This window comes from Staphylococcus simulans, from assembly GCF_047037175.1.
GTDB classification, from domain to species: domain Bacteria; phylum Bacillota; class Bacilli; order Staphylococcales; family Staphylococcaceae; genus Staphylococcus; species Staphylococcus simulans_C.
Genome location: NZ_CP178241.1, coordinates 1,380,765 through 1,438,435, shown reverse-complemented (window position 1 = coordinate 1,438,435; position 57,671 = coordinate 1,380,765). Strand labels below are relative to the sequence as shown.

Annotated in this window: 53 protein-coding genes (1 of these 53 only partly in view); 35 read left to right on the top strand and 18 right to left on the bottom strand. The window is 37.3% G+C overall.

Annotation, left to right across the window (positions count from 1 at the left end; genetic code table 11):
• The 3 genes in view from nirB to cobA are tightly spaced (at most 2 nt apart) and all read left to right on the top strand, a layout consistent with a single transcriptional unit that may run on beyond the window.
• Window positions 1-2,089, top strand: partial view of a nitrite reductase large subunit NirB gene (gene nirB, locus ACFCT9_RS07320; RefSeq protein ID WP_412518194.1) — the 3' portion only. The gene continues 317 nt to the left of window position 1, outside the view; only the last 2,089 of its 2,406 coding nucleotides appear in the window; its start codon lies off the left edge, out of view; the stop codon is at window positions 2,087-2,089.
• Window positions 2,090-2,091: 2 nt separating this feature from the next.
• Complete coding sequence (nirD, locus tag ACFCT9_RS07315; protein ID WP_002479734.1) at window positions 2,092-2,406, top strand: nitrite reductase small subunit NirD; 315 nt, start codon at window positions 2,092-2,094, stop codon at window positions 2,404-2,406.
• Entirely contained in the window at window positions 2,397-3,350 is a 954-nt protein-coding gene (cobA, locus tag ACFCT9_RS07310) for a uroporphyrinogen-III C-methyltransferase (protein WP_412518191.1), read from the top strand. Before nirD ends, cobA begins: the two co-directional genes overlap by 10 nt.
• A 68-nt stretch (window positions 3,351-3,418) precedes the next feature.
• Here cobA and ACFCT9_RS07305 read toward each other — a convergent pair whose 3' ends face one another.
• Complete coding sequence (locus tag ACFCT9_RS07305; protein ID WP_412518189.1) at window positions 3,419-3,772, bottom strand: winged helix-turn-helix transcriptional regulator; 354 nt, start codon at window positions 3,770-3,772, stop codon at window positions 3,419-3,421.
• A gap of 144 nt (window positions 3,773-3,916) precedes the next feature.
• Here ACFCT9_RS07305 and ACFCT9_RS07300 point away from each other — a divergent pair, with 144 nt between their 5' ends.
• From ACFCT9_RS07300 to ACFCT9_RS07255, 10 genes are all read left to right on the top strand, one after another.
• Window positions 3,917-5,098: an MFS transporter gene (locus ACFCT9_RS07300; protein ID WP_412518187.1), complete on the top strand. Its 1,182-nt coding sequence runs from the start codon at window positions 3,917-3,919 to the stop codon at window positions 5,096-5,098.
• Between the two features lie 18 nt (window positions 5,099-5,116).
• The gene (locus ACFCT9_RS07295) at window positions 5,117-5,956 is read left to right on the top strand and encodes an aldo/keto reductase (protein WP_412518185.1); all 840 of its coding nucleotides are present in this window, start codon (window positions 5,117-5,119) and stop codon (window positions 5,954-5,956) included.
• 216 nt (window positions 5,957-6,172) lie between these two features.
• Window positions 6,173-9,847 carry a nitrate reductase subunit alpha gene (locus tag ACFCT9_RS07290; RefSeq protein ID WP_412518183.1) on the top strand — a complete coding sequence of 1,225 codons (3,675 nt, stop codon included), beginning with the start codon at window positions 6,173-6,175 and terminating at the stop codon, window positions 9,845-9,847.
• Window positions 9,837-11,405, top strand: coding sequence for a nitrate reductase subunit beta (narH, locus tag ACFCT9_RS07285; protein ID WP_412518181.1), 1,569 nt, complete (start codon window positions 9,837-9,839; stop codon window positions 11,403-11,405). Before ACFCT9_RS07290 ends, narH begins: the two co-directional genes overlap by 11 nt.
• On the top strand, window positions 11,398-11,973 hold the full coding sequence (locus ACFCT9_RS07280; RefSeq protein ID WP_412518180.1) for a nitrate reductase molybdenum cofactor assembly chaperone: 576 nt from the start codon (window positions 11,398-11,400) through the stop codon (window positions 11,971-11,973). The genes narH and ACFCT9_RS07280 overlap by 8 nt, the downstream gene beginning before the upstream one ends.
• Window positions 11,966-12,652, top strand: coding sequence for a respiratory nitrate reductase subunit gamma (gene narI, locus ACFCT9_RS07275; RefSeq protein ID WP_412518178.1), 687 nt, complete (start codon window positions 11,966-11,968; stop codon window positions 12,650-12,652). The genes ACFCT9_RS07280 and narI overlap by 8 nt, the downstream gene beginning before the upstream one ends.
• Window positions 12,653-12,663: 11 nt before the next feature.
• Window positions 12,664-13,119, top strand: a complete 456-nt coding sequence (nreA, locus tag ACFCT9_RS07270; RefSeq protein ID WP_412518176.1) for a nitrate respiration regulation accessory nitrate sensor NreA — start codon at window positions 12,664-12,666, stop codon at window positions 13,117-13,119.
• A complete protein-coding gene (gene nreB / locus ACFCT9_RS07265; protein ID WP_412518174.1) occupies window positions 13,106-14,155 on the top strand; it encodes a nitrate respiration regulation sensor histidine kinase NreB in 1,050 nt (349 codons plus the stop codon). Before nreA ends, nreB begins: the two co-directional genes overlap by 14 nt.
• A gap of 11 nt (window positions 14,156-14,166) precedes the next feature.
• Window positions 14,167-14,820 carry a nitrate respiration regulation response regulator NreC gene (gene nreC, locus ACFCT9_RS07260; RefSeq protein WP_412518172.1) on the top strand — a complete coding sequence of 218 codons (654 nt, stop codon included), beginning with the start codon at window positions 14,167-14,169 and terminating at the stop codon, window positions 14,818-14,820.
• A 328-nt stretch (window positions 14,821-15,148) separates the two neighbouring features.
• Entirely contained in the window at window positions 15,149-16,315 is a 1,167-nt protein-coding gene (locus ACFCT9_RS07255) for a nitrate/nitrite transporter (protein WP_412518170.1), read from the top strand.
• Between the two features lie 128 nt (window positions 16,316-16,443).
• On the opposite strand, the gene ACFCT9_RS07250 is transcribed toward ACFCT9_RS07255, so the two are convergent.
• Window positions 16,444-17,643, bottom strand: a complete 1,200-nt coding sequence (locus ACFCT9_RS07250) for an FtsW/RodA/SpoVE family cell cycle protein (protein WP_412518168.1) — start codon at window positions 17,641-17,643, stop codon at window positions 16,444-16,446.
• Window positions 17,644-17,866: 223 nt separating this feature from the next.
• A complete protein-coding gene (locus tag ACFCT9_RS07245; RefSeq protein ID WP_412518166.1) occupies window positions 17,867-19,036 on the bottom strand; it encodes a hydroxymethylglutaryl-CoA synthase in 1,170 nt (389 codons plus the stop codon).
• A gap of 111 nt (window positions 19,037-19,147) precedes the next feature.
• Between ACFCT9_RS07245 and ACFCT9_RS07240 the strand changes: the two genes are divergently transcribed.
• Together ACFCT9_RS07240 and ACFCT9_RS07235 are read left to right on the top strand one after the other, a co-directional pair.
• Window positions 19,148-20,299, top strand: a complete 1,152-nt coding sequence (locus tag ACFCT9_RS07240; RefSeq protein WP_412518164.1) for a thiolase family protein — start codon at window positions 19,148-19,150, stop codon at window positions 20,297-20,299.
• Window positions 20,300-20,304: 5 nt separating this feature from the next.
• Window positions 20,305-21,582: a hydroxymethylglutaryl-CoA reductase, degradative gene (locus ACFCT9_RS07235; RefSeq protein WP_412518162.1), complete on the top strand. Its 1,278-nt coding sequence runs from the start codon at window positions 20,305-20,307 to the stop codon at window positions 21,580-21,582.
• Between the two features lie 114 nt (window positions 21,583-21,696).
• Here the strand turns inward: ACFCT9_RS07235 and ACFCT9_RS07230 are convergent, their stop codons facing one another.
• Both ACFCT9_RS07230 and ACFCT9_RS07225 read right to left on the bottom strand, forming a co-directional pair.
• A complete protein-coding gene (locus ACFCT9_RS07230) occupies window positions 21,697-22,101 on the bottom strand; it encodes an Hsp20/alpha crystallin family protein (protein ID WP_412518160.1) in 405 nt (134 codons plus the stop codon).
• A 150-nt stretch (window positions 22,102-22,251) separates the two neighbouring features.
• Window positions 22,252-22,689 (bottom strand): MarR family winged helix-turn-helix transcriptional regulator, encoded by a 438-nt coding sequence (locus ACFCT9_RS07225; protein ID WP_412518158.1) that lies wholly within the window; start codon window positions 22,687-22,689, stop codon window positions 22,252-22,254.
• Window positions 22,690-22,858: 169 nt separating this feature from the next.
• Between ACFCT9_RS07225 and ACFCT9_RS07220 the strand changes: the two genes are divergently transcribed.
• From ACFCT9_RS07220 to ACFCT9_RS07205, 4 genes are all read left to right on the top strand, one after another.
• Window positions 22,859-23,485 (top strand): nitroreductase family protein, encoded by a 627-nt coding sequence (locus ACFCT9_RS07220; RefSeq protein ID WP_412518156.1) that lies wholly within the window; start codon window positions 22,859-22,861, stop codon window positions 23,483-23,485.
• Window positions 23,486-23,613: 128 nt separating this feature from the next.
• On the top strand, window positions 23,614-23,970 hold the full coding sequence (locus ACFCT9_RS07215) for a DUF3139 domain-containing protein (protein ID WP_412518154.1): 357 nt from the start codon (window positions 23,614-23,616) through the stop codon (window positions 23,968-23,970).
• A 199-nt stretch (window positions 23,971-24,169) separates the two neighbouring features.
• Window positions 24,170-25,072 carry an EamA family transporter gene (locus tag ACFCT9_RS07210; protein ID WP_412518152.1) on the top strand — a complete coding sequence of 301 codons (903 nt, stop codon included), beginning with the start codon at window positions 24,170-24,172 and terminating at the stop codon, window positions 25,070-25,072.
• Between the two features lie 172 nt (window positions 25,073-25,244).
• Window positions 25,245-26,522, top strand: a complete 1,278-nt coding sequence (locus ACFCT9_RS07205) for a cation:dicarboxylate symporter family transporter (protein WP_412518150.1) — start codon at window positions 25,245-25,247, stop codon at window positions 26,520-26,522.
• Between the two features lie 118 nt (window positions 26,523-26,640).
• Here ACFCT9_RS07205 and ACFCT9_RS07200 read toward each other — a convergent pair whose 3' ends face one another.
• Window positions 26,641-26,979, bottom strand: a complete 339-nt coding sequence (locus ACFCT9_RS07200; RefSeq protein ID WP_412518148.1) for a DUF4889 domain-containing protein — start codon at window positions 26,977-26,979, stop codon at window positions 26,641-26,643.
• A 121-nt stretch (window positions 26,980-27,100) separates the two neighbouring features.
• Here ACFCT9_RS07200 and ACFCT9_RS07195 point away from each other — a divergent pair, with 121 nt between their 5' ends.
• Window positions 27,101-27,664, top strand: coding sequence for a TIGR00730 family Rossman fold protein (locus ACFCT9_RS07195; RefSeq protein WP_412518146.1), 564 nt, complete (start codon window positions 27,101-27,103; stop codon window positions 27,662-27,664).
• A gap of 69 nt (window positions 27,665-27,733) precedes the next feature.
• Here ACFCT9_RS07195 and ACFCT9_RS07190 read toward each other — a convergent pair whose 3' ends face one another.
• Complete coding sequence (locus ACFCT9_RS07190) at window positions 27,734-28,669, bottom strand: magnesium transporter CorA family protein (protein WP_412518144.1); 936 nt, start codon at window positions 28,667-28,669, stop codon at window positions 27,734-27,736.
• Between the two features lie 163 nt (window positions 28,670-28,832).
• Here ACFCT9_RS07190 and ACFCT9_RS07185 point away from each other — a divergent pair, with 163 nt between their 5' ends.
• Together ACFCT9_RS07185 and ACFCT9_RS07180 are read left to right on the top strand one after the other, a co-directional pair.
• Window positions 28,833-29,279 carry a MarR family winged helix-turn-helix transcriptional regulator gene (locus tag ACFCT9_RS07185; RefSeq protein ID WP_412518142.1) on the top strand — a complete coding sequence of 149 codons (447 nt, stop codon included), beginning with the start codon at window positions 28,833-28,835 and terminating at the stop codon, window positions 29,277-29,279.
• 92 nt (window positions 29,280-29,371) lie between these two features.
• Window positions 29,372-29,812: a DUF2871 domain-containing protein gene (locus ACFCT9_RS07180; protein ID WP_412518140.1), complete on the top strand. Its 441-nt coding sequence runs from the start codon at window positions 29,372-29,374 to the stop codon at window positions 29,810-29,812.
• A 180-nt stretch (window positions 29,813-29,992) separates the two neighbouring features.
• Here ACFCT9_RS07180 and ACFCT9_RS07175 read toward each other — a convergent pair whose 3' ends face one another.
• Window positions 29,993-31,351: a sugar porter family MFS transporter gene (locus ACFCT9_RS07175; RefSeq protein WP_412518139.1), complete on the bottom strand. Its 1,359-nt coding sequence runs from the start codon at window positions 31,349-31,351 to the stop codon at window positions 29,993-29,995.
• Between the two features lie 167 nt (window positions 31,352-31,518).
• Window positions 31,519-32,517, bottom strand: a complete 999-nt coding sequence (locus ACFCT9_RS07170) for an acryloyl-CoA reductase (protein WP_412518137.1) — start codon at window positions 32,515-32,517, stop codon at window positions 31,519-31,521.
• Window positions 32,518-32,739: 222 nt separating this feature from the next.
• Between ACFCT9_RS07170 and ACFCT9_RS07165 the strand changes: the two genes are divergently transcribed.
• Window positions 32,740-33,507, top strand: a complete 768-nt coding sequence (locus ACFCT9_RS07165) for a hypothetical protein (RefSeq protein WP_412518135.1) — start codon at window positions 32,740-32,742, stop codon at window positions 33,505-33,507.
• Between the two features lie 96 nt (window positions 33,508-33,603).
• On the opposite strand, the gene ACFCT9_RS07160 is transcribed toward ACFCT9_RS07165, so the two are convergent.
• Complete coding sequence (locus ACFCT9_RS07160) at window positions 33,604-35,322, bottom strand: CDP-glycerol glycerophosphotransferase family protein (protein ID WP_412518133.1); 1,719 nt, start codon at window positions 35,320-35,322, stop codon at window positions 33,604-33,606.
• A 328-nt stretch (window positions 35,323-35,650) separates the two neighbouring features.
• On the opposite strand from ACFCT9_RS07160, the gene ACFCT9_RS07155 reads away from it, so the two are divergent.
• Window positions 35,651-37,252: an L-lactate permease gene (locus ACFCT9_RS07155; protein ID WP_412518132.1), complete on the top strand. Its 1,602-nt coding sequence runs from the start codon at window positions 35,651-35,653 to the stop codon at window positions 37,250-37,252.
• A gap of 111 nt (window positions 37,253-37,363) precedes the next feature.
• On the opposite strand, the gene ACFCT9_RS07150 is transcribed toward ACFCT9_RS07155, so the two are convergent.
• Window positions 37,364-38,536 (bottom strand): glycosyltransferase family 4 protein, encoded by a 1,173-nt coding sequence (locus ACFCT9_RS07150; RefSeq protein ID WP_412518130.1) that lies wholly within the window; start codon window positions 38,534-38,536, stop codon window positions 37,364-37,366.
• Window positions 38,537-38,870: 334 nt separating this feature from the next.
• Between ACFCT9_RS07150 and mqo the strand changes: the two genes are divergently transcribed.
• Window positions 38,871-40,361, top strand: a complete 1,491-nt coding sequence (gene mqo, locus ACFCT9_RS07145) for a malate dehydrogenase (quinone) (protein WP_412518128.1) — start codon at window positions 38,871-38,873, stop codon at window positions 40,359-40,361.
• A gap of 64 nt (window positions 40,362-40,425) precedes the next feature.
• Here mqo and ACFCT9_RS07140 read toward each other — a convergent pair whose 3' ends face one another.
• A complete protein-coding gene (locus ACFCT9_RS07140) occupies window positions 40,426-41,832 on the bottom strand; it encodes an ATP-binding protein (protein ID WP_412518126.1) in 1,407 nt (468 codons plus the stop codon).
• Window positions 41,825-42,499 carry a response regulator transcription factor gene (locus ACFCT9_RS07135; protein ID WP_412518124.1) on the bottom strand — a complete coding sequence of 225 codons (675 nt, stop codon included), beginning with the start codon at window positions 42,497-42,499 and terminating at the stop codon, window positions 41,825-41,827. Before ACFCT9_RS07135 ends, ACFCT9_RS07140 begins: the two co-directional genes overlap by 8 nt.
• A gap of 156 nt (window positions 42,500-42,655) precedes the next feature.
• On the opposite strand from ACFCT9_RS07135, the gene ACFCT9_RS07130 reads away from it, so the two are divergent.
• Window positions 42,656-43,714, top strand: coding sequence for an ABC transporter permease (locus ACFCT9_RS07130; protein WP_412518122.1), 1,059 nt, complete (start codon window positions 42,656-42,658; stop codon window positions 43,712-43,714).
• A complete protein-coding gene (locus ACFCT9_RS07125; protein ID WP_412518120.1) occupies window positions 43,714-44,403 on the top strand; it encodes an ABC transporter ATP-binding protein in 690 nt (229 codons plus the stop codon). The genes ACFCT9_RS07130 and ACFCT9_RS07125 overlap by 1 nt, the downstream gene beginning before the upstream one ends.
• 164 nt (window positions 44,404-44,567) lie before the next feature.
• Here the strand turns inward: ACFCT9_RS07125 and ACFCT9_RS07120 are convergent, their stop codons facing one another.
• Entirely contained in the window at window positions 44,568-45,428 is an 861-nt protein-coding gene (locus tag ACFCT9_RS07120; protein WP_412518118.1) for a YdcF family protein, read from the bottom strand.
• Window positions 45,429-45,723: 295 nt separating this feature from the next.
• Between ACFCT9_RS07120 and ACFCT9_RS07115 the strand changes: the two genes are divergently transcribed.
• The 3 genes from ACFCT9_RS07115 to ACFCT9_RS07105 all read left to right on the top strand — a co-directional run bounded on the left by ACFCT9_RS07115 (window position 45,724) and on the right by ACFCT9_RS07105 (window position 49,226).
• On the top strand, window positions 45,724-46,182 hold the full coding sequence (locus tag ACFCT9_RS07115) for a MarR family winged helix-turn-helix transcriptional regulator (RefSeq protein ID WP_412518116.1): 459 nt from the start codon (window positions 45,724-45,726) through the stop codon (window positions 46,180-46,182).
• Between the two features lie 311 nt (window positions 46,183-46,493).
• On the top strand, window positions 46,494-47,837 hold the full coding sequence (locus tag ACFCT9_RS07110; protein ID WP_412518114.1) for a TcaA second domain-containing protein: 1,344 nt from the start codon (window positions 46,494-46,496) through the stop codon (window positions 47,835-47,837).
• 165 nt (window positions 47,838-48,002) lie between these two features.
• Window positions 48,003-49,226 (top strand): multidrug effflux MFS transporter, encoded by a 1,224-nt coding sequence (locus ACFCT9_RS07105; RefSeq protein ID WP_412518112.1) that lies wholly within the window; start codon window positions 48,003-48,005, stop codon window positions 49,224-49,226.
• 74 nt (window positions 49,227-49,300) lie between these two features.
• Here ACFCT9_RS07105 and ACFCT9_RS07100 read toward each other — a convergent pair whose 3' ends face one another.
• On the bottom strand, window positions 49,301-49,855 hold the full coding sequence (locus tag ACFCT9_RS07100; RefSeq protein WP_412518110.1) for a TetR/AcrR family transcriptional regulator: 555 nt from the start codon (window positions 49,853-49,855) through the stop codon (window positions 49,301-49,303).
• A 128-nt stretch (window positions 49,856-49,983) separates the two neighbouring features.
• Between ACFCT9_RS07100 and ACFCT9_RS07095 the strand changes: the two genes are divergently transcribed.
• Together ACFCT9_RS07095 and ACFCT9_RS07090 are read left to right on the top strand one after the other, a co-directional pair.
• Entirely contained in the window at window positions 49,984-50,628 is a 645-nt protein-coding gene (locus ACFCT9_RS07095) for an HlyD family secretion protein (protein WP_412518108.1), read from the top strand.
• A gap of 12 nt (window positions 50,629-50,640) precedes the next feature.
• A complete protein-coding gene (locus ACFCT9_RS07090; protein ID WP_412518106.1) occupies window positions 50,641-52,473 on the top strand; it encodes a DHA2 family efflux MFS transporter permease subunit in 1,833 nt (610 codons plus the stop codon).
• A 130-nt stretch (window positions 52,474-52,603) separates the two neighbouring features.
• Here the strand turns inward: ACFCT9_RS07090 and ACFCT9_RS07085 are convergent, their stop codons facing one another.
• Genes ACFCT9_RS07085 through ACFCT9_RS07075 form a run of 3 tightly spaced genes read right to left on the bottom strand, consistent with a single transcriptional unit; the run spans window position 52,604 to window position 54,206 of the window.
• The gene (locus ACFCT9_RS07085; protein WP_412518104.1) at window positions 52,604-53,242 is read right to left on the bottom strand and encodes a hypothetical protein; all 639 of its coding nucleotides are present in this window, start codon (window positions 53,240-53,242) and stop codon (window positions 52,604-52,606) included.
• Between the two features lie 59 nt (window positions 53,243-53,301).
• The gene (locus ACFCT9_RS07080) at window positions 53,302-53,727 is read right to left on the bottom strand and encodes a hypothetical protein (protein WP_412518102.1); all 426 of its coding nucleotides are present in this window, start codon (window positions 53,725-53,727) and stop codon (window positions 53,302-53,304) included.
• Window positions 53,724-54,206, bottom strand: a complete 483-nt coding sequence (locus ACFCT9_RS07075) for a thioesterase family protein (protein ID WP_412518100.1) — start codon at window positions 54,204-54,206, stop codon at window positions 53,724-53,726. The genes ACFCT9_RS07080 and ACFCT9_RS07075 overlap by 4 nt, the downstream gene beginning before the upstream one ends.
• Before the next feature lie 148 nt (window positions 54,207-54,354).
• Between ACFCT9_RS07075 and corA the strand changes: the two genes are divergently transcribed.
• The 3 genes from corA (at window position 54,355) to ACFCT9_RS07060 (ending at window position 57,311) form a co-directional block, all read left to right on the top strand.
• Window positions 54,355-55,302 (top strand): magnesium/cobalt transporter CorA, encoded by a 948-nt coding sequence (gene corA / locus ACFCT9_RS07070; protein ID WP_412518098.1) that lies wholly within the window; start codon window positions 54,355-54,357, stop codon window positions 55,300-55,302.
• A gap of 94 nt (window positions 55,303-55,396) precedes the next feature.
• Window positions 55,397-56,434 carry a type 2 isopentenyl-diphosphate Delta-isomerase gene (gene fni, locus ACFCT9_RS07065; RefSeq protein WP_412518096.1) on the top strand — a complete coding sequence of 346 codons (1,038 nt, stop codon included), beginning with the start codon at window positions 55,397-55,399 and terminating at the stop codon, window positions 56,432-56,434.
• A 391-nt stretch (window positions 56,435-56,825) separates the two neighbouring features.
• A complete protein-coding gene (locus tag ACFCT9_RS07060) occupies window positions 56,826-57,311 on the top strand; it encodes a hypothetical protein (protein ID WP_412518094.1) in 486 nt (161 codons plus the stop codon).
• The last annotated feature ends 360 nt before the right edge of the window (window positions 57,312-57,671 follow it).

Genomic DNA, 57,671 nt, shown 5'->3' with positions numbered 1-57,671 from the left:
CTTTGCGACAGGTTCAAATGCTTTCGTCTTACCGATTCCAGGTCATGAATTACCAAGTGTAATCGGCTGGCGTACGATTGAAGACACAGAGCGTATGATTGAAATCGCACAAACGAAAAAAGAAGCAATCGTTATCGGCGGCGGTTTACTTGGTTTAGAATGTGCCAGAGGTTTACTCGATCAAGGCATGAATGTAACAGTTGTCCACTTAGCAGAATGGTTGATGGAGATGCAGTTAGACCGTCAAGCGGGTGAAATGTTACGTGAAGACTTAGAAAAACAAGGTATGCGTTTTGAATTAGGCGCGAATACAAAAGAAATTCTAGGTGACAATGATGTAGAAGGTATCCGTTTAGCGGACGGCAGAGAAATTCCGGCTGATTTAGTTGTTATGGCTGTCGGTATTCGTCCATTCGTACAAGAAGCAAAAGACTCTGGTTTAGATGTTGAACGCGGTATTGTTGTAGATGATTTCATGCGTACAAGCGATGAAAACATTTATGCAGTAGGTGAGTGTGCACAACATAACGGTAAAGTTTATGGTTTAGTTGCACCTTTATATGAACAAGGTAAAGTATTAGCGGACTATTTAACAGGCCGAGACACAGATGGCTATAAAGGCTCTACAACTTTCACTTCATTAAAAGTATCTGGCTGTGATTTATATAGTGCTGGTCAAATTCAAGAAGATGAAGAAGTAGAAGGCGTTGAAATCTATAACAGTCAAGACCATGTCTACAAAAAGATCTTCTTAAAAGGTGAACGCGTTGTAGGTGCCGTATTATATGGTGATACAGATGATGGTACACGTTTCTTCAATATGATGAAAAAACGTGAGTCTATCGAAGATTACACATTAGTTTCTCTATTAAGCAAAGCTGGCGAAGAGGAAGGCTTATCCGTTGCGGACATGGATAATGAAGAGACAATCTGTGGTTGTAATGGTGTTACAAAAGGGACAATCGTTAATGCGATTGTTGAAGATGGGTTAACATCTGTTGCAGAAGTAACAAAAGCAACGAAAGCAGGTAACTCTTGTGGTAAGTGTAAACCGCAAATCGGTGAACTTCTAGAACATACATTAGGCGGCGCATTTGTTGCTTCTAGACCTGCAGGTATTTGTGACTGTACGGATTTAACACGTGATCAAATCGTGACTCAAATCCGTGCGAAAGGTTTAAAAACATCTAAAGAAGTACGTAATGTACTTGGATGGAAAACAGAAGGCGGTTGTCCGAAGTGCCGTCCAGCGATCAACTATTATTTAAATATGATTTATCCAAATGACCATGAAGATGAAAAAGCATCTCGTTTCGCAAACGAACGTTACCATGCGAACATCCAAAATGATGGAACATTCTCTGTCATTCCGCAAATGCGCGGCGGTGTAACGAACCCGGATCAACTCATTCGTTTAGGTGAAGTTGCGAAGAAATACGATGTACCGTTAGTTAAAGTAACAGGTTCACAACGTATCGGTTTATACGGCATTAAGAAAGAAGACTTGCCGAATGTATGGAAAGACTTAGGCATGCGTTCAGCATCTGCTTATGCGAAGAAAACACGTTCTGTGAAGAGCTGTGTGGGTAAAGAATTCTGCCGTTTCGGTACACAATATACAACACGTTTAGGTATCCGCTTAGAGAAAACATTCGAATATATCGATACACCGCACAAATTCAAAATGGGTGTATCAGGTTGTCCGCGTAGCTGTGTAGAATCAGGCGTGAAAGACTTCGGTGTGATCGGTGTAGAAAATGGCTTCCAAATCTATGTCGGCGGAAACGGCGGTACGGAAGTCGTGAAAGGTCAATTCTTAACAACGGTAGAAACAGAAGATGATGTCATTAAATTATGCGGTGCTTACATGCAGTATTACCGCGAAACAGGCATCTATACTGAACGTACAGCACCTTGGTTAGAACGCATGGGCTTCGATGTAGTTAAGAACTATGTCTTAGACCCTAAAAACCAAGACGCTTTATACGAACGTATCATGGAGGCAAAACGTGCAGTTGAACAAGAGCCATGGTCTGAAATTGTAAATGATCGTGAAGATCAAAAAATCTTTGAAGTGGAGAAGGTGTAAGTATGCATACGTTAGAAAAAATTAAAGTAGCGGCGTTAGATGACTTAACACCCTTAATCGGTAAAAAAGTCATTGTGAAAGATAAACAAATTGGATTGTTCCTTACAGAAGATGGCACAATCCATGCGATTAATAATGTGTGTCCGCATAAACAAGGACCATTATCTGAAGGGACAGTCGCAGGTCATACTGTATTCTGTCCGCTTCACGACTCACAAATCGACTTGAAAACAGGTTTAGTCCAAGATCCTGATGAAGGTTGTGTAGAAGTCTATACAGTAGAAGTTGAAGATGGAGATGTATATTTATGGTTGTAAGCACGACCGGTCACGTGTACTTGGTCGGTGCTGGACCAGGCAATCCTAATTTATTAACACGTAAAGCAGAACATTTAATCCGTACTGCGGACATTGTCCTTTACGACCGATTAGTGAATCCGTTTATCTTACAGTTGGCACCACCAGGTATTGAAATTGTCGATGTAGGTAAAAAACCTTATAGCCGACACATTCAACAAGGTGAAATCAATGACATCATTATTGATGCTGCTTATAAACATCAAAGGGTCGTACGTCTTAAAGGAGGCGACCCTGCGATTTTTGGGCGTGTGCAAGAAGAAGTAGAGGTCTTAAAATCTCACAATATTCCATGTGAAATTGTCCCTGGCATTACGACTGCCAGTGCGGCTTCAGCTACTTTAGGTATCGGTTTAACAAGTCGCAACGTGTCTAAAAGCGTGACCTTCACAACAGGAAGCTTTAAAGATTCAAAAGAAGAAGAGATTGATATCGCATCGTTAATTGATGGCGGTACGTTAGCCATCTACATGGGAATCAAACGGCTTCACAAAATTATTGAACAAATTTATCGACAAGTCGGCAAAGACTATCCGATTTGTGCGATATTCAATGTTTCTTATGCGAATCAAGTGATTATTCGCGGTCATCTGTCTTCTATCGAGGAAGAGGTGCGCGAGGCTGCACCAGAAGATGCGCCAGGTATCTTATTAGTCGGTGATGCGATGGCACTTACAGATGGTGCAACGTATATTGAATCAGATCATTTACCTGAGTATTTCGGTAAACAGTGTATCGTTACCGGTGATAGAGAAGCGGCGATTGAAAAAGCATTTGAGATCTACGATGCGGGTGGTTGGGCGATGATTGATCCAAACAGCGCAGACACCTATCATCAAAGTCAATTAGACTTAATCTATCGTTTTATGCAGATGGATGATATTACTGAAATTGTGAAAGCTTAAATTAACATAAAAAGGCAGTGTACTTAGCGTTAAAAGTACACTGCCTTCTTCTGTGTTCAGGGTATATTTTATTCAGTTATTGTTTCCGTTGTTTGTGCTTCTCTTTCTTGCATTTTATGGATATGACCTTCTCCCCAACTACATAATGAAGTTAAGATGTTATTTAAACTGGTGCCATAATCTGATAATTCATATTCAACTTTTGGCGGAACTTGTTGATAAACAATACGATTAATAATTTGGTCGCGTTCTAATTCTCTTAATTGTTGTGTCAGCATTTTCTGTGTGATTTGAGGGATTGCGTGTTTAAGTTCAGAAGTGCGCATCGTTCCTTCATCTTTAAGATGACATAAGATAACGGGTTTCCATTTGCCCCCGATGACATCAATGGTTGCTTCAACGCCGATATTATAGTCTTTCATATTCTGCACATCCTTTTAAGTATAGGCACTAAAAAGTACCTATCATACTTTTTGGTATCTATCGCACATTAAAGTGCGTACTTCCTATTGTGAAACTTTGAAATTATAATAACACATATCATAAAAAAAGGAAGGGATTTGAGTATGAAAAAGAACCGTTTGGCGATACTTGCGTTAGCTGTTTCTGCATTTGCAATTGGGATGACTGAATTTATCAGCGTTGGATTATTACCCCTGATTCAGCGTGAATACAATATTACGATTGCTTTGGCCGGTTTAACGGTTTCAATGTATGCGTTAGGCGTTACAATTGGTGCGCCTGTTTTAACACCTTTGACGAACAAAATGAAAAGAAAGCATTTATTGCTTGGGATTATGTTGGTATTTATTTTGGCAAATGGCGCGGCAGCATTTTCTGTCACTTTCAGCATGTTGTTAGCGATGCGCATCTTATCTGCTTTGATGCATGGTGTGTTTATGAGTGTAGCGACTGCGATAGCGAGTGACTTAGTTACACCAGATAAACGGGCAAGTGCCATTGCGATGATGTTTACGGGTTTGACTGTTGCGACCATAACAGGGGTGCCATTTGGAACTTGGATTGGGCAACAATTCGGTTGGCAAATGTCCTTTATCGCCATTATGGTGATTGGGTTCATCAGTTTAATCGCAAATATGATTTTTGTTCCGAATGATTTAACAGAATATGATCAAGCCCCGATGTCTGAGCAACTTAAAGTATTTAAAAATCCATCCCTATTACTTGTCTATCTCATTACAGCTTTGGGATATGGCGGAACATTTGTTGTGTATACCTATCTCACAACGTTATTAACAAAAAGTATGGGCTATGGAGAATCGTCTGTCGTGATAATCTTAATCTTATACGGTGTGATGGTCGCAATAGGTAATACGTTAGGCGGAAAGTTGACGAATCGTGAACCTGTGCGCATGTTAATTGGTATTTTCGTTATGCAAGCATTGATTTTATTGCTTGTCGGTGTGACTGAACATTTTCATATTTTAGGATTAATTTCAGTGTTGCTGATGGGATTATTCGCATTTATGAATGTGCCTGGTTTACAATTAATCGTGGTATTGCTTGCTGAAAAAGATAATCCGGCGACAGTGAACTTTGCTTCTAGTATTAATATTTCAGCGTTTAATATTGGAATTACGTTAGGATCAGTTATTGGCGGGTATGTATTAGAGCAATATTCTATTAGTGCGACACCATATTTCGCATTCGTGATGGTGATCCTTGCGAGTGTACTGATGTACGGCTTACACAAGCAACCTAAAATTAAAACAGCTTTTAATTCATAAAAAGAGAGGAAAATGAATATGGAATATAAAACATTAAATGGAAAAAATAACGCTATGCCTGTATTAGGTTTAGGCGTATTTAGAGTAGAAAATGATGATACAGCGAAAGAAGCTGTGAAACACGCAATTATCAGCGGTTATAGAAGTATTGATACAGCGGCTATTTATGGTAACGAAGAAATGGTAGGCCTTGGTATTAAAGAAGGTCTTGAAGCAACAGGTATTTCTCGTGATGAGTTATTTATCACTTCTAAATTATGGATGGATAGTTATGGACGTGAACACGTTGAAAAAGGCTATCAAGCATCATTAGATAAACTTGGTTTGGATTATTTAGATTTATATTTAATCCATTGGCCAGGTTTAGATGAATCATTAATGATTGAAACTTGGAAAGGGATGGAAGATTTATATCGTGCTGATAAAGTGAAACATATTGGCGTTTCTAACTTTAATATTGAACACTTAGAAGCTTTGAAAGCACAAACGTCAATTAAACCGGAAATTAACCAAGTTGAATTCCAACCTTATTTGACACAAGCATCACTTAGAGATTACTTGAAAAAAGAAGGGATCCAAATGGAGTCTTGGTCTCCATTAATGAACGGTGATATCTTAAAAAATGACATCGTGAATGCTATCGCAAAGGAACACGGTAAGTCACCTGCACAAATCGTGATTCGCTGGAATATTGAAAATGATGTTGTAGTTATTCCTAAATCTATTACGCCTTCACGTATTGAAGAGAATATCGATGTATTTGATTTTGCATTAACGCCAGAAGAAATCGAACAAATTTCATCATTGAATGAAGATAAAAGAATGGGACCTGATCCTTTAGAATTTACAGGAGAATAACATAGATAAAGTTATGAAGCGGTACTTCTCATTGAGGGGTACTGCTTTTTTTAATGCGTCAAAAACATAGGGAATCCCCTCTAGGTTATAGGTGAATCCCTAATACCTCTTATATATCAGAAATCGTACAATAAAAGTAAGTTGAAAAAATAGTAAACAAGATTATGAAGTTAACAGCCTAGTGCGTAAAGTAATTGAGATGAGAGGATGTTAGAGATGGCAAAATTTGGATTAAACTTCTTTAAGCCGACAGAAAGATTTAATGGGAATTGGTCTGTACTCCAAGATAAAAGCAGAGAATGGGAAAAAATGTATCGTGAACGTTGGAGTCACGATAAAGTAGTCAGAACAACACACGGGGTGAACTGTACAGGTTCATGTTCTTGGAAAGTATTCGTTAAAAACGGTGTCATTACATGGGAAAACCAACAAATCGACTATCCGAGCTGTGGTCCAGACATGCCTGAATTCGAACCGCGTGGATGTCCGCGTGGGGCGTCATTCTCTTGGTATGAATACAGCCCGTTACGTGTACGCTACCCATACATCAGAGGTAAATTATGGGAACTATGGACAACTGCTTTAGAAGAAAATGAAGGCAACATGGTAAAAGCATGGGGCTCTATTGTAGAAAATGAAGAAAAAGCTAAAATCTATAAAAATGCACGTGGTAAAGGCGGACACATTCGTGTGGCATGGAAAGATGTATTGCAGCTGATTGCGGCACAACTTCTTTATACGATTAAGAAAGACGGTCCAGACCGTATTGCAGGTTTCACACCGATTCCAGCAATGTCTATGTTGAGTTATGCATCAGGAGCACGTTTCATTAACTTGCTTGGTGGAGAAATGTTAAGTTTCTATGATTGGTATGCCGATCTTCCACCTGCATCACCGCAAATTTGGGGTGAACAAACAGACGTACCTGAATCAAGTGACTGGTATAACTCAAGCTACATTATTATGTGGGGTTCAAACGTACCATTAACACGTACTCCAGATGCCCACTTTATGACAGAAGTTCGATACAAAGGGACAAAAGTTGTTTCAGTCGCACCGGACTATGCTGAAAACGTAAAATTCGCGGATAACTGGTTAGCACCAAACCCTGGTTCTGACGCAGCGATTGCACAAGGTATGACGCATGTCATCTTACAAAAATATTATGTCGATGAACCTTCTGAAATGTTCGTCAACTACGCGAAACAATATACAGATATGCCGTTCTTAATTATGTTTGATAAACATGAAGATGGTTTTAAAGCAGGGCGTTTCTTACGTGCAAGCGACTTAGGTATGGAATCGGAAAACAATGAATGGAAGCCAGTCGTATTAGATAATGAATCTAAACAAATTATCGTACCGAACGGTACAATGGGCCAACGTTGGGAAGAAGGCAAACAATGGAACTTGAAACTAGAAAATGAAGACGGTTCTAAAATCGACCCAGCTTTAACAGTAGCTGACGATGATTATGAAATTGAAATCATGAAATTCCCTTACTTCGATAATGCAGGCAACGGTATTTTCGAACGTCCGATTGCGGCACGTAAAGTGACTTTAGCAAACGGTGAAACAACATACGTTGCGACAGTTTATGACTTAATGACAAGCCAATACGGTGTACGTCGTTTCGGTCATGAATTAGAAGCCAAAGGTTATGACGATGCTGAAACAGAATACACACCAGCATGGCAAGAAAAAATAACAGGTGTTAAACAAAAAGTTGTAACACAAGTAGCTGAAGAATTTGCGCAAAACGCCATCGATACAGGCGGCCGTTCAATGATTATCATGGGTGCAGGTATCAACCATTGGTTCAACTCAGACACGATCTATCGTTCAGTCTTGAACTTAGTGATGCTTTGCGGATGTCAAGGTGTTAACGGCGGCGGTTGGGCCCACTATGTTGGTCAAGAAAAATGTCGCCCGATTGAAGGATGGAGTACACTTGCTTTCGCGAAAGACTGGCAAGGTCCGCCACGTTTACAAAACGGTACAAGCTGGTTCTATTTCACAACAGACCAATGGAAATATGAAGAGTCTGGTGTCGATAAATTAGCATCTCCGTTAGCTGAAAATATCAAACATCAACATCCAGCTGACTATAATGTTACAGCTGCACGTTTAGGATGGCTGCCATCTTATCCGCAGTTTGACACAAACAGCTTGAAGTTCGGTGAAGAAGCAAGAGATGCGGGAGAATTCACTAACGAAGCCATTTTAAAACGAGCAGTTGATTCTGTGAAAAACCGCGAAACAAAATTTGCGGTTGAAGATCCGGATTTACGTAAAAACCATCCGAAATCATTATTTATCTGGCGTTCTAACTTATTATCAAGTTCAGCAAAAGGTCAAGAGTACTTCATGAAACATATGTTAGGTACAAGTTCTGGCTTGCTTGCTGAAGCGAATGAAACAGATAAACCTGAAGAAATGATTTGGCGTGATGAAGTACAAGGTAAATTAGATTTGATTGTCGCATTAGATTTCCGTATGACATCAACACCATTAAAAGCAGATATCGTTTTACCAGCCGCAACTTGGTATGAAAAACATGACTTATCATCAACAGATATGCATCCATTTGTTCACCCATTCAATCCAGCGATTGATCCATTATGGGAATCACGTTCAGACTGGGATATCTTCAAATCATTAAGTAAGTCATTCTCTGACTTAGCGAAAGTGCATATGCCAGGTACATTCAAAGATGTTGTGACATCACCATTAGCACATGACTCTAAACAAGAAATTGCGACACCATACGGCAAAGTCAAAGACTGGACGAAAGGTGAAGTTGAAGCCATTCCTGGTAAAACAATGCCTGGCTTTGCGGTCGTTGATCGTAACTACACGCAAATCTATGACAAATTTGTTTCTGTAGGTCCATTACTTGAAAGTTCGAAATTAGGTGCACATGGTGTCAGCTTCCCAGTGAAGAAACAATATGAAGAAACAAAAGATATTGTAGGAACTTGGAATGACGATACAGTGAAAGACGGTTTACCACGAATTGATACAGCAAGACGCGCTGCAGATGTTGTATTAAATATATCTTCAGCAACAAACGGTGAATTATCTCAAGCATCTTATAAAGATTTAGAAGAAAAAACAGGTATGCCTTTAACTGATATTTCAAGTGACCGCAGTGCTGAAAAGATTACATTCTTAAATATCACATCACAACCACGTGAAGTGATTCCGACAGCGGTATTCTCTGGATCAAATAAAGGGAAGAAACGTTATTCACCATTTACAACGAATATTGAACGCTTAGTACCGTTTAGAACATTAACTGGACGTCAAAGTTACTATATTGATCATGAAATCTTCCAGCAATTTGGTGAAAGCTTGCCAGTATACAAACCGACATTACCACCGATGGTCTTTGGTTCTAAGGATAAGAAAGTCATCGGCGGCCAAGACAACTTAGTCTTAAGATATTTAACGCCGCATGGTAAATGGAATATCCACTCGACATATCAAGATAACCAACATATGTTGACATTATTCCGAGGCGGTCCAGTGGTTTGGCTTTCTAAAGAAGATGCAGAAGCACATGATATTAACGATAATGATTGGTTAGAAGTTTATAACCGAAACGGTGTTGTTACAGCAAGAGCTGTCACATCACACAGAATGCCGAAAGGAACTATGTTTATGTACCACGCACAAGATAAACATATCCAAACACCGGGTTCTGAAATTACAGGTATGCGCGGCGGTTCACATAACGCACCGACACGTATCCACTTGAAACCGACACAATTAGTTGGCGGCTATGCGCAAATCAGTTACAGCTTCAACTATTACGGTCCAATTGGTAACCAAAGAGATGTTTATGTAGCAGTGAGAAAGATGAAGGAGGTAGATTGGCTTGAAGATTAAAGCACAAGTAGCCATGGTATTGAACTTAGACAAATGTATCGGGTGTCACACTTGTAGTGTCACTTGTAAGAACACTTGGACAAACCGTCCGGGTGCAGAATATATTTGGTTTAATAACGTAGAAACAAAACCAGGTGTCGGATATCCGAAACGCTGGGAAGACCAAGAGAAATATAAAGGTGGTTGGACATTAAACAAAAAAGGCAAATTAGACTTAAAATCGGGCAGCCGCTGGTCTAAGATTGCTTTCGGTAAAATCTTCTACAACCCTGATATGCCAGTCATTAAAGACTACTACGAACCTTGGACTTACAACTACGAACATCTGACAACTGCGAAAGCAGGCAAACACTCACCAGTTGCGACAGCACACTCAGTGATTTCTGGAGATAAAATGGATTTACACTGGGGTCCAAACTGGGAAGATGATTTAGCCGGCGGACATGTGACTGGACCAGAAGATCCGAACATCCAACGCATTGAAGAAAAAATTCAATTCGACTTTGACCAAACGTTCATGATGTATTTACCACGTTTATGTGAACACTGCTTAAATCCAAGCTGTGTGGCATCTTGTCCATCAGGTGCAATGTACAAACGTGATGAAGACGGTATCGTTCTTGTTGACCAAGAGGCTTGTCGCGGATGGCGTTACTGTATGACAGGTTGCCCATACAAAAAAGTTTACTTCAACTGGAAAACAAACAAAGCTGAAAAATGTACATTCTGTTTCCCACGTGTTGAAGCAGGTTTACCAACAGTATGTTCAGAAACTTGTACAGGTCGTATGCGTTATTTAGGTGTATTATTGTATGATGCTGACCGTGTTCATGAAGTGGCATCAACTGAAAATGAACAAGACTTATACGAAAAACAATGTGATTTATTCTTAAATCCTTATGATGAAGAAGTGATTGAACAAGCATTGAAAGACGGCGTATCAATGGAATGGATCGAAGCAGCACAAAACTCACCTGTTTATAAACTAGCAATCGAATACAAATTAGCATTCCCATTACACCCTGAATACCGTACTTTACCAATGGTTTGGTATTGCCCGCCATTAAGCCCAATCATGAACTACTTCGAAGGTAAAGATTCAATCAAGAACCCAGACGCAATCTTCCCAGCGATTGAAGAAATGCGTTTACCGATTGAATACCTTGCGAGCTTATTAACAGCTGGCGATACGAAAGCCGTGAAAGAAGCATTGCAACGTATGGCAATGATGAGAAGTTATATGCGTTCACAAGTGACAGGCAAAGACTTTGATTTAGACCGTTTAGACCGACTTGGTTTAACTGAGCGTCAAACGAAAGATATGTATCGCTTATTAGCCATTGCGAAATATGAAGATCGTTTCGTGATTCCAACGTCTCACAAGGAACAATATATGGACACTTATGCAGCACAAGGCAGCCAAGGTTATGAATTCAGTGATAATGCAATCGGCGGAAGCGGTTGTGAAGGCTGTGGTTCACCAGTAGCGATGAAACCGGGACAAACTGGACAAGAAGCATATAATGAAAGCTTCTATGGAGGGATTTTCCGTGATTAACCTGAATAACTTCTATAAATATCAAGAGTCAATCGGGTATTTTGCGCAACAATTGAACTTTCCTGAAAAGTTAACGTTCCATCCTAAGACATTTGATGACGTTTTCGATAGTCACCATCCAGCATATGCTGAGATGGTGGAATATCGCGAACGCATTCTAAGTTATCCGTTGACTGAAATTAAACAGCTGTATACAGATACATTTGATTTTAATAAAGAAGCACCGCTCTATATGACTTACAATAAATTTGATACGCAAAAAGAACGTGGTCAAATGTTAGCTAAATTAAAAGTCCTTTATGAAATGTTCGGACTGGATATGGTCGATAATGAGCTTTCAGACTTTTTACCGCTTATGCTTGAATTCTTATATGCAGCACAATGGCAAAATGATGATCGTGCAGAAGGCAATATTGAATTCATTATTATGGTCATTGAAGATGGCACATTTGCGATGCTGAATCAATTAAAAGAAATGGATAGTCCGTATGCACCTTTGATTAAAGGCTTAAGAGAAACACTCAAATTATGTTTACAACCTAGTGAAGAGGTGACACCGCATGCTTAATCAATTTTTGTGGGTCATATACCCATATTTATGTATTGCTATCTTTATCCTCGGTCATATTGCCCGCTTTAGATATGACCAATTTTCATGGACAGCAAAATCTAGTGAATTTATTGAAAAGAAACGTTTGAAGTGGGGCAGTTTGTTATTCCACTTAGGCATCATTCCAGTAGCTGCTGGGCATTTTGTCGGTTTAGTGATTCCACCCTCATGGATCAGTTCAATGGGCATCAGCCATGAAATGTACCATTTCGGCGCTGTATATATCGGCAGTATTTTTGGTATAATAACATTGATTGGAATGTTTTTATTAACGTCACGCCGTGTATCAGTGAAGAATATCAGACATCTTAGTTCTGCATCAGATATGGTTGTGAACTTTTTCTTGTTGATTCTTGTCTTTATGGGGTGCTATGCAACATTAGTAACAAATGCGGTAATGCCAGATTTTGATTATAGATCAACAATTTCTGTATGGTTCAGACAATTATTCACATTTGGACCAGATGCAAATTTAATGACAGAAGTTCCATGGTCATTTAAACTTCATGTATTGCTCGGTTTTGGTATCTTTGCGTTATGGCCATTCACACGATTGGTTCATGTGTGGAGTGTACCATTAACTTACGCAAACAGAAGTTATATCATTTACCGTAAAAACAAAGTCAAATATAGATAGGAGGAGACAATTTGAATAGTGTAGTTGCGACGGGTTTCTTTAATTATCAAGCTGCTTTGGAAGAAATCAGAGAAGAAGAACAGTTTGATTTTGCGGCGATTGCTTTGCCTGAAGATGATACGCATAGTGCAGTCATCAAATGGAGACATGTATCAGGCAATCTTAATAATCGCTATCAGCTGATTGTCTTGCGTCCTGGCAAAGGATTGGCTGGTCTGGTTATCCGAACTGGCTCTAGAATGGTGATTGATGATGTTGATACTGTGCTGAGTCCGAATGACAAGCTCAGTTATCCGATTGTATTGAGCGAATCATTGACCGCAATGGTTGCCATTCCTTTATGGCATGACAATCGTGTGTATGGTGCACTGTTATTAGGACAACGTAATGGTCGTCCTTTGCCTGAAGGCAGTGAAGAGATTCGCATTAATCACAGGTTAGGGAGTTTTAGAGATGAAATCAATTGATAACCGTGAAAAATTACAGGAATTATTGACGCAGTATTATTTGAACACGAATGAAAAAATGGTGTTTTTAAATAAAGCAGGTCAAGTGATTGCGTTGAATGAAGCGGCGGAAGAGGTCTTTTCTGAAGAAAATGATTATAGTCAAATGACGAATGCCATCTGCAAGCGATGCGAAGGTTATTCAAATGAGTTTGATCTGATGTCATGTGAAAATTGCTTCTTAGAAGCATTAGAAATCGGAAATGGCAGCTTCCAAGTCTTTATGCGTACGCGAGATAATAAAATTGAACCTTATACTGCTTCATACGAAATCATCGATAAAGCCAATGAAATTTATGCATTTACACTACACAATGTTTCTCCTCAGATTGAACGACAAGATAAGCGTTACCAACGTTTGATGATGCAAAAAACAATTTCAGCACAAGAAAACGAAAGAAAACGGATCTCCAGAGAATTACATGATGGTATCGTCCAAGAATTAATTAATGTAGACGTTGAATTGCGTTTATTGAAATATCAACAAGATAAAGATGAAATGATTGATAATTCTAAGCGTATTGAAGGTATTATGTCACGATTAATCGACGATGTGCGTAACTTATCTGTAGAGCTGCGTCCATCTTCATTAGATGACTTAGGACTAGACGCGGCGTTCCGTTCTTACTTTAAACAGTTTGAGAAGAATTACGGTGTGCATATTGCGTATCATACAGACTTTTCAGCACAACGTTTTGACAGCGAAATCGAAACAGTTGTGTATCGTGTGGTACAAGAAGCATTATTTAATGCATTGAAATACGCACAAGTAGACACAGTTTACGTTTCCTTACACTTAGGAGAATCATCTATTATCGCTGAAGTGAGCGATCACGGTATGGGTTTCAATATCGGCGATAAAGCGAAAGGGACTGGACTTGGTTTATTCGGCATGAATGAACGTGCTGAATTAGTCGATGGTTCGGTTAATATTGATTCACAAGTGGGACGTGGTACAATTGTGACGTTAGAAGTTCCAATAACTGATAAACGATAGGAGACTTGATGTTGAGAATTGTTATTGCAGATGATCACGCAGTGGTAAGAACAGGTTTCTCTATGATCTTGAATTTCCAAGAAGATATGGAAGTCGTGGATACTGCTGCTGAGGGTGTTGAAGCATACCAAAAAGTGATGCAGCATCGCCCTGACGTGTTAATTATGGATTTAAGCATGCCGCCAGGGGAGTCAGGTTTAATTGCGACAAGTAAAATTATGGAGAGTTTTCCTGAAACGAAAATACTCATTTTAACAATGTATGATGATGATGAATATCTTTTCCATGTGTTAAGAAATGGCGCGAAAGGTTATATTTTAAAGAACGCACCAGATGAACAATTGATTTCAGCGGTGCGTACGGTCTATCGCGGAGACACTTATATTGACCCTAAAATGACAACATCGTTGGTGAATGAATTTGTGAATCATTCAGAAAAAGATGGTAAAAATACGAATGATCCATTTCGTATTTTATCTAAACGGGAATTAGAAGTATTGCCTTTAATCGCAAAAGGCTATGGGAATAAGGATATTGCGGAAAAATTGTTTATTTCAGTAAAAACTGTAGAAGCACATAAAACGCATATTATGCAGAAGTTAGAGTTGAAATCCAAACCAGAATTAGTGGAGTATGCTTTAAAGAAAAAATTGCTTGATTTTTAAAATAGGAATGCCATTGAACTCATCAAAACAGATGGGTTCTTTTTTTATACAAAGCCGAACAATGTGAAGAGATGTGACTAATATGTGAAAAAAGCATGATAAAAAGCGTCTCAAATACGTGTAATCTCAACAAAATAAAGGGATTAGGGAAAAGCCGAATGATTTAAGGGAATGCCCTTATGTTCAATAATTCACCTAAATAATACACTATTAAGTGTAAGCAGTATCTTTAACTGATGAATAAAATAACTTCGACTCAAAAATACATCAGGGGGATACTGCTGCTCTTATTAATATGATATGAAAATGTAATGTTAGGGTGAAAAAAATGAACAAATCTAGAGGCGGTTTACAGTTAACCATCCAAACACTAAGTTTGGTTGCCGGCTTCATGGTCTGGAGTATCATTGCACCATTGATGCCGCTGATTTCAGAAGACATTAAAATTACGAGCAGACAAATTTCGATTGTACTCGCAATCCCAGTTATTTTAGGTTCCATTCTTCGAATCCCATTTGGTTACTTAACGAATATTATTGGTGCAAAATGGGTCTTCTTCTCAAGTTTTATTATTCTATTAGTACCTATCTTTTTATTAAGTTCAGCAACATCAGTCAATATGTTAATGATTGCAGGTTTCTTCTTAGGGGTAGCAGGTGCAACCTTCTCAGTAGGGGTAACATCATTACCTAAATACTTCCCTAAAGAAAAAGTCGGTTTAGCGAATGGGATTTACGGTATGGGTAACTTAGGGACAGCCGTATCTTCATTCTTAGCGCCACCTTTAGCAGGTGTGATTGGTTGGCAATCAACAGTAAGACTTTACTTAATTTTAATGGCAGCTTTCGCCATCTTAATGTTCTTCTTAGGTGATGCCAAAGAACCTAAAGTCAAAGTGCCGTTTGTAGCACAAGCGAAAGATTTATTAAAAGACTTACGTTTATACTATTTAAGCTTATGGTATTTCATCACGTTCGGTTCTTTCGTCGCATTCGGTATCTTCTTACCCAAATACTTAGTAGATCATTTCAATCTTACTTCAGTAGACGCAGGTATCAGAGCAGGGGTCTTTATTGCGATTGCGACATTGCTTAGACCATTAGGCGGTATTATCGGAGACAAAATTGATGCGGTTATGGCATTGAAAGTCGACTTTATTATTATGATTATCGGTGCGGTCTTATTAGGTATTTCAGATGGTATTTTATTATTCACAATCGGCTGTTTAACAATCAGCGCATGTGCGGGTATTGGTAATGGTTTAGTATTCAAATTAGTACCGCAATACTTCCACAAAGAAGCAGGTGTCGCAAATGGTATCGTTTCAATGATGGGTGGTCTTGGCGGATTCTTCCCACCATTAGTAATCACATACGTGACAAGCTTAACAGGTACAAGCCACTTAGCTTTCATCTTCCTAGCTTTTTTCGGAGTGATTGCGTTTATCACAATGTGGCACTTAGGCAAGAGAAACCGTTCGCTTGCGACAAAATAAGAGCGGTATGGATGAATGAACATGTAAATATTGAAGACGTATGGGCCATGAACAACAGATGTTGATGGCCCTTAGTCATGGACAAAAAGAGGACGAGAGAAAATAAATTTCTTTCGTCCTCATTTCAATTATTTGATTGTATGAAGGTGATTGTTGGATTCGCGTTCACGATTAATTTTACGTGTCGTCATAATTAATGCGGCAAATGCGATACTGACACTCAACATGGAGGAGCCGCCATAACTAAGCAGCGGCAAAGTCACACCTGTTAATGGAATGGTCCCTGAAACACCGCCGATATTGACAAAGGCTTGGATGAAAATATAGCTGCCGATGCCAACACAAATCAGTTTATAGAAATGATTGGATGTACGGTTGGCATAAATTAAACTTTTAACGACAATGATGCCATAGAGCCCTAAGACTATCAATACACCGATTAAGCCTAACTCCTCAGACAGCACAGTAAAAATAAAGTCTGTATGCGGTTCTGGCAAGTAACCGAGTTTTGAAACACCGTTGCCTAAGCCTTTACCAAATAGGCCGCCATTCCCAATAGAAATTAAAGCACTTGTAAGTTGATACCCATCGTTGCTTTCGTATTTGAATGGATTTAAGAATACCGCAATACGTTTGATTCTGTAGATGTTCTTCGTATCAAACAATAATGTGTAAATCAAATACATGACAACAGGCAACACTGCGATACCGAAGATTTGAACTTTAATCTTGTTCTTAATATCAGAGTAAAGTAAAATACAGCCAATAATTGCGACAGTTAACATTGTGCCGCCTAAGTCACCTTGCAACAGTACAAGGACAAGGCCGAGACCTAATAAGAGTAACGGTGGAATTAAATGGTTAATTTGATAATCACGTTTTCTGCTTAAGCGTCGATCGATAATGTATGAGAAATAAAAGATAGAAGCGAGTTTTAAAAACTCTGAAGATTGGAGACTGAAAAATCCTAAGTTCAGCCAGTTTTTGGAACCGTTGATTTCTTTACCTACTAATAAAGTTAAAGCAAGTAGGGCAAATGTGACGAACAACATCACGATTTGAACATTTGGCAATTTAAAGAAATCGATTCTGACAAACAGAGAGAAAAAGATAATTAAAAGTCCAATCACAAAATAAATGGCTTGGCGTTTCATGAAGTGGTCGCTGGAGACAGGATAGCCACCAGTTAAAGAACCTCTTGAAGCGGGGACCATACTGGCACTAAACACCATGACAATCCCAATTAATCCAAGCAAGAAAAAGGTTACGATCAAACTCAGATCCACACCTTTGGTTGCGTTACGCAATGTTCTGAGAAATTTCTTCAATTTTAGTCACCTCTAAGATTGTCTGTTTTCCTTAAACACGATGTGAAATATAATGCATTAAATATCTATTATATAGATTTCGTTTACAATTATCCACCTTTTATAGATAAAACCAGAATTGAAATGTTGGTAGGGGATAAAACATGAGCGTGCATAAAAAAAGAAGCCTTGAAATAAGTTCAAGACTTCTTGATAAAACATAGCTTCACACAAGCTTTATCTTTTATTTTACGGTATCATAATAACGAATGTTGTCTGAAATTTCTTTAAGATAGAAGTTGCCTTTTGGTTCTGCTTCTAATTCAGTTTCAGCATCAAATTCAAGGTTGTCGAAGCGTTTGAAGAATGATTCATAAGCTTCAACAGATAAGGCTTTGCGGTTTTTCAATTTAGCTTGGTGTGCTTCGACATCAAGTGCATCTTTAAAACCGTCTGCAAGTGTTGCGGTGAAGAATTCACCTACTGAACCAGAGCCATAGCTGAATAGACCGATGCGGTCTCCGCTATTTAAGTCATGGTTTTCAAGTAATGAAATCAAGCTGAGATAAAGTGAACCTGTATAGATATTTCCGACATAACGGTTATACTCCGTCGCAGATTTGTAGCTGTCATTTAATCTTGCTTGTGTATCTTCTGAGGCACTATCTGTTAGAATAGAATCAAGTGCTTTTTGACCCATTTTTGTGAATGGTACATGGAAGCATAACGCAGCAAAGTCAGACAATGATTTATGATAACGTTTCGCGTATTCGTTCCAACTTTCTTGGAAAGAATGGATATAAGCATCTTTAGATAATTTACCGTCAACAAGCGGGTAAATTTCACCAGATGGTCTCCAGAAATCGTAAACGTCTTCTGTAAATGCAACTGAATCATCATGTAATTCAACAATACGCGGGTTATGACTGATTACCATTGCGACTGCACCAGCACCTTGTGTCGGTTCACCGCCGCTGTTTAATCCATAACGTGCAGTATCACTTGCGATAACTAATACCTTTTCATTAGGACGTGGTACTAAATAATCTTTTGCCATTTGAATCGCTGGAGTTGCTGCATAGCATGCTTCTTTCATTTCGAAACAACGCGCAAAAGGTTGAATTCCTAGTAGATGATGAATTTGTACAGCAGACGCTTTCGCTGAATCAATCGCTGATTCAGTAGCGACAATCACCATTGTAATATCTTTCTTGTCTTGTTCTGTCAAGATAGGTTGAGCAGCGTTAGCACCCATCGTTACAATGTCTTGACTGACTGGGCTTACAGCCATTTCAGTCTGACCGATTCCAATTAAATACTTATTTGGATCTACATTGCGTGCTTCGGCTAAATCAGCCATGTCTACGTAAAAGTTCGGAATATAAAAATTAAGTTGGTCGATACCAATTGTCATAAATAACCAACATCCTTTCTTGATATGTTAAATCACTTTAAATCATATCAAAAGAGGGTACAAAAATACAATTTTAAATTAGTAGCTAGTGATAAAAAAGGAGATTAAATTATGAGCAAAATCGCAATTGTTAGTGCAAAACGTACGCCAGTAGGTAAATTCAGAGGAAAATTAAGAGATTATTCTGCAGTACAACTGGGCACCATCGCTTTAGAAGCTGCAATTGAGGCTATCGATCTGCCGAAAGATAAAATCGAAAATGTTATTTTCGGCAACGTATTGCAAGCAGGCAACGGCCAAAACCCGGCACGTCAAATCTTGATTAACGCTGGATTGCCGACAACAACTCCTGGAATGACTATCAACGAAGTATGCGGATCTGGTTTAAAAGCTGTAATCTTAGGTAAACAATTAATTCAATTAGGGGAAGCAAAAGTGGTCGCAGTCGGCGGTGTAGAAAGTATGACGAATGCACCGAAACTTGTCTTGCCTGGACAAGAAAAACCTGTGCCAAGCTTTATGCATGATGGTTTGACTGATGCGTTTGAACATGCACCGATGGGTATTACGGCTGAACGTATTGCGGACAAATATGAAGTGACACGTGAACAACAAGATGCGTTCGCGGTAAATTCACACCAAAAAGCGCATGCAGCTACACAAGCGGGTAAATACCAAGCAGAAATGATTCCGTTAACAGATGCAGATGGAGAAGAAATGACTACAGATGAAGGTATCCGTGGTAATAGTAATGTGGAAAAACTTGCGACCTTAGATACCATCTTTAAAGAAGACGGTACTGTAACAGCGGGGAATGCCTCTAGCATTAATGATGGCGCTTCTGCTTTAATCTTAATGGATGCAGACTATGCACGTGAAAACGGCTATGACATTATGGGCATCTTAGGTGATTATGCAGAAGTCGGTTGTGATCCAGAAATTATGGGGATCGCACCTTACTATGCGGTTTCTAAATTATTAGAGAAAACAAACCAAACGATTGATGATATTGATTTAGTAGAAATGACTGAAGCCTTCTCAGTTCAAAGTATTGCGGTCAAAGATAATTTGAATATTCCTGATGAGAAATTAAATATCTATGGCGGCGCAGTCGCAATCGGTCATCCAATCGGTGCGTCAGGGGCACGTTTAGTCACATCATTAGTTCATGAATTACATCAAGAAAATAAAGGTAACGGTATCGCAACCGCATGTATCGGCGGCGGCTTAGGTATCGCATTAGAAGTTGAAAAAGGAGAGTAATCGTAATGAAAGCATTGGGGAAAGATTTCAGACACTTATCTCGTCAAGATAAATTACAGCGTTTAGAAGACAATGGCTGGATTTCACAAGAGAGCCATCAAGAATTGTTAGATATACCGCTGTTATCTGAAGAAGTCGCAGACAGTCTGATTGAAAATGTGATTACACAAGGCGCATTGCCAGTCGGATTATTACCTGACATTGTGGTAGACGGTAAACATTATGCAGTGCCGATGATGGTAGAAGAACCGTCAGTAGTAGCTGCCGCAAGCTATGGTTCTAAACTCGTCAATCAAACTGGCGGCTTCAAAGTAGAATCTAGTGAACGTTTAATGATTGGACAAATTGTCTTTATGGACGTTCAAAACCCTGCACAATTAGCTGACAACTTGATTGAGAAAGAAGCTCAGATTCATCAAGTCGCAGATGCTAGTTATCCGTCGATTTTAAAACGTGGCGGCGGTTATCGTAAAATAGATGTCGATACGTTTGAAAAAGAACAATTGGTTTCATTAAAGGTATACGTGGATACGAAAGATGCGATGGGCGCAAATATGATGAATACCATCTTAGAGGGCATTTCAGGCTTCCTGAAAGGCGAATGGCCAGAAATCAATGTCCTTATGAGTATTTTATCTAATCACGCTACAGCGTCACTTGTACGCGTCTCAGGAGAGATTGATGTTTCAGCGTTGGCACGTGGAGAGATGAGCGGGGAAACAGTTGCGAAACGTTTAGAAGCGGCCTCTGTCTTAGCGTATGTCGATCCTTATCGCGCAGTGACACATAATAAAGGTGTCATGAATGGCATTCATGCAGTCGTTTTAGCTACAGGTAATGATACGCGCAGTGCAGAAGCAAGTGCGCATGCTTATGCATGTAAAGAAGGACAATATCGCAGTATGACTAAGTGGGAGTATTTAGAGGATCAAGGTCGTTTAAGAGGAACGATTGAAATTCCAATGACACTAGCAACAGTTGGCGGCGGTACGAAAGTGGTTCCGATTGCACGTTTAGCACAAGAAATCTTACATGTAGATTCTGCACAAGAATTAGGTGAAGTTGCCGCAGCAGTCGGTCTCGCGCAAAACTTCTCAGCTTGCCGTGCTTTAGTTTCTGAGGGCATTCAAGAAGGACATATGAGTCTTCAATATAAATCGCTTGCGATTGTTGCAGGTGCACAAGGTGCTGAGATTGAACAAGTCGCAGGTGCTTTAAAACAAGCAGAGACTGCGAATATGGCTGAAGCTGAAAAGTTATTAGCCGACTTACGCAGTAAGTAGCATTACATGCATCAATTTAATAGGCAGTAATAAGAGAGAAGCGGGTTCTTATAAAGAATGCGCTTCTTTCTGTTTCATAAAAAAACAGCACCCTTTAGGATGCTGTAAAGATAATTAGTCGATTGTGATATTTGAACCTGCTAAATCTTGCTCATCTTTCTTAGGCAATACAACAGTTAATACTCCATCTTTGTATGATGCTGTAATGTTGTCGCTGTCGATATTGCTGAAAGAGAATTCACGGCTCACACTGTCAGTGCTGCGTTCTCTTTGGATGACGCGACCTTCTTCGTTTTCCGTACGGCTTTCAATAGAACGTTTTGCGCTGATTTTTAGTGTCCCTTCATTATATGAAAGGTTGATGTTCTTTTTATCAAAGCCTGGTAAATCAGCTTCTACAATATATTGATTACCTTTTTCTTTAATATCTGTTTTCACCGTGTTTACTGTTGGGATTTGATCTATAAATTGGCGTCCGAATTCTTTGAAAATGTCAGTGGGTTTACTTTCGAAAGGCATAAAAAATCGCTCCTTTTCATTGTTTAATTAAAGCTCGCTTTCAACATTCATACCCGACTTTTTGCGGATTAATCTTACTGCGTATTCAACGAGTTCTGACATTAATTATACCATGTCCAGGAGCTGAGAGATAATGAGAAGGTTTTAGTATTAAGCTTCTGAAAAGTTATTAACGATGAATTTAGAAAGGATAGATTTAATTGTTTTTGCATCTTCCATTGTAATATCTAAGTCATTAAAAACTTCCATTGCGATATGTGGGATTTCGTGACGTGTTTTGATACCCTCTTCAGTTAAAGAAACGAGGAGATTTCTTTCGTCTGAAGGTTGTCTGAAACGTTTGACGAGGCCCTGTTTTTCTAACTTTTTAATCATAGGTGTTAAAGTGCCGGAATCTAAATAGACACGCTGACCTAATGATTTGATGTTGATTGCTTCATTGTCTTCTAAAGCAAGTAATACAATATATCCAGTATATGTCAGTCCATATTTTTTAAGATATGGTGTGTAGCGTTTAATAATCTCTTTAGACGACACATAGAATAAAAAACATAATTGTTTATCTAAAAAGTTGTCAGGTTCATGCAATTAAATCACTCCTTATTAAAAACAACGATATTATGAACGCAATCACTTGTCAAGAACTATTTTCGCGCCTATAATTTACTGTGTTTAAAGTTAGAAGCATGCAATGTAATGAATGCAGACTTTTTTGGTCAGAAAAAGAAATATAAGTGCTAAAGGAGCAGAATAATAAATGGAAAAACAATTGTTTGATGATGTGCTGCGCGCACGTAAATCAGTTAAGGTTTATGACCCGAATGTGAAGATTTCACATGAAGAAATGGATGAAATGTTAGAGAAGGCAGCACTAGCACCTTCTTCAATTAATATGCAGCCATGGAGAGCTGTCGTGGTAGATAGTGCAGAAGGTAAAGAGAAGATTCGACCTGCAATGCAATTCAACACCAGACAAAATGATACATCTGCCGCAATGGTTATTATTTTTGGTGATTTACGCAACTATGAATATGGTGAACAAATTTATCAAGGTAATGTAGATAAAGGTTATATGCCGCAAGAAACAAAAGAAGACTTGCTTTCTAAGTTTCTACCTTTCTATAAAGGATTAACTTTGCCGCAAATGACTTCTATTGTGAATATCGACTGCAGTTTGTTTGCGATGCAATTTATGTTAGTCGCAAAAGCGCATGGTTATGATACGAATCCGATTGGCGGATTTGATAAAGAAAATATTGCGTCAATCTTAGGCTTAGATCCAGAACGCTACTTACCCGTGATGGTTGTTGCTGTAGGTAAAGCTGATCAAGCTGCACACCATACGTATCGTTTAGATGCAGATGCATTCAGACGTTATTTCTAAATGTAATTATCGACAAATTTGTTACAATGACTTGAAATGTGTGACAAGTAGAAGCGGTTTCATTCATAATTGTATAGATAAGTACATTTTATATCAGGATGCAGTTTAAAGGCTAAAGGAGAAAAGCTATGAGTAAAAGAGTTTTTCATTTGATTTTAATTATTATCGGTTCTTTAATTATCGCAACGGTCTTCTTCTTTGGTTTGAAAACCTACCAAGGTAAGCAAAACTTAAAGTTGGTTGATCAATATATTGCTGAACATCATTTACAAGATGATATCAAATCAGAAAAGAAAAAATTCAATGCGAAAGACGGCGTCTATTATAAAGAAGTGGTCTTTAAAGACGAACCGGAACTGACATATTTAATTCAACCGTTGTCGACTTCAAAGGGATTATTTGCGCAAGCATTTGATACGCAGACGAGAAAGCATATCAAAAAAGCAAAACATAATTTCTTTGATGACAATTATAAGCTTAAATAACCGACCAAGTATGTTAGAATAAATGTGATTAAGACATTAAACACGATGAATAGTGTTTAGTGTCTTATTTGCGTTACACGGAGAGTTGTGTGAATATGAAAACTCTATCACAACTTATCGAAAATTGATTATTATCATCAAAAATGGATATAACACCTTTAGTATCAGCATAGAGAAAAAACATGATAGGAGGGACGGCATGACACACAGAAATCAAAAACGTTGGCCGGGCTTTGTACTCGTGATTATTGGCTCTATCTTCTGGGGCGTTGGCGGTACAGTATCACAATGGTTATTTGAAAATAAACAATTACCGGTTACGTGGTTCGTGGGTGTTCGTTTATTAGTATCCGGAATACTTTTAGTTTTGATGTCATTCTTTTTAGAAGGTAAGAAGACCATCACCATTTGGGCAGATAAAAAAGATACGCTCAAATTATTTATTTACTCACTCATTGGTATGTTAGGTGTGCAATACTGCTTCATGGCGACCATTCATTATGGTAACGCAGCAGTAGCAACGTTGCTCCAATATTTAGGTCCTGTCATTATTATCTTGTATTTAGTCGCCGCAAAAGTCATCCGTTTCAGATGGAAAGAGGGTGTCGCAGTCACTTTAGCATTGAGCGGTACATTCTTACTGTTAACGAATGGTTCGCTTGCGACATTGTCTGTTCCGATGCCTGCAATTATTTGGGGTGTAATGTCTGCCTTTGCGATGGCGTTCTATACGATTTTCCCAGTACAATTGTTGGCTAAATGGGGAACGGTCAATGTTGTGGGCTGGGCGATGTTAATCGCAGGTCTATTCTTAAACTTTTTACATCCGATTTGGAAAGTTGATATGTCAAATTGGGATGTTCAAGTCATTATCTATTTATTTATCTCAGTCATTATTGGTACGATGTTTGCGTTCTGGCTGTTTATTTCCAGCTTGAAATTCTTATTCCCGCAAGAAGCCAGTGTACTAGGTACAATCGAGCCTTTAACAGCGATTTTATTATCCGTTGTTTGGTTAGGTGTATCATTTGGTGCTTGGCAAGTAATGGGTGTCGCATTAATCGTATTAATGGTTATCTTCTTAGCAGTCGTCAAGGACTAGCGGTATAATTAGGATAGAAAGATAATTGCTTCAAAATAAGTTATTTTACACCTGGTTTTAATATAAATGTAAACATTTGGTGTAAAATCATCTTGAAGTTTTAAATTTTTCTATCCTAATTATTTTTTTTCTGATATAATTAAACAATGTCAGAAAAAGGGGAGATGCATCAATGGCTATATTTAAGAGAAAAATAAGTTTACCAGTGCAGGTTATGATCGCGCTTGTTCTTGGTGTTGTTGTAGGACTATTGCTTTATGGACAAAAAGACATCGCGAATTATATTCAACCGCTTGGTGATATATTTTTAAACTTAATTAAAATGATTGTAATTCCAGTCGTTTTCTGTTCGCTTGCCTTATCTATTTCAGGTGTAGGTGAATCTAAAACAGTTGGACGCTATGGACTTAAAACAATCATTTACTTTGAAGTGATTACAACGATCGCAATAGCATTAGGTGTTTTGTTCGCGAATATCTTTAAACCGGGGACGGGACTAGATCCGAACAAATTACCGAAAGGTGATATTACTAAATATGAATCATCAGCACATGCAGCTGAACATTCTACATATGGCAATCATTTTATTGATACCATTGTTAATATCATTCCGACGAACTTTTTCGAAGCATTAGCTAAAGGCGAATTGCTTCCGATTATCTTCTTCGCTGTCTTCTTTGGATTAGGAATCGCAGCTATCGGAGAAAAAGGAGAGCCTGTTAAAGCGTTCTTAAACGGAGTGTTAGAAGCGACATTCTGGATGATCAATAAAATCTTGAAACTCGCGCCTCTAGGCGTCTTCGCATTTATTTGTGTAACAATTATGACATTTGGTGCTTCAGCATTGATTCCACTGTTGAAACTTGTGGCTGTTGTTATTGGCGCAATGGTCTTCTTCGTAGTAGTGGTATTAGGTATTGTAGCGAAATTATGCGGCATCAGTGTATTTGATATTATAAAAGTATTGAAAAGTGAAATTCTATTGGCATTCTCTACTTCAAGTTCAGAAGCAGTATTGCCAGTTATGATGAAAAAAATGGAAAACTTCGGTTCACCAAGAGACGTGACATCATTTGTAATTCCAATCGGCTACACATTCAACTTGGATGGTTCAGCATTGTATCAATCCATCGCCGCATTGTTTGTTGCGCAAATGTATGGCATTCACTTAAGTTTAGGTGAACAACTCGTATTAATCTTTACATTGATGATTACATCAAAAGGTATGGCAGCGGTGCCAGGAACGTCAATCGTTGTACTTTTAACAACATTAGGTTCTATGGGCTTACCAGCAGCTGGTCTTGCATTAATCATCGGTGTGGACCGTATCTTAGATATGGTTCGTACATGCGTTAACGTAGTAGGTAACGCATTATCAACAGTCGTTATTGCGAAATGGGAAAATGTCTTCGACAAACAAAAATCTGAAGACTATTTAAAATCTATTTAAGCAATACACATGTATAGAGAGGTTATTTAAACCTGACTCTAAATTTAAATTTTCTGACATAACAAGAGTAAGATAAATGAAAAACACCGGCGTAAAAACGTCGGTGTTTTTCATTTGCCTAATGATGCATATCGTGAATCTTCATCATTAAACCGTGTGGTATATCGTCATGTTCGACTACTTTTTTCTTACTAAATTCGTCAGTGCCTTCTTTTTTCACAAGCACTACAAAATCGCCTTTTTTAGGCTTAAATTGATCATCTGATTCAATGTTAATATTCTTTTCAATATGATTGTCCTTTTCACTGACCATCTTTTCAACCGTTTGATTATCTTTCATAATACCGTAGTATGTTTCTTTCTTGCCTGAAGATAAAATCATAATCACTAATACGATACATACGATCGTTAAGAGCGCAATCAATGACAGACCTAATGCTTTACCATTCTTTTTCATATAGGAAACTCCTTTCTTTCTCTCTTAATAGATATACCGAAAAATGATAAGAAAAGCAATGAATTATAGATGAACAAAGTTTGTTATAATGTGGATATTGAGTCAAAAAGGAGCGGTAAGCATGCATATTATAGTTTATTGCGGCGCAAGCACTGGGCAAAATCCAGTCTATTTAAAAGCCGCAGAAGCATTAGGAACATGGATGGCACAACACCAATATGGTTTAGTTTATGGTGGCGGTAATGTCGGTTTGATGGGGCATTTAGCGGATACGATTAAACAACATCACGGCCATGTGATTGGTGTGATGCCTAAATTCTTAGAAGAAAAAGAAATCGCACATCAAGGTTTAGATGAACTGCTTATTGTGGATACAATGGCAGAGCGTAAAGCAGCGATGTTAGATAAAGGTGATGCTTGTTTAGCTTTGCCTGGCGGACCAGGAACATTAGAAGAAATAACTGAAATGGTTTCATGGGCAAGAATTGGTCAAAACCCGAATCCATGTATTTTTTGGAATGTGAATGGCTACTATGACAAAATTGAAGCATTTTATGATCAAATGGTTGAAGAAGGATTCTTAAGTCAGGCCGATAGAGATTTAATGCTCTTTACGGATGATTTTAATATATTAGAAAACTTCATAAGAGACTACCAGCCACCACAAGCACGCCAATATAAATAAAATAGACATCATGTATCAAAATAATGATTACTTTGATACATGATGTCTATCATTTTGTGTGAAGTGATTTCAAATTTTACCTTTACGCCATAACAATAAGAAAACAATGGCAATGATAATCATAGAGATACCTAATGTCGCAATCCATGACGTTGGACTGTGATCATTGAGCGGTAAAGGTACGTTCATACCGAAGAAACTAAATACCAATGTCGGCAATGTCAAGAAGACAGTAAAGAGTGTCAATGTCTTCATGATATTGTTCATATCATTTGAAAGTAAAGACTCATAAGAAGTTGTGATACTTTCTAGGATACGCGTATGCAGCTCTGTCGTTTCGATGGCTTGGTTGGTTTCGACATATAAGTCTTCAATTAAGTCTTCGTCTTCTTCAAATCGTTTAATCGGCGGCAATTTGAATAGTTTTTTGAAAACATCTTCATTTCCTTTAAGTGCAGCTAGGAAATAAACCAAACTTTTTTCAACTTCCATCAGATTATAAAGTTGTTTGTTTGTGACGTGTTTTTTTAATTCACGTTCGATACGTAATCTTGATTTATTTAATAAACGCAAATTACGGTTATAATGGTTTGAAATCGTTAATAAGATATTCAACGCAAATTGACTGCGATAATGCAGATTTTGATTTGATTTCGCAAAATGATCTAAGAAATCAACATCATGATCGCAAATCGTAATAATGCGTCTATGACCAATAATAATCCCCAATGGAATAGTCATGAAAGAAATAATTTTATTGTTCGTGTTATTGACGATTGGAAAGTCGATGATAATTAATGAATAATCAGTTTCGTCATCGTATTCAACACGTGCACTTTCATCTGAATCCAAGGGGTCTTTTAAGAAGTCTTCTGGAATATTAAAACGCTCAATTAAAGACTCTACTTCTTCTCTCGAGGGCTCGGTAATATTAATCCATAAAGCTTCCTCTAAGGAAGTGGTATGAATATCTTGATGAACATTATGTTTATAAGCAGTAATCATTCTGAAGCTTCCTTTCTGTGCATAAATCAAACAGGTAAGGTTTAAATTCTATCGTTTACGTTTAAACTATAGAGAACGCAGTGCTTGATTCATTTGGTATGTGCTTAATTATAGTACCATAATTTGATGATTTGTGTAGTCTAAATAAGGAGAGATGCGACCTATGGCAACGACAATCCAATACTTATTGCGTATGATCACAAATGAAATGAAAGTAAAAGCAGACCAATTACTTCATTCATACGGCATTACATTAGAACAAGCGCAAACATTACGCTACATATATGAGAGCGATACAGGTGTCATTCCGCAAAATGATTTAATTCATATTTTTAATCGTAAAGGGCCGACGGTAAGCAGCGCATTAAGAAGTTTAGAAAAGAAAAATTTAATAGAACGTATCAGTGATAAAAATGATACACGAAAAAAGGATGTCAGCTTAACTGCGGTGGCGAAAAAAGATGTTAGAGAAATTATCGATATTTTAGATGAAGTAGAAGCGACCTTATTTCTAGATATTCCTAAAGCAGACCAAGCAGCGCTAAAAGAAATCTTGTTAAAGATGAAAGATAATTTAAGTGCTTTAAATGAAGAAGATGAGGCATTCTAGTTGTGTATAATTCATGAAAAATGGCGCGATGCTTTCTGAATGTATCACGCTCAGTTATAATATAGAGTGATGCGAAAAGGAGGATTATGGTTATGAAAAGAATTTTGTATACATTTTTAACTTATACAATTATAGGTTTACTCGCAGGTGTGTATTACCGTGAATTAACCAAAGCGTTTGAATTTACAGGAAAAACGCAACTTGCGATTGTGCATACTCACGTATTAATGTTAGGTATGTTTATGTTCTTGATTTTATTAGTGTTTGAAAAACTGTTCTCAATCAGTAAATACTATTTATTTAACTGGTTCTACTATGTTTATAATATCGGCTTGATTGTGACAGTCACACTACAAGGCATTAAAGGGACAATGCAAGTGACTGGCGCAAGTATCTCACCAGGAATCGCAGGTATTGCAGGACTTGGGCATATGACGTTATCAGCCGGTTTTATTATCTTGTTCTTCTTATTGAAAAAAGCAATTTTAACACATCCCATTGAAGGACATACAAACCACAATAAAAAACTGTAAAGCTTAATTTTATGAGAGACACAGCGTTGATGTTGTGTCTCTTTATTTATTAAACAAGTTGCTTAAATCATTAAAGTGTACAGAATTTGAAGCACTTTGAGTTAACGTTTATAAAATACAAGACGAAAAAAGGGGATGTCTTCTCAAGATATGAGAGGACATCCCTTTAAATATTCATGCTTATTTATTTAAGTCTGGTGTAGTTGCGGAAGTACGTTCACGTAATTCTGCTTCGATTTCTTCTAAACTGCGTCCTCTAGTTTCTGGTAAATATTTCACCACGAAGATGAGTGCGAAGACACCAATCACTGCGAAGATTAAGAAGACCCCATGTGTTGGTAAGACATCAGTCAACATTGGGAAGAATTGCGCCACTGCTAAACTTCCGATTGAAAGTGTTAATGCGGCGATACCTGTTGCGGCACCACGTGCACGCATTGGGAATAGTTCTGGCAACATCACCCATAAGACAGGACCCCAAGAGAAGCCGAAGAAAATAATAAAGATTGTAAGGCAGACAATGCTGATCCAAGCAGATGATTGAATACCCATCATCCAAATCAATAAGGCCATAATGACTAATGATGAGACCATACCGATATTACCAATGACTAATAATTTCTTACGGTCGACTTTATCAATAATCATAATTGCGACAATCGTCACAAGGACGTTGACCGTACCGATACCGACAGAGCCTAAGATAGAAGCAGAGTCGCCTAAACCTGCTTTGACGAAAATCGTTGGCGCGTAGTAGATAATCGCGTTAATACCAATAATTTGTTGGAATAAGGCAAAGACACAACCGATAATGATGGTTGGACGTAACCATGGTGATTTTAAGACGTTCCATGTACTTTCTGAAATCGCGTTGATTTCTTTCATTTCAGCGATTTCATGGTCAATCTCATTTTTAGGGAACGTTAAAGCCATCACTTTACGTGCCGCATTTTCACCGCGGTGTTCAAGCAGCCATCTTGGACTTTCCGGCATAAAGAAAACACCGATTAATAAGATGACAGAAGGGACTACCGCAAGACCAAGCATCCATCTCCAACCTTCGATACCTGCGAAAGCGTAACCTGTTAAATAAGAGGCAAGAATACCAATCGTAATCATTAATTGGTTCAATGAACTTAATGAACCGCGTGATTCTGTCGGAGCCATTTCTGATAAGTAGACCGGTACAATGGCTGTAGAACCACCGACAGCTAAACCGATAATTAAACGACCGATAATCAGCATAGTCAAGTTAGGTGCAAGTGCTAAAGCTAAGGCACCAATGATGTAAATAATCGCAATGATAAAGACAACACGGCGTCGGCCTAATTTATCTGATGACGGTCCGCTTAAACCTGAACCGACGATGGCACCAATCAGCATGGCTGAAACGACAAAGCCTTGTGTTGCGCCTGTCAGCGGAATTTCATCTGGAATATACAATAAAGCACCTGAAATGATACCCATATCATAGCCATATAGTAATCCGCCTAGTGCACCTATGAAAAAGATGAGGTTTTTGTTAAACGTTTTACTCATAATGCGTCCTCCTGGTTATTTTGATTGTAAATCAAGTATACGCTTTCATAAAATTAAAGTAAATATCAATAAAATACAACTCGTACAATAAAGTAAAAGGAAATTAAATGTAATTTTCATTATAGTAAAAAAAGACAACTCTGAAATAAGAGTTGTCTGTGCTATGATTAGTCGATATTTTCGTCGATTTTCACAACATAACGACCAGTACTTTGATTGTTCAACATGTGATCCATTGCCTCTGGTACATCTTTAAAGTCAATAACATGTTTAATAGAATGAAGTGATTCTGGTTTTAAATCTGTCGCTAATCGGCGCCAAATCTGTCTGCGTAATTTCATCGGCGTTTCTGCTGAATCTACACCTAAAATACTATTACCGCGTAAGATGAAAGGTAATACAGTCGTTTCAAATGCTAGGCCGGCTGTGTTGCCGATTAACGCAATACTGCCTCTATTTTGAAGGCGTTTTACAATATCCCCGACATTTTTGCCTCCAACAGGGTCAATAACTGCTTGCCATTCTCTTTTATCTAGTGGCTTGTCTGTTGTATCTTCAACACGAGGAACCACTTCTTTTGCGCCGATAGATTTCAGGTAATCTGTATTGGCGTCATTGCCAGTACTTGCGATAACTTTGTAGCCGATAGTGCTTAACATCATTACCGCTAAACTGCCGACACCGCCACTTGCGCCGCGCACAAGTACAGGAGAGCCTTCAACAGTTAAACCATTATCTTCTAATTTTTGAATGGCTAACGCTGCGGTGTATCCTGCAGTGCCGTAAATCATAGCTTCTTCTAATGTTAAGTCTTTAGGAAGCGGTACGATCCATTCTTCTTTTACACGTGCGTATTCACTTAGACCCCCATGATGTGATACGCCTAAATCATAACTCGTCGCAATCACGTGATCTCCTTCTTTATAAGCAGAAGAACCTGATTCAACGACTGTACCTGCTAAATCGATACCAGGAATAATCGGATAATTTTTAACGACACCTGCACCTTTTTTAGCTGCTAAAGCATCTTTAAAGTTGATGCTTGAGTAAGCCACTTTAATTAATATATCCCCCTCAACTATTGTATCTATAGGTAATTCTTTTAGTTGCGTATGCACCTGTTTGTCTTTTCTTTCTGCATAATAGGCTTTAAATGTATTAGGCATTTATAACCAACCAACCTTTCCAATAAGTAAACTAAAACGATAGTAACATGAAGTAGGCTGAACAGCCAAACAGGTTGCTGTGACAAATGATAAATGAGCATCATAAAAATATTTTCTTAAAAGAATTTTTACAATTTTGATGTTTATAGAATATAATGAAAGTGTATAGGATAAGGGATAATACATTTAAAAGATTGAAAGCCACTCAAGGAGGAGAACGAAATGAAGAAGTTATTTGCAGGCGTTTTAACGTTATCTTTAGTATTAGCAGCTTGTGGAAATGATGACAACAAGAAAGAAGACGAAAACAAAGACAAAGATCAAACAACACAAGAAAGCAAGTCTAATCAAGACAAAGAAAAGAAACAAGACAAAGAAAGCAACAAAGATAAAGACAGCAATAAAGACAAAGAAAAACAAAATAATGATCAAGCAAATAGTGATGAACAAAGTAATGACAAAGCGCAACAAGATAAATCACAATCAACAACTGCATCGGACAGTGAAAGCAATCAAAATGCATCTTCAGAACAATCAAATAACAATCAACAAGCTTCTCAAACATCAAGTGCCAATAATGCACAAGGCAACAATGCAAACCAACAAGCAACACAACCAACATCTAATCAATCAAATGCTAACCAAGCATCAAACCAAGGTGCCAATCAAACAGGTTATGTAGCACCATACCAAAGTCAAAATGCGGTACCAGCAGCTCAAACGATTGGTCAAGCACAAGTGAATCAATCTACATTAAAAGTATTGCCGAACTTCCCTCAATCTCTACAAACAGCACAAAATGAAGTTAATCAATTAAATGGACAAACAAATCCATATAATGATTTCGGTGTTGAAGATAATGGTAACGGCAGTTATTCATACATTTTCAGTTTCAAAAATCAATCGCAACCAGGCACATATGCATTGGTGAGAGTGAATCAACAAGGTCAACCTGCAATCTTAGATCCAGCTTATCAAGCAGGCCAATAAGTATTTAGCTACTATTAAATACGAAGGTTTTAATCATTGAATGACAATAAGAAAGGCTCAGCACATTTTCGTGTTGAGCCTTTTTTATTTTATATATTAGATTTTACGTTTCTTTTGACGCTTTGGTAAGTGTTGCACAATCAAACTTGCGATGGTTTCAAATGAGTGATTGTCACGATTAATATATTGGCTGTCAATATGCGGAAGCTCTTGTTTAATAAGTGCTTGTGTTAAAGCTTCAGCGTCTCGATAGGTTACTTGATTGAAATCTTCCCATACTGATTGATATAAGCCGCGTTCCGCTTGATAGTGTTCCAAGTTAGGGGTATAAAGCGCAACGGGTTTATCTATTGTCAATGCATCAAAAACAACTGATGAATAGTCGCTTACTAATACATCACAAGCGAGTAACAAATCTTGTGTTTCAATTTGTGCAGTAGGTTGAATCACCGTTTTAGGCAAATGGGTTTCAGCTGCGTTACTTTCGATATGCCCGCGATAAACGACATTATAATGTTCTAATAAAGTATCAGTGATCGGGAAGTGATCATCTGCTTGTGGATCTGTTTTCCAAGTCGGCAAGTAAAGCAATGTCGGTTTATTAGGGTCGAGCTTCAATTGTTGTTTCATGTAGTGAACATAGGGACGTTCTTTCTGCTTTTCTAATAGGAAGCGTACACGTGGATAACCGCAAGCAACGACTTCTGTAAATTGCATTGGAAAAGCTGATTTAAAGAGATTGGCTGCATGTGAGCTATCGCAAATAAAGTAATTCTGATGGAGCCATTTGTTGTATTTACGTGCACGATAATTATAAATTTCTTTGTTTTGATGTGGCTCTAAGCTATCTAAGAATAATTGTTTTAAAGGTGTTCCATGCCACAACTGAATAATCTTACCTTTTGGTTTGATGTGATCAGGAATATAACTTTCAGCAACGACCACTTCTGCATTTTCAATTAGTTCTTGTGCTTCTTCATGTTCAGGTGAAACAAAGTGTGGTCCTGTCGCATCATTCGTAATAAAGAAGGCAGGATATTTAGAGTAATGTTTGGCAAAGTAATTGAATAGATAACGTGAATTACCTCTAAAGCCGTAATCAAAGCCTAAGAAGACAACCGTACCATTTAATTCTGCAGTTTGTTTCTCATAAATATTACTCATACTCTGATGTTTTTCTATACTGCGATTTAGTACAGAACGTGTCACAAAATGCGGCAGCATGAAACGTGTCTTCCATAATAATGTATCTACAAAGCGTTGAGGCTCAGGCAATGCTAAGTCACGGAATTTGAATGGTGGTTTATGGTGATGCAGGTAAGCTAATTTATTGAGATTGAATTGCGTAACGCTATTCAATGATTGTTGTTTGATACTTTGATAAAATCCCTGAGATGTACGTATCGTATGTTTGAAGTCAAAGACAACATGACCGTTTGTTTCAACGGTTTGATTTAATAATAGGCCAACTGCTAAATCAAAAGCTGTTTCATAATGTGCTTCATCGATGATGTCTAATACTTGTTGGATGTTGAAAATAAGATTTGGAAAATGATTAATGTTGTTCATCCATGAATTAAAGTTAATAGTTTTGTTGCCGAAATAACGACAATCATTTTGATAATACTGATCGATGGTGTAATCCACAACAATCGAATTGTGAGTTTCATGTTGTTTCAATACTTCTATTTGATCAGGATAAATATCTATATTTAAATCAGATGGAATAAAGTGCGTATAACCTTTTGTTAAAGCTTCTTCGAGGTTCATGCGCATTTTTTCATTTGATTGATATTCTGTTGTTAATATTTTCATATTATGACCTCAGTTTAATTATATTAAACTATATTTTAACATTTTGACCGCAAACTGTGAATGACAAGACGTATACATCATTTATTTAACTGTACTATTATAATTTTGCTTTTGACTAATACAGATGAGTGATAGTTATATTCGATGTAAGCGTATACATTGGTATGTAAGGGTTTTAAATCGAAAAACAGTTTGAAAAAAACATCAAAAAGTAATTGAACAGCTTAAAAATACGTGTTATATTATATGTGAAAATAATCACAATAAAAAGATTTACCATGACAACAAATTCATTCATGAAAATAAATTAAAGAAAGAAGCGACAGAAATGCTAGTACCATCATTTGATCCATTTCACAATTTACTTATTTCGAGTCTCGTAGCTGGGGTCCCTATTATTTTATTCTTGCTATGTTTGACAATCTTTAAAATGAAAGGTATTTATGCTGCATTAACAACATTAATCGTCACATTAGTTGTTGCAGTATTCATATTTAAACTTCCTGGTATGATGGCCACTGGGGCGGTTATCGAAGGGTTCTTCCAAGGTTGGTTCCCAATTGGTTATATCGTAATTATGGCAGTTTGGCTTTATAAATTATCAACAAAAACAGGCCAATTCAGTATGATTCAAGACAGTATTACGACGGTTTCTCAGGACCAACGTGTACAGTTATTATTAATCGGATTTTGTTTTAACGCGTTCTTAGAAGGGGTTGCAGGTTTCGGTGTACCGATTGCAATTTGTGCGATTTTATTAATTTATCTTGGTTTTAAACCCTTACAAGCAGCGATGTTATGTTTAGTTGCTAACTCTGCGGCAGGTGCATTCGGGGCAATTGGTTTACCTGTTGCGGTTATTGATACTTTGAATTTACACGGCGGTATTACTGCACATGAAGTTTCAGCGTATTCAACATTAACATTAGTATTTATCAACTTCTTTGTACCATTTTTATTAGTCTTTATTATTGATGGTTTTAAAGGTATTAAAGAAACATTACCGTTTATCTTAGTAGTTTCAATTGTTTATACAGGTATTCAAGGTGTTCTCACTTATTTCCAAGGTCCAGAATTGGCAGACGTTATCCCGCCATTAGCAGCAATGGGTGCGTTAGCCTTCATGAGTCAAAAAGTGAAACCTAAAAATATTTTCCGTATCCAAAAAGATGTTGCGCCTCCAGTCGTAAGAAAATTATCAGTTAAAGAAATCATTTATGCTTGGAGCCCATTCGCAATCTTAACTGTATTAATTGTTTGTTGGAGCATGCCGTTTTTTAAAGGATTATTCTTACCAGGCAAACCATTAAGCTTCTTAGCAACAAAACTTACAGTACCGGGAACATTTAGTGAAGTAACTAAGAAAGCAATTGTTTTAAACATGAACATCTTTGGTTATACTGGTACAGCTATTTTATTAACAATTATCATTACAGTATTGATGTCTAAAACAACAAGTTTTAAAGATGCATTCTTATTATTAGGTGAAACATTTAAAGAATTATGGATTTCAGTTGTAACTATCTGCTTCATCTTAGCCGTTTCAAAATTAACAACATATGGCGGATTAAGTGCGGCAATGGGACAAGGTATCTCAAAAGCAGGCGGCATCTTCCCATTACTATCACCAGTATTAGGTTGGATCGGCGTATTTATGACAGGTTCAGTTGTAAACAACAACTCATTGTTCACACCAATTCAAGCTTCAGTAGCAAGTCAAATCGGTGTCAGCGGTGGCTTATTAGTAGCCGCAAATACAGTCGGTGGGGTAGCAGCGAAAATTATTTCTCCACAATCCATTGCGATTGCCACAGCAGCTGTTAAACAAGTCGGTAAAGAATCAGAACTCTTAAAAATGTCATTACGTTATAGTGTTGGTATTTTAATCTTCATCTGTGTATGGACATTAATTCTATCTTTAATTATGTAAGGGTAGCGAAATTATATTTTAAAAAGCAACGAAAGAAATAATTGAATATAAAGAAGCGGAGCCGAATGATATCGGCTCCGTTTCTTTATACTTTATATTACTTTTGGTTTTTTAATTTGATTGCGTATTTTCAATTGATACCAATGCTTTCGCAAAATCTTGATACACACTGTCTGCAGAATACTTTTCAACAGTAGCAAAAGCATTTTCGATAATTTTACCTTGTTCAGAAGGGGGGGCAGACATAACATTTAAAATGTGTTCTGAAAGGGCGGAAATATTTTGGTATTCAGCTAAGAATCCATTACGATTGTTTTGTATTAAAGTTTCAGGTCCTGTATTCCCTTTATAGCTGATTACAATACTGCCTTGATTCATAGCTTCTAAAATAACTAAGCCAAAGCCTTCATTACGTGATGGCACGACAGTAATCATGCTTTCAGCTAAACGCAGTGGCAGATGCATTGTCGCAGGATAGAGCTGAACAATATCTTTTAATTGATGTTGTGTAATAAACTCTTCTAAGTCATGTTTTTGTTGGCCATCGCCATAAATATGTACAGAAAAGTTCATTTCACGTAAACTGTCTTGAATTAATTCCACACTGCGTAATAATAGGTCGAAGCCTTTTTCGTATTCTAATCTGCCAGCCGCAATAATCTGCGGTTTCTTCGGAATTTCAATACGTGGTTCATTCATCATATTCGGAACGACATACACAGGGGTATTGATAATGGATTTAAATGCTTTACGATCTGCTTCTGTTAAGACGGTAATACGATCTAATTTGTCGTAAGCAGATTTGATTTCTTGTTGATAATTTTTTGTGTAAGCACCCCAGTTCATATGTTCCATACCCACCGTTAAGACCGTTTCTGGTGCATAGTCTGCAAGCAGAATATTATAGCTGGCACGTGTGCCGACTAAGACATCTGTTTCAACGTTTTGAATCGCGTGGACGATTTTCTTTTCCACGTGACTTGAGAATTGAGATAAACCCGGTTCATTTTGCGTAATCAACTGTGGTTTGAGGAATGGCGTCCATTTGCGAATACGATTCGTCAAGATATCTATCAAGTTGTTAGGATGAAGATTATAATCGACCAATGCTTTAACTTTTATATCTTGATGTAATTTGAAATAAGGAGCCTTGCTTCCTTTAAAAACTGAGATAATTTCTACATTATGTCCTTTCACTGCCAACACGTTTGCGAGTTGCGTGACGGCCTTGACTGTACCGCCCATAGCATAAATGTTGTGCATTAAAAAAGTGATAGATTTCACGTGATGTCACCCCTCCCATATAGTTCTGTTTAATTATAGCATAGTTCAATCCAAGCCAAAAAAGGTCCGCGCTTTACAACCTATTTTTAATAGATACTTATCAAAAACTACAATTCATTTTAGAGTTTACGTACCTTCCCCCTTTAGTCTTCAACTGTTTATGTATATAATAAAGGAATAGAACGAAATCATTAGCAACAATATCCAGGCATGACTTAGGTGTGTTATTTTTTGAGTGTTTTGTTAAGCGCTTTCTCATTTGAGGGTTGAGAGAAGAGAACGACATGCTTAAGAAGGTGTCATCTTCATTATGAAAAAGGGGGCTGTATTTGTTATGAGTTCACAACATAGCAAAACAGATGTCATCTTAATTGGTGGCGGAATCATGAGTGCAACTTTGGGTACATTATTAAAGAAAGTTGCACCAGAAAAAGAGATTAAAGTATTTGAGAAGTTGGACGCATCTGCACAAGAAAGTTCAAATGCATGGAATAACGCGGGGACAGGGCATTCCGCGCTATGTGAAATGAACTATACGAAAGAAATGCCTGACGGTTCTTTGGATATTTCTAAAGCCTTAAAAATTAATGAACAGTTCCAAGTTTCTAAAGAATTTTGGTCATACTTAGTGAAACATGGCAATTTAACGCAGCCAGAATCATTCATTCACACTGTACCGCATATGAGTTTCTGTATCGGTGTGCGTAATGTTGATTTCTTAAGACGTCGTGTTAAAGCATTGAAAGAAAATGCATTATTCAATGAAATGACAATGACAGAAGATAAGAACCAAATCGAACAATGGCTGCCATTAATCATGGAAGGCAGAAACAACAATATTCCGATTGCTGTCAGCCGTGATGAAACAGGAACAGATGTTAACTTCGGTGCATTAACACAAAAACTATTCGACTTCTTACAACAAAACCAAGTCGATGTTGAATATGAACATCAAGTAACTGATTTAAAACAAAGAAAAGATGGCACTTGGAAAGTTAAAGTCAAAGACTTAAGAACAGAAGAAACAACAACATATATTTCTGACTTCGTGTTTATCGGTGCTGGAGGCGCAAGCTTACCATTACTTCAAAAAACACATCTGCCAGAATCTAAACATATTGGCGGTTTCCCGGTCAGCGGTTTATTCTTAGTTTGTCAAGATCCTGATATTGTAAGTCAACATAATGCGAAAGTCTATGGTAAAGCCAAAGTAGGCGCACCGCCAATGTCAGTACCTCATTTAGATACGCGTTATATCGATGGCAAACAATCATTATTATTCGGACCATTTGCAGGGTTCTCACCTAAGTTCTTAAAAACAGGTTCAAACATGGATTTATTCAAATCTGTGAAACCGAATAACTTATTGACAATGTTATCTGCAGGTGCAAAAGAAATGAAATTAACGCAATATCTGATTTCACAATTAATGTTGTCAGATGATGAGCGTATTGAAGAATTACGTGAATTTATTCCAAATGCGAAGAAAGAAGATTGGGATGTTGTCGTTGCTGGTCAACGTGTTCAAGTGATTAAAGACACTGATAAAGGCGGTAAAGGGACATTACAATTCGGTACAGAAGTGATTTGTTCTGAAGATGGCTCACTTGCCGCATTACTTGGCGCATCACCAGGTGCTTCAACTGCAGTAGACGTGATGTTAGACATCTTACAACGTTGTTATCAACATGAATTCCCAGAATGGGAAGCAAAAATTAAAGAAATGATTCCATCATTCGGCCAAAAACTTGCTGAAAATCCAGAGTTATATAAAGAAGTTAAAGCAGATATGGAACATTACTTGAAACTAAATCAACAAAAATAAACCAAATCAAAACCGCTTCAGTCAGATTAAGTTCTGATTCTGAAGCGGTTTTGCTTTGCATATATTATTCCAAAGTATTTGAACTTGGGATGTTGTCATCTTGTGATAACGGCATACTTAAAATAAAGGTACTGCCTTCGCCCAGTGTGCTTTCTACACGGATATCTCCACCGTGTAATCGCATGATCATTTGCGCAATGGCAAGGCCTAATCCATTACTGGTCGCAGAAGAATTGCCTTTATAGAAACGCTCGAACAGATGCTGCTGCATGGCGTCTGACATCCCTGGACCATCGTCAGAAATGCGACATATCATCGTCGTATCGTTTTCAGTATAGACATCAATATCTATACTGCCTTCTTGTTGTGTATACTTAATCGCATTGGTCAGTATATTGTTGAAGGCTTGATAAAGCAGACGATAATTACCTTTCACTGAAATAGGTTCAAGGTCAGTCATGATTAATAAGTCTTTTGCGTCAATCGCATACTGTTCATGACGTACCATTAATCGGATCATCTGAGTAATTTCTATGGTATCGTCGTAATCAAGGTGGTCATTATTATCTAATTCCGCAAGTAACAGTAACGCACGTGTCAGATTACTAAGGCGACTAGTTGTCGTATGGATTTCATCAATATAATATTGTCTCGTTTCTTCATCTTTTGCCTGGTTGAGCCGATCTAATAGTTGATGAATATGTGTTAACGGTGTCTTGATTTCATGTGAAACGTTTTGAACAAAGTGCTGACGCATGTCATCGAGTTGTTTGAGGGAAATACGCATTTGATCGAAACGATATTGCAAGGTACCTAATTCGTCATGACGTGTTGTTTTAATCGGTGTATTAAAGTCACCCTCCATTAAACGGTTGGTCGCATTTTTAAGTTGTGTGATGGGCTTGATTAACGTATAGGTTGAACTGATGATTAGTATCATCGCAATAATCAACAACAGCACAATCAATACAGCTAAGAATATACGGAATTCACTGAAAGATTTACCGATGTCTGGACGCATAAAGACAGCGACATTGCCATCTGGTGTGTTGAAACGTGTACCGACAGTATTATTGGTTTCATTATCAAAGAAGCCGGTCACAAAAAGCTGATAGGGATGATTTTTGATACCGTGATAATCATGTCCTTTTAATACACTTTGAATTGTTGCTTGTGTTAATGTGTCACGTCTGAAGTCTGCGCCATAAAAGGTTTTATGACCGGATTGATCGACTGTGACTAATTGGAAGTTCAGTTCGCTTAAATGTTTGAAGTAAGCTTTCATATTTGTGGTATGGGATTCTTTTTGATAGTTTTTAGCTTCTTGTAATGTAGTCATGATTTTATGGTCATTGGAAGGCTTCAAAGCCACATGATAGAGAACATTGGTCAAAATAAAACTCGCTAAAGCGCTGAGTAATAAAATGACAATGTTATAGACTGCAATACGTGTGTAAAGTGATTTAAACATGGACTTCCACCTTATAACCTAACCCTCTGACCGTTTCAATTGTGACATTACTGCCGATTTTCTTTAAGCGATTGCGCAGACGTCTAATATGTACATCAACCGTACGGTCATCGCCTTCATAATCAAAGCCCCATACACGTTCAATACATTCTTCTCTTGAAAATACTTGTTTCTCATGACTTGCGAGCAAGAACAGCAGATTAAATTCTTTATTCGGCAAGGTCATCGTTTTCGTTTCACAAGCTATTTCTAAATAAGATTGATTCAATTTTAAGTTGCCGATTTCTAATTCATTTTCGGCATTAATTTGGTAGCGGCGCAGTACGGCTTTAATTCGGAAGATGAGTTCTTGAACTTCAAAAGGCTTCGTGACATAGTCATCTGTTCCGGTCAAATAAGCTTCTTCTTTATCGCTCAAAGCATCGCGCGCAGTCAACATAATGACTGGCATGGCATAGGATGCTTTAATTTCATTACATAATTCAAAGCCGTCCATGCCATCCATCATGATGTCGATAATCGCAATGTCTGCTTGATGTGTTTCTAAATAGTTCAAGGCATCACGCGCATTAGAATGCGTGGATGTTTTAAAACCTTCACGTTCTAAATAGGACGATACATAATGAAGGATTTGATAATCATCATCGACAATGAGACAGGTTGTCATCCTTATCACTCCTTGTAATCATTTAGATTTAGTATACCTTTTGGTGCGACTGTGACACAAATATATCATATGAACGAAAAGTTTTAGTTTGTTCATATTGAGTTCATAATGTCTGCTTACAATATAAGTATCATAAAAGAAAAAGGAGTCAATAATATGAAGTTAGCATGGAAAGAAATCGTATTCTATAAATTTAAATATATCTTAATAATGCTGATTATCTTGTTACTGGCTAGCATGGTATTATTCATTAGCGGACTCGCACAAGGACTTGGACGCGAAAACATTTCTATGTTAGATAATATGAATGCTGAAAAATATGTCGTACAAGATATGAAAGATCCAGTCATTGAAAAATCAGCCCTTAAACCAAACGAGAAAAAAGACATTGAGAACATCACGAACGCAGAGCCGTTCCAAATCGGTATGCAGTCAATGAAAAGTGAGAATTCAAATGACTTAGACATCATGTTAATTAATCCAGGTAAAGATTTTAAACCAACTTTATCAGAAGGACATTATCCTAAAGCTGATAATGAAATCGTAATCAACAAAAAATTAACAGCTGATGGTGTCAAAAAAGGAGACACTGTTAAATTCAAAAATGGCGACAAAGAATACAAAGTTGTCGGTTTATTAGAAGACACAATGTATTCACACACATCTGCGGTTATGACAACAGGCAATACATTTGATAAACTAGTCCCTAAATCAGCAACATTCTATCCATTAAAAGATGTTTCAAAAGCAGATGAGAAAAAATTAAACGATACAAAAGGTGTAAAAGTTGTAACGCAAAAAGATTTAACTGACAATATTCCAAGTTACAATGCAGAACAAGCACCATTAAATATGATGATTGTTAGTTTATATGTGATTTCAGCAATTGTCTTAAGTGCATTCTTCTATGTCATGACAATTCAAAAAATCTCTGAAATCGGTATTCTTAAAGCAATCGGTATTAAAACAAGACACTTATTATCATCATTGGTATTCCAAATCTTACTTGTTACGATGATCAGTGTAGTTATTTCATTATTGATTATTAGCGGCTTAGGTATGATTATGCCAGTAAGTATGCCGTTCCACTTAACAGCTGGCAACATGCTGCTTGTTGTAGGAGTATTCGTAGTGGTTGCGATTATCGGTGCAGCACTATCATTCATTAAACTTGTAAAAGTTAATCCAATCGAAGCAATCGGAGGTGAAGGATAATGGGTTTAGAAGTTAAAGATATTACAAAATCATTTGGTACTGGCCAAGCTAAAACAGATGTTTTAAAAGGTGTAAACTTTGAAGTGAAAACCGGTGAATTCGTTATCTTGAGCGGTGCTTCAGGTTCAGGTAAATCTACGTTACTAACAATCTTAGGCGGTTTACAAGATTCAGATACAGGTAAAATCATCTATAATGGTGCGCCATTATTCACAAAAGATAAAACCAATTCAGATATGCGTTTAACTGAAATCGGCTTTATCTTCCAAGCATCACACTTAGTACCTTATTTAACAGTCCGTGATCAATTGACATTAGTAGGTCAAGAAGCGGGCATGTCTAAAAAAGATGCGAAAGCACGTGCAGAACAACTCCTTGATCAAATCGGATTAAAACATCGTTTAGATGCCTTTCCGTTCATGTTATCTGGCGGTGAAAAACAACGTGTTGCGATTATGCGTGCATTCATGAACAATCCTAAAATTATTTTAGCTGACGAACCAACAGCAAGTTTAGATGCACACCGTGCAACGGAAGTGACAGAAATGATCAGAGAACGTATCACAAAAGAAGATATGGTCGGTATCCTTATCACACATGATACAAGATTATTTGATTATGCAGACCGTGTGATTGACTTGTTTGACGGTAAAATCATTAATAAAAAAGATGACAGTGAACAAGTATAAAAGGGTATGAATAAACATGCGCTTCTAGTAAGCAATGACTGATTGCGTTAAATAGACATCATTATTAAGGGAATGATAATGATAAGAAAAAAGTTGAGGTTCAACCTAAATTAGGTCGAGCCTCAACTTTTTTATACATATAGTTCATATTTAAATGGAAAAGTTTAGTTTAAGTGAAAAAGTTTAAGCAAGATCGGATGTTTCATGAACATACTTACAATAAACAAGGTACCAAAATAAAGTGTTAGCAACAGTTTATAACAATACATCAAAGCGAAAAAGTCTCTGATAAGTGCCGTATCAAAAAATGGATAGGGTGTTCTGCTGCCTGCACCCACCGCATGCATGTTAAGTATTTGCGCAAATCTTAGGCCGCGTAAAACGTGGAACTGACTTGTGACAATCGCAATGTGTTTAAAAGCTTGGTTGTTAATCAGTTCCTTTGTATTATTTAAGTTCTCAAACGTACTATGCGATTGATCTTCTAAAATAATACGATCTTCAGGAATGTGTTGTTCAATCAAATATGCCTTCATGGCTTCAGCTTCTGAAACTTTGTCGCCTTCCCCCGTACCGCCGCTGACTACAATATAAGGCTTGCCGTGATGGTTTTGATATAAAGCAACGGCACGGTCTAATCGCCATGCCAGCATTTGAGTAACTTGGCTGCGATATAAGCCGGCACCTAACACGACAATCAAATCAATCGGTTCTGGCAGTACAACGAGACTAAATGCTGAAGACCAGCTTAAATAGTGCACTAACGCAAACAGTGTACTTAAGGTAATCCATCCAAGCCATAAGAACAGGGCATTTAAAACAGGTACAGGCATATAACTTAATAAGTTTAAAGCAAGTGCCAAGAATGTAACGGCTAACGCAAGACCTAATATTCTTGTGAAAAACATGCGTGCACTTCTCCAAACTAATATGGCACGATGCTTGCATAATAGCAGTAATGCGCCAATCAACGTTACACTTGCTAAGTCATAAGGCAGCGTATTTGTCATCAAATGAATCAGCAAGATGACAAATCCTATGACAAGTGTCATGAAAAAAGATTGTATGTTTAAAAAGCGGTAATGATTAAAATACAGATACACATAGCTGCATAAAATCAATAGGCTGAGTATAAGTGAAAGTATTAACATGATTAACCTCTATAATATAAATTTCCTGCTTTTAATATTACCCTATTTCTCCTTATGATACTTTAGATATGATATGATGAATTATACGGTTTGTTTAATATGTAGAAAAAAGAAGCGTTCTTATTCTGAGAGCCCATCAGAAATTTCTATAGTTATGAAGGAGAAGAGCATGAATAACATTGAACAACATACACAATTTATGGCCATGTTCATTGAAGACATTAATAACCTTATGGCAAATCTATTAAACGGCTTGCGTAAGGAATATCACATTTCAATCGAACAATCTCAAGCCTTATTTTTACTTGCTAATAATAAAGCTTTAACACTGTCTGAAATCACAGAGAAACAAGGTGTCAATAAAGCAGCTATCAGTCGCAGAATTAAAAAACTGATCAACCTTGACTTAGTGGAACTTGTAAAACAAAACGAAAATGTAGACCAACGTCTGAAGTATGTAAGATTAACAGACAATGGACGTGCTTATATAGAACGTACGAAAGTTATTGTAAATGATGTTTCTACCTACTTGCTTCAAGATTTATCCAGTAAACAAGTTGAAGAAACGGCAGAAAACTTAAATATTATCGATAAACGTATTAAAGAATACATTACTAAAATTCGATAAGAAAGACGTTAAAAATCGGTACCTTATCAAAGTGTGCCGATTTTTGTCATACATACTATTAAATTAAGACTTAAGGCTAAATACTGATATAAATTTGGCTTAGAGTCTATTATAATAGAACTATCTGAATGATTTTGCGGGTAAAACACGGTTTTGGATTTACATTTTAGTCCAATACCTGTAAAATTTGTGCGGGTTCAATAAAAATATTTTAAATCAATCGTTATTTTTACATAGAAAATTAAGTTAACCTCAATATTTCCTGGGAAATGTAAGGCGTATTGAAATTCTTGAAAAGAGGTGAATCGTCAATGGCGCAATCCGAAAAGCCGGATGCTAAAGACAGCAATCTAGCACGTGAACAACGTATGCGGACAAATCAGAATCTACGTAGAATGGTGCCGTGGGGTATTGGTATTTTTATTATTATCTTATTAATTATTCTGTTTTTCTTGTTAAGAAACTTCAATACACCAGAAGCACAAGCTCAAATTTTAGCAAATGCGGTTAAGAATAATGATACACAGCGTATTGCAACAATTTTGAGTACGCGGGAAAATAAAGTAAGTACATACGAAGCGGAAACCTATATTAAATATATTAAAAGTGAGATAGGTCAAAATAAATTTGATAAAGAACTGCAAGAAACGATACGCAATATCGATCGTAATGATAAAGATGCAAGTTATATCAAAACACCAGATGGCAATAAGATATTGCGCATCACTAAAAATGGCCGTCGTTTCATCTTCTTTGACAACATCAGTTTTACGACGATTACAAAGAAACCCATTGTTAAACCTAAAACAAAAACGACGTATATTTTCAGAGCAGACGATCGTAAACGTAAAGTGATTGCAGAAGCGAATGAAGCAACGATGCTGGGTCATTTTATTCCGGGTAATTATAAAATTCCAGCAACTAAAGAAACATCTAACGGCAAGTTCAGCGGTTATTTAACGTTCTCATTCAAAAACAGCAGTAGTGAAGCGGTCGATGTACATGAAGCATTCCCTGAAGCGAATTTGAACATCAAATTAGATGGTGCGAGCAAATTAGAAGGCAAACATACAAAAGTCAAAATTAATAAAAAATCATACAACTATGATCACACACGTTTATATGGTCCTTATCCTGTGACAGATGAAATTGAGGTTTCAGCACAAGGCAAAGTCAAAGGCAAAACGTTTGAATCAGACAGCGTTAAAATTTATCCAAATGAATTAAAAGAGAATACACCTGTCACACTGCATTTCGAAAAAGATAAAATTGAAAAGTATGTAGAAGACAAGGAAAAGGAAGAAAACAGTTTGAAAAATAAACTGTCGCGCTTCTTTAATAAATATTCATCTGCTGTCAACGAGGCGAATACGACGAATAACTTTGCGAGTGTTTCTCCATTTTTAAAAACTGGAACAGACAATTATAAACAGACACAGCAATTAATTCAATCAGGACAAGGTACGGCGTCTTTTTACCAAACGCCCCAAGTTGTTGATGTGACAACTGAAGGGGCACATGTCTACGCGGATGTATTAACGTTAAATGATCAAGGTGTATGGGTTGAAACCACCTATAAACTTGTAGATGATCATCATAAATCAGGTCAATTGCCGAAATCGGACAACTTGAAAATCATCAGTGCTACATCATAAACACAACTCCTTTTTATCTCATGGATAGAGAGGAGTTTTATTTTCATTTGAAGGTTGGGATTTTGTTTATTTGAAATACTGTTTTATTTTCATTGTATTATTTTGTATCTCGGTATAACATGAGGATAATAATGGAAACGTTTAGAGAGAAAGAAGGGATTGTTTGTGCATCAAGGACATACATATCAAAAGCGGCCGCCTATATTTTTAATCATTATATTAGGCGCACTGACAGCTATCGGTGCATTATCAATCGATATGTTTTTGCCGGGGTTGCCGCAAATTACATCAGACTTTGATACAACTGCATCTGCAGCACAATTAACACTGACTTTATTCATGGTCGGTTTAGCATTCGGCAACTTGATAATGGGACCTTTATCTGATGCGTATGGCAGAAAGCAACCTTTAATTATAGTGATGGTCATTTATACGATCGCAAGTATTGGGATTGTCTTCTCAGCGAATATTACGATGATGATCAGTTTACGTCTCGTTCAAGGGTTATGTGCAGGCGCAGCAGCGGTTATATCACGTGCGATTGCGAGTGATATGTATCATGGTAAAGCATTAACCAAGTTCTTGGCAGTTTTAATGCTGGTAAATGGGGTAGCACCGGTGATTGCGCCAGCACTCGGCGGACTGATCTTAATCTTTTCAACTTGGCATATGGTCTTTATCATCTTAACGGTATTCGGAATTTTTATGGTGGTTAGTACTGCGTTTCGTGTACCAGAATCTTTAAGCAAGCAAGCGCGCGAGCCGGCGGATATTAAATCTATTCTCATTCAATTCAAACGCTTGCTGAAGCGTCCGAAATTTGTCTTGCCGATGCTGCTTCAAGGAATGACGTTTGTGATATTGTTCAGCTATATCTCAGCTTCGCCATTTATTACCCAACGTATCTATACCCTGTCACCGCAAGCATTCAGTATTATGTTCGCAGTGAACGGTATTGGATTGATTATTTCATCTCAGCTATCTGGGAAATTAGTGGATTACTTTTCACCCTTAGCAATTATGCGCGGTTATACATGGGTTCAACTGGTTGGGGTCGTTATGATTTCAATCGTACTGATTTTTCATTTGCCGATTTTCTTTTTATTTATCGCTTTCTTTGTGTTAGTCAGTCCGGTAACTGGTATTGCGACACTGGGCTTCTCTGTTGCGATGGATGAACGTACAGGCGGCGGTGGCAGTGCATCGAGTCTGCTTGGCCTCGTACAAACTTTAATCGGTGGCATCAGTACACCGTTAGTCGGTTTGATGGGAGAAGAGAGTTATATCCCTTATTTAATTATTATCTATAGTGCAGCCATTGTTTTGATTTTGTTGCATATGATTACTGCGAAAGTCTTTGCGACGCATCCATCAGACAATGAAGCATAAACGTAAAATCATAGATAAGCTTTTCAAGCATCATAAAAGAGGAAGTGCCTTACTATTAGGGCCTTCCTCTTTTATTATGGTTGTTGTCTCATTTTAATTGTATTCACAAGCATTGTTTGTGCCATCGCTTCAGGTGCTTCTTGACAATGACGTCTTAACCAAGTGTGAATCACACCTAATTGTCCTCCGATTAAGTAATGTGAAAAGTATACTTTATCTACAACGCGTGTAAAGTCATTTAATAATTTTTCATAAGATTCATAAGTAAAGTTCATGAATTTATAAATGACATCCTTTTGTGGGTGTGTCACAAAGATGGCGCGGAAGAAGCGTTGAAATCGATAAATATACCTGAAGATAATTCGAAAGAATTGGAGTAACTTTTGATTATCTTTTTTGATAGCTTCGAAATTTTGATAAACAATATACATAAATTTTTGATAACGCTTCATATGATAGGACTGTATCTGCGCATACAAATCATATTTATCTTGGAAATAGGCATAAAAGGTTGAACGGTTAATCCCACTGAATGCGCAAATCATTTTTATAGTGATTTCTTCTAATGCACAATCTTCCATAAGATGGATGGTACTTTTAAATATTTTGATTCGAGCACTTTCTTTCATCTGTGGCACCTCTTCTAAACGCTTATTTGTTGTCCGACACATTTAAAAAAAGTGTTGGTGTTTTTTTGCGTCACATGTCTTTATACTATTAAAAGTGACTTTGAAAAGCAAATAGGAGGAAAGAATATATGAAGAAATTAATCATTATAAATATTGTGACTATCGTCGTGCTTGTATTAATCGGCATCGGCGGATTTTACTATTACAATCAAGCAACAAGTTTTATTAAAACAGATAACGCGAAAGTAGATGGCCAACAAATTAAAATTGCGAGTCCTGTTTCAGGGAAAGTAGAATCATTTGATGGCAAAGAAAACAAATACTATAAAAAAGATGAACAAATTGCTGAAGTAGCAGGTAAAGGAGAAGATGGCTCTCCGCAAAAAATGGATATTAAAATGCCTCAAGCCGGTACAATTGTTAAAACAGATGCCCAAGAAGGCGGTATGGTTCAAGCGGGTTCTCCAATGGCATACGCGTATAATTTAGATGATTTATATATTACAGCTAATGTAGACGAGACAGACATCGGCGATGTGGAAAAAGGTAAAAAAGTGGATGTTAAAATTGACGGTCAAGATTCAAAAATGAAAGGTAAAGTAGAACAAGTTGGTAAAGCGACAGCTTCAAGTTTCTCTTTAATGCCTTCATCTAATAGCGACGGCAACTATACTAAAGTATCACAAGTCGTACCTGTGAAGATTTCACTTGAAAATGCACCGGCAAAATCAGTCGTTCCAGGTATGAATGCTGAAGTAAGTATTCATAAGTAAGGAGGTCAATCTATGACACTTGCTTTAATTATATATATTGTCGTTGCATTACTGATTGTCGTGTTGATCAATGTTTTCTTGAGAAAACGCAAAACATCGCAATCAGTTCGTCAACCTAAACCCACGCATATCAAACAAAATAATGAACCCTCACGATTTAAAGCGAGCGATTTAGAAACACAACCTGAATCTACAGAGGATTCAAACGTGAAACACGCACACTCAGATGATACGAACGCTGCGTCAGCATATGAACAAGACACTACAGAGAATCAAGAAACAAAAGATACAGCACAACAACCGCAAGGTGATTCTGTGATGTATCGATTCGGTAAAGGTGCGACACGTAATAAAGTGCTCGCAGCTATGTTATTTGGGATGTTTATTGCGATTTTAAACCAAACTTTATTAAACGTTGCCTTGCCGAAAATCAATAGTGATTTTAATATTACTGCTTCAACTGGACAATGGTTAATGACTGGTTTTATGTTAGTAAATGGTATTTTAATTCCAGTCAGTGCGTTTTTATTTGACCGCTTTTCATATCGCAAGTTATATCTCTTTTCACTTGTGATCTTTACCTTAGGCTCATTAGTCTGCGGTATCGCAACGAACTTCCCAATTATGATGACAGGTCGTGTATTACAAGCGGCGGGTGCAGGCATATTAATGCCGCTCGGTTCTAATGTGATTATGACCATCTTCCCGCCTGCTAAACGTGGTATGGCCATGGGTGTCATGGGTGTTGCGATGATCTTAGCACCTGCAATCGGGCCGACTTTATCTGGTTATATCGTTCAAAATTATCATTGGAACATTATGTTCTACGGTATGTTCTTTATCGGTATTGTGGCGATTGTTGTCGGGTATTTCGGGTTCAAAATTTATCAACATACTGCACAACCGAAAGCGGATGTACCAGGTATTATATACAGTACCTTAGGCTTTGGCGCATTATTATATGGCTTTAGTGAAGCAGGTAATGCAGGTTGGGGTTCAACGGAAATTGTTGTTTCATTTACCATCGGTACGATTTTTATTATTTTATTTGTACTTAGAGAGTTACGCATGAAAATGCCGATGTTGAATTTTGAAGTCTTGAAGTTTCCAACCTACACGTTAACAACTTTAATTAATGTCATCGTCATGATGAGTTTATATGGCGGTATGTTGTTATTGCCGATTTATTTACAAGATTTACGTGGCTTTACGGCCATTGATTCCGGGTTGTTATTATTACCAGGTGCGTTAGTCATGGGACTGTTAGGTCCAGTTGCCGGGAAATTATATGACATGATTGGTATTAAACCACTCGCAATCTTCGGTATCGGGGTCATGACGTATGGTACTTGGGAACTGACACATTTAACTATGGATACACCTTATGCGCATATTATGGGAATTTATGTGCTGCGTTCATTTGGTATGGCATTTATCATGATGCCGATTATGACTGCAGGTATGAATGCATTACCTGCACGCTTAATTTCACATGGTAATGCCTTAGTGAATACGTTACGTCAATTAGCAGGTTCAATTGGTACTGCGATACTTGTCACTGTGATGACCACACAAACGACGGAACATATGAACACATTTGCGCAAGATTTAGATAAAACAAACCCAGCTATTCAAGATCAAATGAAGGAAATGGCTATGCAATTTGGCGGCCAAGAAGGTGCGATGAAAGTCATTATGACCTTCTTAAATAAACTTGCGACGGTTGAAGGTGTGAATGATGCGTTCTGGATTGCGACAATATTCAGTGCGATTGCACTCTTCTTAAGCTTCTTTATTCAAAGTAAGAAGAAAGCAGATCAATTTGCGCAAGAACATGATCATTAGTAAGTATTTAGTTTCATAGGATTTGTAAGCGACAGTTGATGCTGTCGCTTTTTTAATACAATTCGTTAGCGTTATGGGAGTTTTAACATAAAAAAGCAACAACTCTAGGCGAGCTGTTGCGGTTTTAATGCTATTTAATTCGCACACGACGGTTTCTGAAGAATAAGCTGATAAAGAGTAAGCCGAAACAACATGCGAGCAATACAGTCGCATTACTTAAAGCTTCACCCGTGACTAAAATTTTGTCAGGTGCAAGATTAATAAAGTATTGTTGTAATGTTTCTGATACACGTTTCGCTGTTTCTTCAACGATATAAGTCAGACCGAATGGAATCGCAAACATGATGGCGATCAAAATCATATTGACAATTTTAATCGCAGTACGATTGAAAATGAGTGTTAAAACCGTCAAAATCAAGCTGAGAATTCCAGCGAAGAAGAAAGCGTAAAATGCCAGTTTCAATTTACTGATGTTTTCTTGCAGATGACTGAGTTGTGTTAAATCAATATTTTGACTTGAGATGTTATGAAGTGTCTCTTGGAAGTTCAAGATTTGTGAGAAACGTATCGGTTCATTTACAAGTAAAATATTGAATATCGGTTCTTTCAACATACTGTACATCGAGATTATCGTTAGAATCAAAACGATGATTTGGATGATTAAACTGACGTAAGAACGTTTCTTTTTCGGTGCGAAATACTGGCCGCGTTGAAGCGGTACTCGGTCTAACGGTGCTTTATCAGCCCGTCTTAAATTATTTTGAGCCATTGTGACCCAATACCTCCCTTTAAAGAAAGAAGAACAGAATGATTTATATATTCTTAAAACTAATCTTCTGACTGTATTATATTTATTTTATCACTGATGACTTGAATCACATAGTACTTTCCTTGAGTTTCGTAGAGTTGTGCTAACGTCAGCCCTTCATTGTAATAGGCTTGATGTGCAGGTTGATTTGATGGCATGTTCATGTGCAGTTGTTCTCGCTTAGCTTCTAAAGCTTGTTTTGAACTTTCAATTAAAGCGAGAATGTCATGATCATTTTCTGCAGCATTGATTTGATTTTGAAGCGAATCAATCATTTGGCGTTTGCCTTGAATCACCGCATGCATGATACCGCGTTCAAATAGTTTATAGTCAGGACCTTTAGTCACATTATCTTTGAGCTGATTGAGTTCGCTGAGTTCAGCTTTGACGTCATCGTTTAAATCTAATAGCGTGAATTGAAGTTGTTCGTGCAGTACTTGGCTCATTGGGATGCTCCTTTTTGAGGTATTTCAATACGATGTCCCAATTGTTTGGGCCATTCGACTTTAGGTTGTGTGTTGAAATAGGTTTCAACATTTTGCATGAAAGTTTGAGGGAAGGCAGCCGACTTCTCAGTTTCACGGTCTATACCCATCATCATTTGTTCATTCGTTGCGACAATATTACCGTGTTCATTACGCATGATTAAAAAGAAATGCAGGCGTTTATAGTCATAATTGTAGAGATGGATATCGATTTGATAATGATCACTAAGTTTAAGTTGAGATAGGAAAGTAGTGTGTTCTTCGATAGTAAAAATTGTATAGTTTAACTGTTTGCGTTCTTCTAATGACAGTCCGTTATTATAATTGAATTCATTTGTTGCTTGGCTGAACGCTTCATTATATTGTGAATCATGCATATGCTGATTATGGTCAATCATAGATTTTTCAACTGTTCCTGTTATTGTAAATAGATTGGTCATAGTAGGACTCCTTTACAGATTATTATATTTATTTATCATGTTTGATTCTCATATTCGTTCAAAATATACATATCTTTGAGGATAACTTCAAACATACGACATACTAAAAATGATAAACTAATTGCATGACATTAGGGGAGGAAAATACATGAGTATGTCTATAAACTATCAGACCCGTGCGCATGGCTTCAAAAAAGTTGAAGATAAGCGTGATATTCCGTCAGGCGCAACGGTCATCTGGTATGATTTTAATGAACCGACTGAACAAGAAAATAAATTTTTAGTCGATAACTTTGATTTTAACCCGTTAGAGGTTGATGATACAATACACGCCAACCCAAGAGCAAAGTATAAAAACTATGGAAACTATCAAAACGTCGTGTTCCATCGGCTCTTAGAGGATAATTATCAAGTTGAAGTATTAAACATCTTTATTAAAAATAATATTCTCGTGACCTATCATCATCAACAAATTGATGAAATCGAGGCAGTTTACAAGAAAGTTACGACGCAATTCGATAAAGATTTAGACTGCGATGATATCGTGCTTTATATTTTAGACCATATTGTGGATGAATATTTCTACCATGTAGAAAAGATATCAGATAAAGTATTCATGTTTGAAGATGAACATGGCGGAGAGCGTACAAATAAATATATGATGGATGATCTCTTTGATTTACGGTCTGATATTATCAAGTTGAATCGCATTATTATGCCGATGAAAGAATTGATTGATACATTACACTATTCGAGTGCACTTGTGAAAGATGAAAGACATCGCATGTATATTCAACATATTAAAGATCATATTGTGAAAGAAGAAAGTATGTTGAGAACAGCGCAAGATATTACGAAAGAAATCAGGGATAATTTTGAATCCTATACGACATATAGAATGAACCATGTCATGCAGATTTTGACGATTGTTTCTATGATCTTCATGCCATTAACTTTGTTAGCTGGTATATATGGTATGAACTTTGAATACATGCCTGAACTCAAATGGCATTATGGCTACTTTATTTGTTTAGGATTGATGGTGGTTATCACGCTATGGTGTATTTGGTTCTTCAAACGTAAAGATATGCTTTAGACTGAGGCTGGAAATGAATATAAAAACTGGAATGAACGACGGTTGATTGATACACTAACACTAATACATGAAAGAAAAGAAAGTAGGAAAGACAATGAGCGACTCTAAAAGGGAACAACGAAAAGATGATCACGTAAAAATTGCGATGGCGCAATCAGACCCGAAGTTAACGGACTTTGATCGTGTAAGATTTGTACATCATTCCATTCCAAGTGTGGATGTAGACCAAGTGGATTTATCAGTTAAATTGCCAGATTTTGATTTAAGTTCACCGCTATATATTAATGCGATGACAGGCGGCAGTGAATGGACAAAACAAATTAATGAGAAACTAGCGGTAGTTGCGAGAGAAACAGGACTTGCGATTGCGGTAGGTTCTACACACGCTGCTTTACGAAATCCGAAAACTGCAGATTCATTCAACATTGTGCGAGAAAAGAATCCTGAAGGTATCTTATTCAGTAATGTCGGCGCAGATGTTCCGGCAGATTTGGCTAAGAAATCAGTAGAGATGTTAAATGCGAATGCCTTGCAAGTTCATGTCAATGCACCGCAAGAATTGGTTATGCCTGAAGGTAATCGTACGTTCTCAAATTGGATGGAAAACTTAAGTTTAATCGTTGAAACAGTCAATGTACCGGTTATTGTTAAAGAAGTCGGCTTTGGGATGAGCAAAGAAACAATCGCAGCTTTATATGATATCGGTGTACGTTATGTAGATGTCAGCGGTCGCGGCGGTACGAACTTTGTGAATATTGAAAATGAACGTCGTGACTTAAAAGATATGTCTTATCTTCAAAATTGGGGACAATCTACGGTTGAGTCTTTATTAGAAAGCCAGTCACTCCAAAATCAAATGACTGTGTTTGCGAGCGGCGGTGTACGCAATCCATTAGATGCGGTGAAATGTATCGCATTGGGTGCGGATGCAGTTGGAATGTCTCGACCTTTCTTAGAACAAGTTGAACATATTGGCATTACGCAAACTGTGGAATATGTAGAAGCTTTTCTTGAACAAATGAAACGCATTGCGACGATGTTAGATGCGTCAAATATTCAAGAACTGCAACAAACTTCTGTGATTCTTGATCAAGAATTACAGAATTGGATAGAACAACGTGGTTTAAAATAGAAAAAATGATTCAAAATATGAGTCAGAAAACATACAAAAATAAGTGAGAATATAAGGAGAGCGGTTCAACTGGTAGAGTGTTGAACCGCTTTTTTAGTAACAAATTGGTTTTGGTATAGGCAATCACGAAGAGCTGGACCTTAAGTCCATGGGCTCTGGCAACGCTTACACTTATTATAGAACATTAATTTGCACAAAGCAATTAGTTAATTGGAAAATGATAGGTTGTACAAAATGAAATGATTAGCAACTATCAAAATCTATGATGAGTTTTATTTAATACATATACGAAACATTTTGACATAAATATGTATTGATTCAATCCTTCTAAGTGAAATGTCCACGTTGTATTATATAAGTATATAAATTCTCTGTCGAAGGGGGTCAGGGAGTGAGACCTAGTTATCCGCAATTCAAAGAAACCGTGTTGATAAATCCGACATCACCAGTCATTGAACCATTTTTATACTACTATGATAAAAATCAACATCACATCTCAGGACTACACTTCAGTATAGATACTGAGTTAAATAACTGGCATGTTTCTCTCGAAAATAATATCAACACGAATATTATTACAGCTGATCATTCATTTATGGTTGATTGTGCTGATAATAATATGAAGTATCATTTGGTTGTCATAACAGCTGAGACAAACACCGCTGCAATTATTGAAGTCAATAACGTATTACGTATGGAGTTGAATCATCCAGCAACAAAATATCTATACGATATTACTGACTATGTGCATAGCGGCGAGAATTATATATACACTGCTTGTTTAAATCGTCAACTTACTCAGCGCAATATGCATTGTTTTCAAGCAGATTGCTGTTTTCTTGAAAGTTATATCTTAAAAGAAAATACTGGCCAGTAGCATGTCTCTTGAATGTTGCATGACTTTAAAATGTTCTACTAGCGCCTGATAATCATCCATGAAGTATTCCATATATTGTAATTAACGAAGTAAATAAAAACACTTAGTAGAATGTTTTGCAAGAGTATTGACAGTTATGTTCGTTTAACTCCAATGAGCGTAATGTGATGGTTTAAATAAGCAAATTAAAATGATTCTTGTACTTAAAAATGAGTGTAGGCCTTTATCTATAATTTAGATAAAGGCTTTTTATATCCTATGAAAAAGAGTCGCTTGAAATACGCTATTCAAAATTAAGCCATAAGATTTTGACATCTCTGTTAACAGTTGGGTTATCCTCTTCTAAAATCTATATATTGT

Coding starts and splice junctions, on each gene's coding strand:
- nirD (WP_002479734.1), top strand. CDS start 2,092: ATGCATACGTTAGAAAAAATTAAAGTAGCGGCGTTAGATGACTTAACA.
- cobA (WP_412518191.1), top strand. CDS start 2,397: ATGGTTGTAAGCACGACCGGTCACGTGTACTTGGTCGGTGCTGGACCA.
- ACFCT9_RS07305 (WP_412518189.1), bottom strand. CDS start 3,772: ATGAAAGACTATAATATCGGCGTTGAAGCAACCATTGATGTCATCGGG.
- ACFCT9_RS07300 (WP_412518187.1), top strand. CDS start 3,917: ATGAAAAAGAACCGTTTGGCGATACTTGCGTTAGCTGTTTCTGCATTT.
- ACFCT9_RS07295 (WP_412518185.1), top strand. CDS start 5,117: ATGGAATATAAAACATTAAATGGAAAAAATAACGCTATGCCTGTATTA.
- ACFCT9_RS07290 (WP_412518183.1), top strand. CDS start 6,173: ATGGCAAAATTTGGATTAAACTTCTTTAAGCCGACAGAAAGATTTAAT.
- narI (WP_412518178.1), top strand. CDS start 11,966: ATGCTTAATCAATTTTTGTGGGTCATATACCCATATTTATGTATTGCT.
- nreB (WP_412518174.1), top strand. CDS start 13,106: ATGAAATCAATTGATAACCGTGAAAAATTACAGGAATTATTGACGCAG.
- ACFCT9_RS07255 (WP_412518170.1), top strand. CDS start 15,149: ATGAACAAATCTAGAGGCGGTTTACAGTTAACCATCCAAACACTAAGT.
- ACFCT9_RS07245 (WP_412518166.1), bottom strand. CDS start 19,036: ATGACAATTGGTATCGACCAACTTAATTTTTATATTCCGAACTTTTAC.
- ACFCT9_RS07240 (WP_412518164.1), top strand. CDS start 19,148: ATGAGCAAAATCGCAATTGTTAGTGCAAAACGTACGCCAGTAGGTAAA.
- ACFCT9_RS07235 (WP_412518162.1), top strand. CDS start 20,305: ATGAAAGCATTGGGGAAAGATTTCAGACACTTATCTCGTCAAGATAAA.
- ACFCT9_RS07230 (WP_412518160.1), bottom strand. CDS start 22,101: ATGCCTTTCGAAAGTAAACCCACTGACATTTTCAAAGAATTCGGACGC.
- ACFCT9_RS07220 (WP_412518156.1), top strand. CDS start 22,859: ATGGAAAAACAATTGTTTGATGATGTGCTGCGCGCACGTAAATCAGTT.
- ACFCT9_RS07215 (WP_412518154.1), top strand. CDS start 23,614: ATGAGTAAAAGAGTTTTTCATTTGATTTTAATTATTATCGGTTCTTTA.
- ACFCT9_RS07210 (WP_412518152.1), top strand. CDS start 24,170: ATGACACACAGAAATCAAAAACGTTGGCCGGGCTTTGTACTCGTGATT.
- ACFCT9_RS07205 (WP_412518150.1), top strand. CDS start 25,245: ATGGCTATATTTAAGAGAAAAATAAGTTTACCAGTGCAGGTTATGATC.
- ACFCT9_RS07200 (WP_412518148.1), bottom strand. CDS start 26,979: ATGAAAAAGAATGGTAAAGCATTAGGTCTGTCATTGATTGCGCTCTTA.
- ACFCT9_RS07195 (WP_412518146.1), top strand. CDS start 27,101: ATGCATATTATAGTTTATTGCGGCGCAAGCACTGGGCAAAATCCAGTC.
- ACFCT9_RS07190 (WP_412518144.1), bottom strand. CDS start 28,669: ATGATTACTGCTTATAAACATAATGTTCATCAAGATATTCATACCACT.
- ACFCT9_RS07185 (WP_412518142.1), top strand. CDS start 28,833: ATGGCAACGACAATCCAATACTTATTGCGTATGATCACAAATGAAATG.
- ACFCT9_RS07180 (WP_412518140.1), top strand. CDS start 29,372: ATGAAAAGAATTTTGTATACATTTTTAACTTATACAATTATAGGTTTA.
- ACFCT9_RS07175 (WP_412518139.1), bottom strand. CDS start 31,351: ATGAGTAAAACGTTTAACAAAAACCTCATCTTTTTCATAGGTGCACTA.
- ACFCT9_RS07170 (WP_412518137.1), bottom strand. CDS start 32,517: ATGCCTAATACATTTAAAGCCTATTATGCAGAAAGAAAAGACAAACAG.
- ACFCT9_RS07165 (WP_412518135.1), top strand. CDS start 32,740: ATGAAGAAGTTATTTGCAGGCGTTTTAACGTTATCTTTAGTATTAGCA.
- ACFCT9_RS07160 (WP_412518133.1), bottom strand. CDS start 35,322: ATGAAAATATTAACAACAGAATATCAATCAAATGAAAAAATGCGCATG.
- ACFCT9_RS07155 (WP_412518132.1), top strand. CDS start 35,651: ATGCTAGTACCATCATTTGATCCATTTCACAATTTACTTATTTCGAGT.
- mqo (WP_412518128.1), top strand. CDS start 38,871: ATGAGTTCACAACATAGCAAAACAGATGTCATCTTAATTGGTGGCGGA.
- ACFCT9_RS07140 (WP_412518126.1), bottom strand. CDS start 41,832: ATGTTTAAATCACTTTACACACGTATTGCAGTCTATAACATTGTCATT.
- ACFCT9_RS07135 (WP_412518124.1), bottom strand. CDS start 42,499: ATGACAACCTGTCTCATTGTCGATGATGATTATCAAATCCTTCATTAT.
- ACFCT9_RS07130 (WP_412518122.1), top strand. CDS start 42,656: ATGAAGTTAGCATGGAAAGAAATCGTATTCTATAAATTTAAATATATC.
- ACFCT9_RS07125 (WP_412518120.1), top strand. CDS start 43,714: ATGGGTTTAGAAGTTAAAGATATTACAAAATCATTTGGTACTGGCCAA.
- ACFCT9_RS07115 (WP_412518116.1), top strand. CDS start 45,724: ATGAATAACATTGAACAACATACACAATTTATGGCCATGTTCATTGAA.
- ACFCT9_RS07110 (WP_412518114.1), top strand. CDS start 46,494: ATGGCGCAATCCGAAAAGCCGGATGCTAAAGACAGCAATCTAGCACGT.
- ACFCT9_RS07100 (WP_412518110.1), bottom strand. CDS start 49,855: ATGAAAGAAAGTGCTCGAATCAAAATATTTAAAAGTACCATCCATCTT.
- ACFCT9_RS07095 (WP_412518108.1), top strand. CDS start 49,984: ATGAAGAAATTAATCATTATAAATATTGTGACTATCGTCGTGCTTGTA.
- ACFCT9_RS07090 (WP_412518106.1), top strand. CDS start 50,641: ATGACACTTGCTTTAATTATATATATTGTCGTTGCATTACTGATTGTC.
- ACFCT9_RS07085 (WP_412518104.1), bottom strand. CDS start 53,242: ATGGCTCAAAATAATTTAAGACGGGCTGATAAAGCACCGTTAGACCGA.
- ACFCT9_RS07080 (WP_412518102.1), bottom strand. CDS start 53,727: ATGAGCCAAGTACTGCACGAACAACTTCAATTCACGCTATTAGATTTA.
- ACFCT9_RS07075 (WP_412518100.1), bottom strand. CDS start 54,206: ATGACCAATCTATTTACAATAACAGGAACAGTTGAAAAATCTATGATT.
- corA (WP_412518098.1), top strand. CDS start 54,355: ATGAGTATGTCTATAAACTATCAGACCCGTGCGCATGGCTTCAAAAAA.
- fni (WP_412518096.1), top strand. CDS start 55,397: ATGAGCGACTCTAAAAGGGAACAACGAAAAGATGATCACGTAAAAATT.